This is a genomic window from Enemella dayhoffiae (genome assembly GCF_002250625.1).
GTDB lineage: Bacteria > Actinomycetota > Actinomycetes > Propionibacteriales > Propionibacteriaceae > Enemella > Enemella dayhoffiae.
Genome location: NZ_NMVQ01000034.1, coordinates 1 through 56,729, shown reverse-complemented (window position 1 = coordinate 56,729; position 56,729 = coordinate 1). Strand labels below are relative to the sequence as shown.

The following is a 56,729-nucleotide window of genomic DNA, read 5'->3' as shown; positions in this document are numbered from 1 at the left end:
GAGCGTACGCCGGCCCCCGTCGTGCCACTCGTCCTCGCCCATCTGCACCCCACCCTGGTGGAACCAGGTCAGGTCGACCCGACCCAGCCCGTTGCCGTCGGCGTCGGTGACCTCCTCGTGGTGGCGATAGTTCTCGGCCCGCAGCGCGGGAAATTCCGAACGCAGGCGAAGAATTTCCTTGGTCATCCCGAGCAGGTCGCCGAACGTGTCCAAGGTGTCCCAGTGCACCCACGAGATCGGGGAGTCCTGGCAGTAGGCGTTGTTGTTGCCGCCCTGGGTACGCCCCATCTCGTCACCGGCGGTGATCATCGGTACGCCCACGGCCAGGCACAGGGTCGCCATCATGTTCTTCACCTGACGGTGTCGCAGCGCGTTGATCCCGGGGTCGTCGGTCTCACCCTCGTGCCCGCAGTTCCAGGACCGGTTGTCGTCGGCCCCGTCGCGGTTCTCCTCACCGTTGGCCTCGTTGTGCTTGCCGTCGTAGGTGACCAGGTCCCGCAGCGTGAACCCGTCGTGGGCGGTGATGAAGTTCACCGACGCGCTGGTGTCGCGACCGTCCACCTCATAGGTGTCGGGGGATCCGCACAGCCGACCGGCCAGCTCCTGCACGCCGCTGATCGCGCCGCGCCACCAGTCGCGGGTGAAGTTGCGGAAGTGGTCGTTCCACTCGCTCCAGCCCGCACCCCAGCGGCCGACCTGATAGCCGAACGGGCCCATGTCCCACGGCTCGGCGATCATCTTGATCCCTTCGAACGCAGGATCTTCGGCGATCGCCTTCTTGAACGCGTGCTCCTGATCGACGTGGTGGTTGCGGTCACGGATCAGCTCCGAGGCGAGGTCGAAACGGAACCCGTCGACACCCATCTCGGTGACCCAGTAGCGCATCGAGTCCAGCACCAGCGCCAACACGCCCGGCTCGGAGGTGTCGACCGAGTTGCCGCAGCCGGTCACGTCGTAGTCGTTGCGCAGGTCCTCGGTGAGCCGGTAGTAGCCGCCGTGGTCGATGCCCCGGAAGGACAGGGTCGGGCCCTCGTGACCACCCTCACCGGTGTGGTTGTAGACCACGTCGAGGATGACCTCGATCCCGGCCTCGTGCAGCGCGCTCACCATCTGCTTGAACTCGGCCACCTGCTGACCCAGGGTGCCGACCGAGCAGTACGCCGCATGCGGGGCGAAGAAGCCGAGGGTGTTGTAGCCCCAGTAGTTCGACAGACCGCGGCCGATGATGAACGGCTCGGACACGAAGTGGTGACAGGGCAGCAATTCCACGGCGGTGATGCCGAGCGAGACCAGGTGCTCGACCACCGCCGGATAGGCCAGTCCGGCGTACGTTCCCCGCAGGTGTTCCGGCACCGCCGGGTGCAGCTGGGTGTACCCCTTGACGTGGGTCTCATAGATCACCGACTCCGACATCGGACGCCGCTGCGCGATCGGGGTCGGCGCAGCGGTTTCGGCGACGACCACGCTCAGCGGAACGGCCTCGGTGGAGTCGGTCGGGTCCAGCTCGTAGTCGTCGTGCTCGGGGTGGTCCAGGATCGGGCCGTTGTAGTCGACGCCGGCGGTGATCGCCCGGGCGTACGGGTCGAGCAGCAGCCGCGCCGGGTTGAACCGCGAACCCTCGGTGGGAGCCCAGTCGCCGTGCACCCGGAATCCGTAGCGCTGCTCGGCCTCGACACCGGGCACGAACACGACCCACACCCCGTCGTCGTTGCGGGTCATGTCATGGTTGCGCTGGCTCAGGTCCTCGGCCACCAGCGCCAGTTCGACCCGCTTGGCCCGCGGGGCCCACAGAGCGAAGTGGCAGCCGCCGTCCTGCAGCCTGGCTCCCAGGATCGAGCTGTCCAGCGGTGCCGGCAATTCCTCGACAACCAACTCTGTGGTCATTTCCTGTTCCTCCTGCTCGGGCGGCCGGCGGGGGCCCATACGGGTGCCCGCGCGACTTTGTGGGTGACGCCGCTTGTGCGGCATGCAGCACCACATTGTGCACCACCGACGCCAATCCGGGGGCCTCACCGGCGCGCCGCGGCGGCCACTAGACTCGGGCCATGACTGAACCTCAGGGGGCGCAGTTTACCAACGCGTTCGATTCCGGAAACGAGTTCGTACGCCTGGAGGTCGCCGACGGGATCGGCGTACTCCGCGTGGACCGGCCGAAGATGAACCCGCTCGACCTCGGTATCCAGTTGGCCATCGGCCGCTGCGCCCGGGAGGCCGCCGGCCGCGACGACGTCGCGGCCGTGGTGGTCACCGGGGGTGAGAAGGTGTTCGCCGCCGGCGCCGACATCAAGCAGATGCTGAACATGGGTCAGGCGGAGATGACCGCCGAGATCGACGCCATGCACGACGCGTTCGAGCAGTTGGCCCGACTGCCCAAACCGACCATCGCCGCGGTCAACGGGTACGCCCTGGGCGGCGGACTGGAGCTGGCGCTGGTCTGCGACGTCCGCTTCGCGGCCGAGGACGCCAAGCTCGGTCTGCCCGAGATCACCCTTGGCCTGGTGCCCGGGCTCGGCGGGACCCAGCGGTTGGCCCGGCTGGTCGGCTCGGCCCGGGCCAAGGACCTGATCTTCACCGGCCGGATGGTCGGCGCCGAGGAGGCCGAGCGGATCGGGCTGGTGGAGCGGGTGCTGCCGGCCGGGGAGGTGCAGCAGGCCGCCCTGGACTGGGCGAGGCAGTTCGTCGGCGGCCCGGCCGTGGCGCTGCGCGCGGCGAAGGCGCTGGTGGACCGCGGCGGCGAGGTCGATCTGGTCACCGGCCTGCAGCTTGAGAAGTCGTGGTTCAGCGCGCTGTTCGGCACCGAGGACCGCCGGATCGGCATGCAGGCGTTCGTCGACAAGGCGAAGGCCAAGTTCCTCGGCCGTTGACTTGCGACCTGGTTACCCACGGGTAATATTGGACGCGGCCCGAAGCCGACCGCGGGTTTCACTACCATGAGCCTGGATTTCACACAGAGAAGTGGAGAGAGATGAAGATCGTCACGCTGGTCAAGCATGTGCCGGATGCCACCGGCGAGCGGAAGTTCGCCGACGACGGCACCGTCGATCGGGCCGCGGCCGACGGACTGCTCTCGGAGCTCGACGAATATGCGGTCGAGCAGTCCCTCCAGGTCGCCGAGGGCGGCAGCGAGGTCGAGGTGGTCGCGGTCACCATCGGCCCCGACGACGCCGCCGATGCGATCAAGAAGGCCCTGCAGATGGGCTGCACCTCCGGCGTACACGTGAACGACGAGGCGATCCACGGCTCCGACGCGCTGGCCACCAGCGCCATCCTGGCCGCCGTGGTCCGCAAGGTGCAGCCCGACCTGGTGATCTGCGGGATGGCCTCCACCGACGGCGCCATGGGCGTCGTGCCTGCGATGCTCGCCGAGCGGCTCGAGTGGCCGGCGGTCACCTTCGGCGTCGACCTCAAGGTGGACGGCGACACGGTGTCCATCCGCCGCGACGGCGACACCGCCTCCCAGACCATCGAGGCCACGCTGCCCGCCGTGGTCTCGGTCACCGACCAGTCCGGCGAGGCCCGCTACCCCTCGATGAAGGGGATCATGGCCGCCAAGAAGAAGCCCGTCGAGCAGTGGACCTTGGCCGATCTCGAGGTCGACCCGAGCACCGTCGGGCTGGCTGCGGCGTACACGAAGGTTGTCGACACGACCCCCCGCCCGCCCAAGGAGGCCGGCAAGAAGGTCACCGACGAGGACGGCAGCGGCGCCGAGGCGCTGGTCGAGTTCCTGTCCGCCGGCAAGTACATCTGAGCCCGAGAGAACGAGGAGAAACCCATGTCGAACGTAGTCGTTCTCGCCGAGGTCACCGACGGCCAGGTCAGCAAGCCGACCCTGGAACTGCTGACCCTCGCCCGTCGCATCGGTACGCCCGTCGCGGTGGTCTTCGGCCAGGCCGGTGAGGCCGCCGCCAAGCTCGGCGAATATGGCGCCGAAACCGTCTATGAGGCCACCGACGAGAGCCTGGAGAAGTACCTTGTCGCGCCCAAGGTGGACGCCCTGCTGACCGCCGTGGCGCTCGCCGAGCCGGTCGCGGTGCTGCTGTCCTCGGGGCTGGACAACAAGGAGGTCGCCGGCCGGCTGGCGGTCAAGCTGGAGACCGGCCTGATCACCGACGCCGTCGACATCGACGCCGACGGGGGCACCGTGCAGTCGGTGTTCGCCGGCAACTGGAAGGTGCAGGCGAACACCAACACCGGTCTGCCGATCGTCACTGTCAAGCCCAACTCGCTGGCGCCCGAGCCGCAGGCCGCGGCCGGCACCGTGGAGCCGCTGGAGTTCGAGCTGGACGAGAGCTTCCGGCAGGCGAGCGTCACCGCCTCGGAGGAGAAGAAGGCGTCCAGCCGTCCCGAGCTCACCGAGGCCGCGATCGTGGTCTCCGGTGGCCGCGGTACCGGGGGCGACTTCTCCGAGGTCGAGGCCCTGGCCGACGCACTCGGAGCCGCCGTGGGCGCCTCCCGCGCCGCGGTCGACTCCGGCTGGTACCCGCACAGCTACCAGGTCGGCCAGACCGGGAAGACGGTGTCCCCGCAGCTCTACATCGCCAACGGCATCTCCGGGGCCATCCAGCACCGGGCCGGCATGCAGACCTCCAAGGCGATCGTCGCGGTCAACAAGGACGATGAGGCGCCGATCTTCGAGCTGACCGACCTCGGTATCGTCGGCGACCTGCACAAGGTGCTGCCCGCCGTCGTCGAGGGTGTCAAGGCCAAGCGCGCCTGAGCGGCGTACGCTGCTCGTGTGAGCGATCAGCGGATCAGCACCCTCGACCAACTGCGCGAGCACTATCCGAACGAGCCGGTCGGGCCCTCCATCGCGAAGGAGCTCGACCGGATCTCGCCGTTGTACGCCCGCTGGATCGGCGCCTCGCCGTTCTGCGTGGTCAGCACCATCGGCGACGGCGGTCTGGACAACTCCCCACGTGGGGATGCGCCCGGTTTCGTGCGGGTCCGCGATAAGCACACCCTGGAGATTCCTGACCGGCGCGGCAACAACCGGCTGGACACCCTGCGCAACCTGCTCGCCGACGACCGGATCGGGCTGATCTTCGTCGTGCCGGGCGTCGAGGAGTGCGTCCGGGTGCGCGGCCGGGCCCACCTGTCCGTCGACCCCGAACTGCTCGAATCCCACATCATGCAGGGGAAGCGGCCGGCCAGCGTGATCGTCGTGACGGTCGAGCGGGTCTATTTCCAGTGCGCACGGGCGATGAAGCGGTCCCGGCTGTGGGACGTCGAGTCACAGGTGCCCCGAGGCGTACTGCCGACCGCCGGGATGTTCACCGAGGCGGCCGGCGGTTTCGACCGGGCGGAGCGGGAGGCATACGACGCCGCCCTCGACCAGCGCCAGCGCAGGACCCTCTACTGATGAGGCACTACCTGGACAACGCGGCCACCGCACCGATGCGGCCGGAGGCGTACGCCGCGATCACCGAGACCCTGCAGCTGACCGGCAACGCGTCCTCGCTGCACGGGTCGGGGCGACGGCTGCGGGCGGTGCTGGAGGACGCCCGCGACCAGCTGGCCGCCGACCTGGGCTGTGACCCGGTGGAGGTGGTGTTCACCTCCGGCGGGACGGAGGCGGACAACCTGGCCGTGCAGGGCGCCTGGCGGGCCCGGCCGACCGGGCGGATCGGACTTCGCGAACGTCTGGTCAGCAGCACCATCGAGCACCCCGCCGTGGCCGACACGCTGGCCGCGCTGGCCGCCGAGGGGGCCGACGTCGCCCGCTGCCCGGTGGGGGCCGATGGCCGGCTGGATCCTGAGGCGCTCGCGGCCCTGCTGGAAGTGCCCACGCTGCTGACCACGGTGATGTGGGTGAACAACGAGCTCGGGGTGGCCCAGGACCTCGCGGCGGTGGTCGACGCGGCGCGGACCGCCGGGTCGTGGGTGCACAGCGACGGCGTGCAGGCGCTCGGACACCTGCCGGTCGACTTCGCCGGTTCGGGGCTGGACCTGCTCACCGTGACCGGGCACAAGGTCGGCGGTCCGGTGGGGCTGGGGGCGCTGCTGGTACGCCGGGAACTGCCGCTTCGGGCGTACGCCTTCGGCGGCGGCCAGGAACGCGACCTGCGCTCGGGCACCGCCGCCCCGGCACTGGCCGCCGGATTCGCTGCAGCGGTGCACGCCGCCGTCACCGAGCGGAAGACCGAGGAGGCCCGGTTGGCCGGGCTGCGGGAGCGGCTGCTCGCCGGCCTGCCCGAGGACGCCCGGGTGAACGGCGGGCCGGGGTCGGCGGCGATCGTCAACGTGTGGTTCCCCGGGTGCCGCTCCGACGACCTGCTGATGCTGCTCGACGGCGCTGGGATCGACTGTTCGGCCGGTTCGGCCTGCTCGGCCGGGGTGACGCGGCCCAGTGACGTGCTGCTGGCGCTGGGCCACGACGAGGACCGGGCCACCGAGTCGCTGCGGTTCTCGCTGGGCTGGGCGAGCACCGAGGCCGACGTGGACGCCCTGCTCGCCGTGTTACCGGCCGTGGTCTCGCGGGCCCGGGCCGCCCGCTGAGGGCCGGGGACCGGGGATAACCACTGACAAGTCGGGACCGGGTAGGCTTGGGCGGTCCGAACGAGCGGGAGATCCAGGGAGGTGACCGAGGTGAAGGTGCTGGCAGCGATGTCCGGGGGAGTGGACTCCGCGGTGGCCGCCGCGCGCCTGGTCGACGCCGGTCACGAGGTCACCGGGATGCACCTCGCCCTGTCGAAGAACCCGCAGTCGTTCCGCTCCGGGGCCCGCGGCTGCTGCTCCAAGGAGGACGCCCACGACGCGCGGCGGGCGGCCGATCGGCTCGGCATCCCGTTCTATGTCTGGGACCTGAGCGACCGGTTCTCCGCTGACGTGGTGGACGACTTCGTCGCCGAATACGCCGCCGGGCGTACGCCGAACCCGTGCCTGCGCTGCAACGAGAAGATCAAGTTCGCCGCCGTGCTGGAGCGCGGACTCGCGCTCGGGTTCGACGCGGTGGCCACCGGCCACTACGCCCGATTGAGCACCGGGGCGGACGGCCAGGTGCAGTTGCACCGCGCGGTCGACCCGGGCAAGGACCAGTCCTATGTGCTCGGCGTGCTCGACCAGCACCAGCTGCGGCATTCGCTGTTCCCGTTGGGCGAATCGCTCAAGTCCGAGGTGCGCGAGGAGGCGGCCGCCCGCGGGCTGCGGGTGGCCAGCAAGCCCGACTCGCACGACATCTGCTTCATCCCCGACGGTGACACCGCCGGCTTCCTGGACCGCCGGCTCGGCACCCGCGCCGGTGACGTGGTCGACGAGACCGGTGCCAAGGTCGGCGAACACGACGGGGCGCACCACTTCACCGTCGGGCAGCGCCGCGGGCTGCGCCTGGGGACGCCGGCCGCCGACGGGCGTCCGCGCTATGTGCTCAATCTGTCGGTGGTGGACAACACCGTCACCGTCGGGCCCGAGGAATCGCTGTCGAGGCAGGAGATCCGCGGCATCCGCACCACCTGGACCGAGCGGCCGGTGGGGGAGTGGACCGGGGTCGCCCAGGTGCGCGCGCACGGCGAACCGATGCCGGCGGAGTTCCGCGCCGACGCCGACGGGCTGCGGGTCCGCCTGGACCGTCCCGTCCGCGGTATCGCCCCCGGCCAGGCCGTCGTCGGCTATGCCGGCGATCGGGTGATCGGCAGCGCCACCATCGCGGCCACGCTCTGATGACGATCCCGGTCACCATGCTCGGGTCCTGGCCCGGCACCGATTTCGCCGCGACGCAACGGATGCTGCTGGGTGAGCTGCCCGAGCTGTCCCACCTGGTCGAACTGCCCGCCCGCGGGGCCGGATCCGGGATGATCGGGCGCACCGGGGCGCTGCTCGCCGGCCTGTCGCTGGACCTGCAACCCGCCGGCTGGCGGTTGGTGGACCACCCCGGAGTCGACGTACGCCGCGCCCGCGCCGACTGGCGCCGCGACCTGGACCAGCTGGAGGAGCAGGCGCAGGGGTTCACCGGTGCGCTGGTGGTGTCCCTGGCCGGACCGTGGACGCTGGCCGCCAGCGTCGAGAAGCCCCGCGGGGACAAGGTGCTCGCCGACCACGGCGCCCGCCGCGACCTGGCCGGTGCCCTCGCCGAGGGGGCGGCCGACGCGCTGGCCGAGGTGGCGCGTCGGATCCCCGAAGCGTCGGTCCGGTTGCAGCTGGACGAACCGCTGCTGCCGCAGGTCCTGGCCGGGAAGGTGTCCACCGCCAGCGGGTTCGGGCGGCACCGCACCGTGCACGCCCCCGAGGCGAGCGAGGCGCTGCGCCTGGTCGAGTCGACTGTCCGGGCCCGGCTCGTCGACGCCCAGCCGGAGGGTGCGGCGTACCGCAGCGTGCTGCACTGCTGTGCCGAAGGCGTGGACGTCGACCTGGTGCTGGGTGCCGGGTTCGACGACCTGTCGATCGACGTACGACACCTCAGCGGCGCCGCGCGTGACCGACTCGGTCCCCGGCTGGAGCAGGGCAACGGGCTGTGGCTCGGGATCGCGCGGACCGATCAGGTCGATCAGGTGCCGCGCCCGGACCGGTTGTGCGATGCGGCGCTGGCAGCGGTCCAGCCGTTCGAGCTCGGGTCGGTGCTGGCCGACCGGCTGGTGCTCACCCCCGCGTGCGGCTTGGCCGGGTGGTCGCCCCGGGCCGCGCTCGGTCTGCTGCGGTCGCTGCGTGAGGCCGCGGGGCTGTTGGCGGAGCGGCTGGCGGACTGACCCGGGTCGCTCGGCGTGGTCGGTGCGGCCGACTAGATTGTGCCGGGTGAGCGAGACGAACGAGGAGCAGGCCGCACCCACCCCCGAGGCGCGGGAGCGGCACGCCGACCTGAGCGAACAGCTCAACGACGCCCGTTGGCGCTATCACGTGCTGGACGCCCCGACCATCTCCGACGGCGAGTTCGACGCGATGATGCGCGAGCTGAACGCGCTGGAGGAGGAGTTTCCCAGCCTGCGTACGCCGGATTCGCCGTCGCAGCAGGTGGGCGGCCCGCCGTCGGCCACCTTTGCCGCGGTCACCCACCTGCAACCGATGCAGAGCCTGGACAACGCGTTCAGCCACGATGAGCTGCTGCGCTGGGGCGATCGGGTGCAGCGCGACGCCGGCTCCGCGCTCGAGCGGTCAGGTTTCCTGTGTGAGCTGAAGATCGACGGGCTGGCGATCGACCTGGTGTATGAGCGCGGGCGCCTGGTCCGGGCCGCGACCCGCGGAGACGGGAGGGTCGGTGAGGACGTCACCGCCAATATCCGCACCATCCGCGCGATCCCCAACGAGCTGCACGGGGACAACCCGCCGGAGGTGCTGGAGGTGCGCGGTGAGGTGTTCCTCGGCCTGGACGCGTTCCGTAAGCTCAACGAATCCCTGGTGGGACAGGGAAAGGCGCCGTTCGCCAACCCGCGCAACTCGGCCGCCGGCTCGCTGCGGCAGAAGGATCCCCGGGTGACCGCGAGTCGCGCGTTGGCGTTCATCGCCCACGGTATCGGCGCCGCCGAGGGGATCGAGCTGGACCGGCTCAGCCACGCCTACGAGCTGCTGAAGGGGTTTGGGCTGCCGACGACCGAGCACGCCCGGGTGGTCAAGGACCTGGCCGGGGTGTGGGAGTTCGTCGAGGAGGTCGCCGAGCGGCGACACGACTTCGTGCACGAGATCGACGGCGTCGTGGTCAAGGTCGATGCGCGGGATCTGCAACAGCGGTTGGGATCCACCAGTCGTGCCCCGCGCTGGGCGATCGCGTACAAGTATCCGCCCGAGGAGGTGACCACCAAGCTGCTGGACATCCGCGTCAACGTCGGCCGGACCGGACGGGTGACCCCCTATGCGGAGATGGAGCCGGTGCTGGTGGCCGGGTCGACCGTGGCGATGGCGACGCTGCACAACGGGTTCGAGGTGCAGCGCAAGGGGGTGCTGATCGGCGACACCGTCGTGCTGCGCAAGGCGGGCGATGTGATCCCCGAGATCCTCGGGCCGGTGGTGGACCTGCGCGACGGCAGCGAACGGGCGTTCCAGATGCCGACCCACTGCCCGGCCTGTGGGACCGAGCTGAAACCGGAGAAGGAGGGGGAGAAGGACATCCGCTGCCCCAACCAGCGCTCCTGCCCCTCGCAGCTGCGGGAACGATTGTTCCACCTGGCCTCCCGGCAGGCGCTGGACATCGAAGTGCTTGGCTGGCAGGCCGCCGACGCGCTGCTCGCCGCAGGGCTGCTCACCGACGAGGGAGACCTGTTCAACCTCACCGAGGCCGACCTGCTCAAGGCGGAATTCTTCACCAGGACAGCCAGGAAGGCCGAGCGTGAGGCGGGCGCCGGCGAACGGGTGCTGACCGCCAACGGGCAGAAGCTGCTCGACAACCTGGCGTCTGCCCGGACCCGACCGTTCGCGAAGTTCCTGGTGGCACTGTCGATCCGGCACATCGGCAAGGGGGTGGCGCCCGATGTGGCGGCCGCCTTCCCGAACATCGAGGTGCTCGAGGCCGCCACGCTGGAGGAGCTCTCCGCGGTGGAGGGGATCGGCCCGACCATCGCCGCCTCGATCCGCGAGTGGTTCGAGACCGACTGGCGGGTGGCGATCGTCCGCAAGTGGCAGGCCGCCGGCTGCGTGCTCGGTGACGAGGTGGCCGAGCAGGACCCGGCCGATCAACTCCCGCAGACCCTGGCCGGTCTGTCGATCGTGGTCACCGGTTCCATCGACGGTTTCACCCGCGACGGGGTTGGCGAGGCGATCGTGGCTCGCGGCGGCCGCTCGGCGTCGTCAGTGTCGAAGAAGACCGACTTCGTCGTGGTCGGTGAATCCCCGGGATCCAAATATGACAAGGCGGTGTCGCTGAAGCGTCCGATCCTCGACGGTGACGGGTTCCGCGTGCTGCTCGAGCAGGGACCCGAGGCCGCGGCCGAACTGGCGAGGACCGAGTAGGGCAGGCGAGCCTCAGTCGCTCTGCGCGGCCAGGCTCTCGGCGATCCGGTCCGCGGTGGCGCGGGCGTGCTCGATCCAGCCTCGGACCTGGTGCCCCGGCGCCTTCGGCGGCAGCTGTGCGAGTCGCAGGGTGAGATTCTCGGACCCTTCGCGCTGCCCCAGGGGGAGCACCACCGATCCGATGTCGTAGCGCTGATCGTCCTGTAGCTCCCGCGGGGAGTAGTCGACCTGGGAGCTGTGGATGCGGGCGCGTACCTCGCGTTCCTGCTGGGGGGTGAGCCGCCCACTGGCGTACAGGTGGGCCGCATGGTGCATGCCGGCGTACGCCTGTTCCCGGTCACCGGGGGGAAGGTAGGAGACGAGGTATCCCTCCCGGCGGCAGAACTCCATCCTGTCCACAAAGGTCTGCTGCTGCTCCTCGGAGGCGCCAGTGGCCTTGGCCAGCCAGTACGCCTGGTCTTCCGCACTGGCATGACACATGTAGGTATCGCCGATGGGGGGAACCATCGGGACCCGTTCCCCGAGTCCCTCCCCGGTTCGGACGCCGGGACCCACAGCGGAGGCGACCGCGGCCAGCTCGTCCCGGTTCACCGCGGTCAGCAGCGACACCTCGCAACCGATGTGGTTGGCCAGGTGCTGCAGGTCTTCGCGGGCCACCGCGGCGCTCTGCACCGCCGAGATGATGCCGTCGTCCATCCGCGCCACCAACGACGGGATGACGAAGCTGCCATAACCGCGCTGGAAGAAGATCAGCGGTGCCACCGGGTTGTGCACGGCCATGTCCAGCACCCGGCACATGGCGATCCAGTGGTCGCCCGCGTCGATGGTTGACTCCAGCCGGACGTCCATCCAGGCAACAGATCCCGCCAGCACTGGGTCGCCGGAGGGGGATGGGAACCAGTCCAGCCCGACGAACTTGTTCTCCCGTCGCGACACGATGCTGCGACAGGCGTCCTCCTGGTCACCGGCCAGCACGTTGATGCACAGCGACTCGCACTCCTGGAGCCGGCTGAAGGTGCGCGAGCTGCGCTGCGGCAGGAAGGCGACCAGTGGCGGATCCAACGAGACGGAGGTGAACGTGCCCACGATCATCGCCAGAAGCTCCCCGTCCGGTGCCACACCGGTCACCAGGACGACGCCCGTCGGGTAGTGGCCGAGCACATCGCGCAGCATGGCCTGGTCGAGGGCTGAGGTGGTCTCTGTCATCGTTGACTCCTGTTCAGGATCACGGGGAGCCGCTGCTCCGTCCGGGGAGGTCCCACCACCAAGAGTGTCAGGTGAGCCCTGCAGTTGCCACGCGAGAAATCTTTACCTGATATAGATTCCGAGCGTTTCGAAAGGGCTTGGAATGCGACGATCCGCCCGCACCCACGTTTCGGTGGGTGCGGACGGATCGCCTTCGGAATCGTCAGCTGTGCACGTCCGCCTTGAGGTGGCGCTGCTGGAGACGAAGCCCGGTCGGTCCCGGCCGGAGCAGGAAGGCTGCCATCAACCCGCCGACGAGCAGCACCACCCCGGTGATCGTGTACGCCTGGTTCACCCCGTTCGCCATGGCCTCGACCATGGCCGGCGGGATGGGCTGACCCTTCGGCGGTGCGACATAGCCGGCGTTGGTCATCAGCCAGCCGACCAGGGTGGGGGAGATGATGGCACCCACCGATGCGACCCCGCCCAGCGTCGCCATCAGGATCGGTCGCTGCTTCGGGCCGACCACATAGCCCAGCGCCGAAGCGGTCATCGGATAGGCCAGCGAGCAGCCGCCCGCGATGGAGAGCAGTGCCACGGCCAGCACCCCGCTGGTGTGCGGCACGGTCAGGAACGAGACGCCCGCGATCACCGCGGCCAGCCCGAACGGCACCGAGATCGCCGCCTGGACGCTGCGACCGCGCTTGAGCAGCCGTTGACCGATCACGCCGAGCAGCAGCAGCACCCCGGCGCCGATCAGCCACGGGAAGGTGGTCACCAGACCCACCTGGGGCAGCGAGAGTCCCACCACGGCGTTGAGATATTGCGGCAGCCAGGTGGTGAGGAAGCCCTGCACCCAGAAGTTGGACAGCCCGCCGATCACGGCCGCGAGGAAGGTGAGGTTGGCGAGTGCGGCCCAGACTTTGACCGGCTGGTAGCCGTCGACGCGGGTGGCCTCGTCGGTGCCGGCCTGATGGTCGCTGACCTCGTCGGCGTCAGCGCCCGCGACGTTGTCGACACCGGCCAGGGAGTCGACCGTCTCGTCGCGGGTCACCCGGCGTCCGCTTCCGGCGTACGGGCCGTCCCCGCCGAGGATCAACCAGGCGATGACCCAGGCGAGCCCGACGATGCCGAGGAAGCCGAAGGCCCACCGCCAGCCCCAGGCGACGATCACCCAGGCCAGGACCGGTGCGGCCACGACGGGCCCCAGGGTGGAACCGGCGGCGATCAGGTTGCTCGGCAGGGCGCGCTTCTTGGGTTCGAACCAACCGTGGGCCGAGGTCAGCGACATGGCGGTCGCCGGTCCTTCGGCGCCGCCCAGGATGATGCGGGTGATGAGCAGGGCAGCGGCACCGCCACCGATCAGCATCGGGAATTGCATCACGGCCCAGACCACGCCCATGACGAGGATGATCCACTTGACCGAGAAGCGGCTGGCGAGGAAGCCGGTGATGATGGACACCACGGCATAGAGGAAGAAGAAGGCGCTGCCGATGAAGCCGAACTGGACCGGGGTGATCCCTAGGTCGGGCATCGCCTTGGGGGCCACCAGGCCCAGCACGGCCTTGTCGGCGAAGGCGACGATCTGGAACAGCACGAGCATTCCGGTGATGATCCAGGCGCGGGTCGACATCCGACCGCGGGCACGCGGAGGGGTCGTGGTTCGGTGGTCCGTAGGTGCGGACACGAGGTCTCCTTAGGTCGGTCTCTGCGATGAGACGGTGCCTGGTTGGGGTCGGACCGGGCTGTCGTTCGGCAGCCTAGGAAGGGGTCTCCCTACATCGATAGTCGGGAATCCTTTACTTTCCTGCCCTGAGGATTTTGGGCAGGATGGAGGCGAGGGAGGGATTCGGGTGCGAATCGACGCGATCTGGGACCGTCCCCTGGCCGAATGGGTCGCAGCGTTGCACAGCGGAGAGTTGCCGCTGGCCGAACCGAGTCGGGAATCAGAGCGACGGATCGGCCAGTACGACCATCGGTGGCACGCGTTTGTCTGCCCCTCGGAGCGGATCGAGCAGGACCTGGCCGAGCTGGAGCAGCGGCAGGGAGAGCTCCCGCTGTTGGGAATTCCCCTTGCCGTCAAGGACATCATCGATGTCGCCGGGCTGCCGACCCGATGCGGCAGCACGATCACCTCACCCGACCCGGTCGCCGAGTCCGCCGCCTGCGTACGCGCCCTGGAATCGCTGGGCGCGCTGGTGCAGGGCAAGACGGTGACCACCGAGTACGCCTATTTCGCGCCCGGACCGACCCACAACCCCAACGCCCCGGGGCACACCCCCGGTGGTTCCTCAAGCGGTTCGGCAGCCGCGGTCGCCGCGGGGATGGTTCCGCTGGCGCTGGGCAGTCAGACCGCGGGGTCCCTCACCCGCCCAGCCTCCTTCTGCGGTGTGGCCGGCATGGTGCTGGCACACGGCAGCACCGACCTGGCCGGCATCACCGGCCTCAGCGAATCTCTTGACTCGTTGGGGTTGCTGACCCGCCGGGTGGCGGACCTGGCGTACGCTTGGTCGGCGTTCACCGGGACCGACCCGGTCACCTCCGGGGGGCGGGTGCTGGTCTGGCGCGGATCGGAGCTCGACGAGATCGAGCCGCGGATGCAGCAGGCGGTGGATCGCGCGGTGCAGGTGCTGCGGGAGGCCGGCGTCGAGGTCGCCGAGCTCGACTGGGACGACCACGTGCGCAGCCTGGCCGTCGACCACACCGTGATCATGGCCTACGAGGCCGTACGGGAGCGGGCGGACGTGCTGGAGCGGATCGATGAGGTGAGCCAGCCGTTGGCCGAGTTGCTGCGCCGGGGGAGCGGGATCAGTGCTGACGAGCATCAGCACGCGTTGTATCGGCGGGACCGTTCCCGGGTCCATCTGGCGGCGATGATTTCAGGGGGCGGTCTGATCATCGGACCGGCGGCGTTGGGAGCCGCACCGGAGGGGATCTCGGCGACCGGTTCGCCGGTGCTCAGCCGGCCGTGGCAGGCGCTCGGGTTGCCCGTGGTCACCGTGCCGGGGGTACGCACCGCGGCGGGGCTGCCGCTGGGGATCCAGCTGATCGGGCAACCCGGGGCGGAGGGGGAGCTGTTCCGGATGGGCGAGCTCCTCGAGACCGGCCTCGCCGGTCAGCGGACCGACACCTGAGCCGACGAGTTCGAGCACGACGATGTGGAGGAGAGACCATGAAACCCCGGCCGACCGAACACCATCGGATGTTCCTCACCTGCTATGTGGACAACCTCCACTACGGCTGGCGGCACGTGGACCTGTTCGTGCACGACCACGCCGGACGTGAGGTCAACTGGGTGCACTGGGGTGTCGAGGCCGACGGACCCGAGGCGGCCGACCTCTCGATCGCCAAGATGGAACCGGAACTGGAACGAACCACCGAGTGGAAGCACGGCAGGAGCGCAGCGGGGGTCGACTACTGGACCGCCGAGGCCCGCTGGCGCGACGGTGGCAGCGATGCCGCCTGAACCGGTGGTCTACGTCGTTGACGACGACCCCGAGCTGCTGGAGTCGGCGTCCTGGTTGCTCGGCAGCACAGGGATCGAGGCGATGACCTGTGACTCTGCCGACGAGTTCCTGCGGACCTATGACGGGTCCCACCCCGCGTTGCTGGTGCTGGATGTGCGGATGCCCAGGATGAGCGGGACCAGGTTGCAGGAGGTGCTCAACGAGGAGATCCCGCACGTGGCGATCATCTTCGTCTCCGCCCACGGCGATATCAAGATGTCGGTGCGCAGCATGCAGCGCGGGGCGATCGACTTCCTGGAGAAGCCCTATGAACCGCAGCACCTGCTCGAGGTGGTGCAGTCGGGGATCGAAACCGCCCGCGAGCGGTTCGAGGACCATCTGCAGCGCCACGACGTGCAGCAGAAGGTCGACTCGCTGACCCCGCGTGAGCGCGACATCCTGCGCCTGGTCGTCGAGGGCCTGCCCAGCCAGAACATCGCCCGACGCCTCGGCATGAGCGTCAAGACCGTCGACGTGCACCGTGCGCGGATCAAGCAGAAGACCGACGCCGAGTCGATCAACACCCTGGTCCGCGACGTGCTCCGCTACGGCGCGACGATCCCGGAGTGACGGCAGGGGTCCGGACCCCTCAGAAATAGTCGAGGACCAGTTTCGGGGTCTTCGCGCGGGAGACACACACCGCCATGGTCTCGTTGGCCGCCTTCTCCGACTTGGTGAGCACGTTGTCGCGGTGTTCCGGGGTGCCCTCGAGAACCGACATGATGCAGGTCCCGCAAATTCCTTCCTGGCAGGAGGTATCGACGTCGACGCCGTTCTCCTGCAGCACCTCGACAATGCTGCGATCGGCCGGGATCGGATAGGTATCGCCTTCGAACTCCACCTCGAAGGCGGTGTTCTCGCTGGCATCCGGCTGCTCGTCGGCCACGAAGCTCTCCTGGTGGATGTGCTCCTCGGGGACGAACCGCTCGGCCACCCGGCGAACCAGGTCCATGAACACCCCGGGGCCACACAGGTAGACGTGGCTGCCGTCGGGCAGGCCGCTCAGCGAGGCGGCCAGCGCCGGCTCGTGCTCCTCCGGTGCTAGCCCGAGGTGGGTGTGCAGCTTTTCCGGGCAGCGCTCCTGCAACAGCGGCAGGAAGGCCGCGTCCTCGTGACTGCGCGCGAAGTAGTGCAGGTCGAAGGAGTGACCGTGCACGTCCAGCCAGCGGGCCATCGACAGCATCGGGGTGATTCCGATCCCGGCGGCCAACAGCACGTGGTGGCTCGCCGACAGGTCCACCGCGAGCAGGTTGCGCGGTTCGCTGATCTGCAGGCTGTCGCCGACCTTGAGCTCGTGCAGGGCCACAGACCCGCCACGCGACTTGTCCTCACGCTTCACCGCGACCGTGTAGGACTCCGGGTCATCCGGGGTGCTGCACAGGGAGTACTGCCGCGTGATCGCGGTTGGGCCGACCACGTCCACGTGCGCACCGGCCTGATAGACCCCGAGGGGCAGGCCGTCGGCCCGGACGAACCGGATCGACTTGACCGTCGGCGTCTCGTCGATGATCTCGGCAACCTTGACATCGATCAGCTTCATCGCGGATCCCTTTCCTGTGTCGGTGGAGGTGCAACCCCGGGTCGGTGGAACTGCAACCGTCTGCTCAGCGGACGTAGAGCCCGCCGTTGACGTCCCAGCAGGCGCCGGTGACGAAGGCCGCCCCCTCGGAGGCGAGCAGTGCGACGACGTCGGCGATGAACGCCGGGTTGCCCAACCGCCCGACCGGGATCCCGGCCACGACGGCGGCGAGCTTGTCCGCCGGCACCGTGCGGTGCACCACCGGAAGGTCGTGCGGTCCGGGGGAGATCGCATTCACAGTGACCCCCTTGCCGGCCAGCTCACGGGCGAACACCTTCGTCAGGGTGAGGATCGCGCCCTTCGAGGCGGCGTAGTGGCCGCCGGTGGCCGTCCCACCGTTCTGCCCGGCCAGGGAGGCCATGTTGACGATCCGTCCATAGCCGGCCTCGGCCATCTGGGCCCCGAACACCTGGCAGCCCATAAAGACGCTGCTGGTGTTCACGTCCAGCACGCGGCGGAAGTCCTCGGCGGACAACGTCATCAGGTCCGCCGCCTGGGTGACAGCGGCATTGTTCACCAACACCGTCGGTACGCCCCAGCGGTCGCGCACCTGCGCTGCCACGGCCTCGAAGTCGTCCCGGCTGGACACGTCCAACCGGGCCCCGGCCACCCGTTCACCGCTCGGGTCCAACTCCTCGGCCACCCGCCGGGCGGCCGCCTCATCCAGGTCGGTGACCAGCACCCGGTTTCCGGCCCCGGCCAACCGGCGGGCGATGTGCTCACCCATCCCGCCGGCACCACCGGTGACGACCGCGATCCCTGCGCTCACAGCAGGAATCCCGCCGCGTTCACCGCATCCTCGCTGTTCAGCAACCGGATCACCTTGCCGGCGATCCGGTCACCGTCGGCGCGCAGGGCGATGGTGTGGGTGACCTCGCCGGCGAGCAGGTCGTGCCGGTTCCGCTTGTAGGAGCAGACGATCTGTGCAGAGCGGAGCACCACCTGCTCGTCAGTCACCTCGGTGGTGCTGAAGCGGTTCAGGGTCCGCACAGTCCGTGCCGCGGCGATCGCGGAGGGGGCGTACCCCTGCACCATCCGCTCCACCCGCATCCGCCGCATCCGGTGATCGTCATAGACCATGTTCAGGGCGGTGGCGAAGTCCTCGGTGTCCGGGTCGATCGGGATCACGTAGTGCGCCTCGGCGGTGTACAGCTCCTGCCAGGCCTGGTAGTCCTTCGCGTCCAGCAGTTCCGCCTCGTGCCAGACGAGCGCGATCGCTCGCTGCACCCGGGCGTCGGCCAGGTCGATCCCTTGCTGGTTGTTCACTTCTGATCCTCCGCACTCATCAGCTGCTGCCACATCGCGTACGCCTCCCGCATGCCCGACTCGTCGGTCACGTGCGACGTCGGCCACCCCTGGTCGGTGGTGGTCTCCCGGTTCAGCCCGCGGTTGACCAGGATCGGCATGCTCGGATCGGCCTGGGCCCCGAGCTGCACCCGGTCCCAGCCCTCGGCGTCATCGGGGGAGCCGAAACCGAACGGTCCCTGAAAGTGCTCATGGATCCGGAGCCGTTCCTGGTTGACGATCTCAGGGCCGCCGTCCATGCCCAGGGCCATGTGCCAGATCTCGGTCTCGTCGACCGAGATCGGGATCAGCACCCGGAAGAAGGCCGAACTCATGGCCACGTTGGGGAAAGTGTTCAGGTTGAACCCGCAGCCGTGCATCGACCGCATGATCCGCCGGATCTTCGCCTCGTCGTAGCCGTCGGCCCGCAGGGCCTCGACCAGGTGGGCGAACCGCGGCTGGATCTCCTCGGTGCCGTCGTCCTCGTCCAGGTCCAGGTGGGCGGTCGCCATCACGGCCACGCTGTGCCCGTTTCCGAGGGCGTGGGTGACCGCCTGCGGGTCGTTCATGAACGACATCATGTCCGCGGTCTCGGCGTCGACCGAGACCATCCACGACTTGTGCACCATCGGGAAGTGGTAGCCGTCGGTGGTGTTCTCCAATTGGATCTTCCAGTTGCCACGGAAGCGGAACTTGTGCACCCCGATCACCTTGGTCGGATAACCGTTGCTCTGCTTGAAGAATCGCTCCATCCACAGCTTGGCGTCACCCAGGAAGTCCTCCAATGGTTCGGCGTCCTCGTTGAAGGTCGCCCACACCATGCCCAGATAGGACTCGGTGCGCAGTCGGCCCAGCGGGAAGTCGGCCTTCTCCACCACGCCCTCGTAACCGTCGGGATAGGGGATACCACGCAGCTTGCCGTCCAGGCCATAGGACCAGTTGTGATAGGGGCAGGTGAAGCCGTTGGCCTTGCCCTTTGACTGGTCGCAGACGGTGGCGCCGCGGTGCCGACAGCGGTTCAGCAGGGTGTTGATGTTGCCCTTGCGGTCGCGCACCACGATCACCGGCTCACCGCCGACCGAGGTGGTCTTGAAGTTGCCGGGCTGGGGGATCTCACTCTCATGGGCGACCCAGACCCAGGTCTTGTGGAAGATCTTCTGCATCTCCTCGGCGAAGATCTCCGGATCGGTGTAGAGCCGGCCCGCCACTCGGTCCGACGACACCAGGTCTGCGGCGCGGGTACGTTGTTCGACGGTCATTGATTACTCCTTGCTCTGTTGGCTTCGACTCGCTCGTTCCTCGGTCGCTCAGCCATCGGATCGGGTGTGCAGGCTGGCTCGGAAGAGCCGCTCGGTCTGGAATCGGTGGATCAGGGCGGTGGTCCCATCGTCGTCGTACTGCACCACGAAGTCGATGTTCAGCCGGGCGCAGAGCAGGTCGGCGGTCCCGTCGGCATACTCGGAGAGTTGCTGCATCAACCACTGCCCGTGACCGGTGCTGCCGTCGGTGCGCAACTGCTCGCTGCCGAGCAGATGGGCATTGCGCCGGAAATGCTCCGCCGGCGGCAGGTACGAGGCGACGTGGGCCGCTACCTTGTGCCGCCCTGTGACGGAGCCGAACTTTCCGGCGTACGCCTCGCCGACACCGCGCCAGGTGGCGCGTGGGGTGAACAGTTCGGCCAGTTCGGCCAGCTCGGCGACGTCGGGGAACGGACCGGGCACGTCACAGAGGTCGAGGTAGCGACCCAGACAGGTTCGGATCGCCTCTTTGGCCTCCAGCACGCGCAGGCGCCGTTCCACCGTGGTCATGCTCGGCTCAGTCGGTCGCGACGTCGGGACGGATGGTCAGCCGGCGACCCATCCTCGCCTCGATCTTGGCGAACTTCCACAACGCGTCCCCGCCGAACACCTCGGTCGTCCGGAACAGGTTGCAGGCGGCCTTCACGGTCTCGGCGTCGCGCACGTCGGCCAGCACATAACAGGTCCAGGGCCACCCGTCGGAGGGGCCGACCATGTGCGAGTCGTCGTCCATGTTGCCGAGCACGTCGACACCGTCCATGTCCTCCATCGCGACGAGCATGCCGGCGAAGGCCTTCCAGACCACGCCGATCTCCGACTTGGGCAGGTCGAAGAAGTTCTGGTTGATCCCGATGCAGAAGAGCACGCGGAGGGGTTCGGACATCACGGTTTCCTTTCGGTACGCGGATTTGGCAGGCGACTGGTCGAAACGGTCGGCTCAGGGGAAGCTGGGCACGGTGACATCGGCACCGAGCAGCACCGCCCCGGCGGCCTCGATGGTGTTGGATTGCAGCATCGCATGCTGGGCCGGCACGAGACCGTCCTGCACGAACCGCTGCAGCGGGTGGCTGTTGTAGATCGCGCCGGTCCCCGCGAGGTCGAACGCCATCAGCGTCACCTCCCGACCGACATGCGCGACGTTGCTGGTGGCCAGGCGCAGCAGCGCCCGGGTACGGTCGTCGATCTCGGCACCCTCGACCGCCAACTGCCACACCAGCTCGGTCTGCTCGTAAAAGAAGGCGCGGGCCGACCGCAGGCGGGCCTCCGCCTGGGCCACCCCGAGCTGATAGCTGGGTCGCGCACCCTTGGCGGAGCCGCCGACGATGCTGGTCCGCGCGGAACCGACCTGGAGGCTGTAGTCGAGAGCGCCGCGCGCCGCACCCAGCGCGGTCACCGCGAGCACCTGGGCGGCATAGGCGATGGCGGGGTAGCGGTTGAGCGGCTCATCGACCTGGGAGGCGCTGCCACGGATGAAGGTGTGCGCAGACGGGATGAACACGTCGTCAAGGTGCACCTCGTTCGATCCGGTGGCGCGCATTCCGGCGACGTCCCAGTTGGGTTTGATGGTGGCCTGCTCGGGACGCACCAGGGCGGTCAGCGGTCGACCCTTGGACTCCGCGCCACCCTTCAGTCCCACACCGAGAACGTCGGCACCCGCCGAACCCGAGGCGAACTGCCACACGCCGGAGGCCCGATAACCACCCTCGACCTGCTGGGCCTCCTGCATCGGGAACAGCCCCCCGGCGAAGCAGACATCCGGACCGGCGCTGTAGATCTGCGCCTGCGTCTCCAGCGGGAGTGCGCCGAAGTAGGTCAGCTGGGAGCCGAAGCTGGCCACCCACCCGGTGGCCGGGTCGATCTGCGAGATCCGCTCGATCAGGCGCAGGAATTCCCCCGGGCTGAGCGGTTCACCGCCGAACTGGCGAGGGGTCGAGGAGCGGTAGATTCCGGCCCGCTTCAGCAACCGGATGTAATCGCGGGGCACGGACCCCTGCTGATTGAACTCGTCGCGGCGCTCCGCGAGCACGCGCAGGGCATCTTCGAACGCGGCCTCGCGGGCCGCGCCGGCGGGCTCGGCGAGGTTGCGGTCCGTCGCCGACTCGTCGGTCAGGGCGCGGGCATTCGAGGTCGTGTTGGCCGTCATTGGCAGTTCCTCCGGTTTGCATCCAGCCTGGGGCTGCTGTTGGGTGCCAGCCTAGGAATGAGCCCTCGCGGTGACCATTGGGAGTTGTACGAGGTGGACTAAGGAAATCCCCTACAACGGCGCGATTCTGGGGTTCTGGCGGTTCCTGGGGTCATCATGGGTGCAGCACGATGACACCGAGCGGCGCCAGCGCCGGGGCCAGGATGGAGCAGGCGGATGTTTCCCACCGGAACCGACTTCCGAGAGATGGCCCTGCACGGCGAGACCGGCATCCTGATCCACGAGGCGGCCTCCAAGAACATCCTGTGGGCCAACCCGACCGCGTGCGAGATGTTCGGATTCACCGTCGAGGAGCTGCGCCCGCTCAAGGCCCACCACATGTCCTCCCCCGAACAGCAGTACCGCCGCGAGGTGGGGGTGGCCTGGCTGCAGGATGCCGTCAACCACGGGAGCAGCCGCAAGCGCTGGAAGTATCGCAGCAAGGACGGGCAGGACTTCCTGACCGATGCGGTGGCCACCCTGGTCCATTTCGCCGACGGGCCGGTGGTGATGGTGCAGTTCCGCAACATCTCCCGGGAGGTGGAGCGCGAGGCGGAGCTGAGCCGCACCACCGACTATCTGACCCGGATCATGGCCCACGCCTCGGCAGCAATCCTGCTGCTCGACGACGACGAACGGGTGCTCGACTCCTCCCCGTTCGTCAGCGAACTCTTCGGGCGTACGCCCGGCCAGCTGCTCGGGCATACCCTCGAGGAGCTTGCGGTGCATGTGGGACCACCCGAGGGGGCCGCCGGTGGGGCGGGTGAACCCGGTCGCCCGACCGAGCTGGAGCTCGAGATCGACACCGTCGATGGGCCTCGCTGGCTGTCCGCCCAGATCGAGGACGTCGAGCACGACGGCATCATCTCCCGGATGGTGGTGGTCCGCGACATCACCACCAGGGTTGAGATGCAGCGGGAGAACGACTATCAGCAGGCCAACCTGCAATACCTGGCCCGCTACAACGCGATGGGCGACATGGCGATGACGATCGCCCACGAGCTCGGCCAGCCGCTGGCGGCGGCCGGGAACTTTCTGCGCGGCCTGATGTCGCGGGTGGAGGCCGGCCAGGCCAGGGAGTCCGACATCCGCTACGCCCTGGATCGGGCCCAGCGCCAACTCACCCGGACCGCCGACATCGTGGCCAGCGTGAAACGTTATGTACAACGGATCGAGAGCCCAGCGGCGGCGCATGACCTGAACGAGATCATGGCCGAGAGCCTGTACTTCGTCGGGTTGCGCGCGAATGACCGGGGCATCCGGGTGGACTCGGAGTTTGCCCCGGGGCCGTTGCCGATCACCGGGGAACAGATCCTGATCGGGCAGGTGATCATCAACTACTGCGTGAACGCGATCGATGAGGCGGCGCTTCCGGAGAACGCCGAAAAGCGCATCCTGGTGCGCAGTTTCGCCGATGGGGAGTGGGTCGGCTGCTCGGTGCTCGACTGGGGGAGGGGGCTGGATCAGGTCACGGCCGAGCAGCAGTCCGGGCTGCCCGACGGACCACGGGTCGGCGCCAGTGGCAACCGGCAGCTGGTGAACGCGTTTTCCGGCAAGCAGGACGGTTCGGGGATCGGGCTGGTGCTCTCGGAGCGCATCGTCGAGCGACACCGGGGGGAAGTCGTCGTCGCCGACAACGACCCGTGCGGCACGGTGATCACGCTCCGGCTGCCGCGCGCTGGGTGAGCGGAGGAGAAACTCATGGCCGGGTCCTTGTGGCCCGGCCGATATGTGTATTAGTTTCGTCAGCACCCCAACGGATGTGAATCGTTTACAAAGCGGTCGGTACGCCGCGGGTGACGTTCACGCGACACGACGGAGTGCCCAATGGACCCGAAAGCCCAGCTGTTCCGAACCCCACTGTCACGCCGTGCCCTGCTCGCCGGGCTCGGGGCGAGCGGACTGACGGCCGGCCTGGCCGGGCGGGCGTACGCCATCCCGCCGGGCGGCAACCCCAACGCCATCAACGGCTGGGTGAACTCGACCCTCGCCCACATGAGCCTGGAGCAGAAGATCGGGCAGCTGTTCGTCCAGGAGGTCTACGGCTCGGACCCGAACACCCCCGACCAGCGAAACGTTAAGAACTTTGGCGAGGCGGTGCCGGCCCGGATCGTGGAGAAGTTCCACCTCGGCGGGGTGATCTACTTCGCGTGGACCGACTCGTTCAAGAACCCCGAACAGGTCGCACGCCTGTCCAACGGGCTGCAGCAGGCGGCTCTCGGCTCCGGCGGGAAGGCGCGGATCCCGCTGCAGATCGCCACCGACCAGGAGCAGGGTGTGGTCACCCGCTTCGGTCCGCCGGCCACCCAGTTCCCGGGGTCGATGGCGATCGGTGCCGGGCGGTCCAGCGCCGACGCCCGGGTCGCCGCCGCGATCACCGGACAGGAACTGCGTGCGGTCGGCATCAACGTCGATTTCGCGCCCTGCTCGGACGTGAACGTCAACCCGCTGAACCCGGTGATCGGTGTCCGCTCCTTCGGCTCCGACCCGGCGCTGGTGGCCGAGATGGTGGCCGCCCAGGTCGAGGGATACCAGGTCGACGGCCGGGTTTCCTCGTCCACCAAGCATTTCCCGGGCCACGGAGACACCGCGACCGACTCGCACACCGGCCTCCCGGTGATCACGCACAGCCGCGAGCAGTGGGAGAAGATCGACGCCCCGCCGTTCCGCGCGGCGATCGCACGCGGGGTGGACATGGTGATGACCGCCCACCTGGTGATGCCCGCGTTCGACGACTCCGGGGATCCCGCCACCCTCAGCCGCCCCATCATCACCGACCTGCTGCGCACCGAGCTCGGTTATCAGGGGGTGGTGATCACCGACGGGCTGATGATGCAGGGCGTCCGCGAGAAGTACGGCGACGCCGAGGTCGCCGTCCGCGCGCTGGCCGCGGGCTGTGACCAGTTGCTGATGTGCCCCGACATCCAGCCGGCGATCGCGGCGATCCAGAGCGCGCTCGGTTCGGGACGCCTCCAGCAGGACGATCTGGACGAGAAGGTACGCCGCATCCTGCGGATGAAGTATCGCCGCGGCATGGTCGCCCAGCCGCTGGCTGAGGTCGCCGCAATCGGTTCTGTGGTGGGAACTCCGGCACACCAGGCGACCGCCGCCGGGGTGTCGGATCGCACAGTCACCCTGGTCAAGAACGATGCGAAGGTGCTGCCCCTGCGTCCGGCCGGGCAGAAGATCCTGGTCACCGGCTATGGCGTCACCACCACCCAGTTGACCGCCGACCAGTTCACCGCGCGCGGCGCCACCGCGACGGCCCTGCAGACCGGGACCGCCCCCACCGATGCGACGATCGCGCGGGCGGTGGCCGCTGCCCAGGCGGTGGACACCGTGGTCGTGCTCACGAACAAGGCGTGGGACACCGCCGTGACCGACAGGGCCGGGGGGCAGCAGAAGCTGGTCAAGCAACTACTCGGCACCGGCAAGAAGGTGGTCGTGGTGGCGGTGCGCGATCCCTATGACATCGCCTACTTCAACGAGGCGCCCACCTATGTGGCGACCTACTCCTACAGCCCGGTGACCCCACCCTCGCTGGTCCGGGTGCTCACCGGTGAGGTCTCCCCGCGCGGAAAGCTGCCGGTCGACATCCCCGTCGCCGGCGACCCGAAGACCGTTCTCTATCCGTTTGGCCACGGCCTCGGCTACTGAGCCGAACCACTTCCACAGAAGGGTTTCCCATGCCTTTGAATCGTCGTCACCTGCTTGCCGCGGCCGGAGTGACCGCTGCGGCGTACCCGATCACCCAGGCCGCCAACGCGTTCGCCGCACCCGTGGACAAGAAGCCGAAGATCCCGAAGGCGAAGGTGACCACCGCCGCCCAGCTGCAGGCCGAAGCCGGCTGGGCCGCGCTCAAGGGACAGAAGGTGGGCGTGGTCACCAACCCCACCGGTGTGCTCGCCAACCTCACCTCGATCGTGGATGACATGCACGCCCAAGGGGTGAACATCGTCGGTGTGTTCGGACCCGAGCACGGCTTCCGCGGCACTGCCCAGGCGGGCTCCTCCGAGGGCACCTCGACCGACCCGCGAACCGGCCTGACCGTCTATGACACCTATGGCGCCAACCGGGCCAAGGTGGCCGGATTCTTCGCCCAGGCAGGGGTTGAGACCGTCGTGTTCGACATCCAGGATGTCGGGGCCCGGTTCTACACCTACATCTGGACGATGTACACCACCATGCTGGCGGCGATCGACACGAACGCCCGCTTCGTGGTGCTGGACCGGCCCAACCCGGTCGGCGGCCGGGCGAATGGGCCGATGATGACCGACGGCAACACCTCCGGGGTCGGTGCGGAGAAGATCATCCAGCAGCACGGCATGACCGTCGGAGAGCTCGCCCGGATGTTCAACGAGCGTTACCTTCCGCTGGATGCCGACGGCAAGCGGCTGCGCGAGCTGCAGGTGATCGAGATGAAGGGCTGGAAGCGCGACATGCTGTTCGCCGACACCGGCCTGCACTGGGTGATGCCCAGTCCGAACATGCCCACCTCGGACACCGCACTGCTCTATCCGGGCACCGCCTGGTTCGAGGCGACCAACCTGTCCGAGGGGCGGGGAACCACGCGTCCGTTCGAGATCATCGGCGCCCCCTATGTCGACCACCGGTGGGCGCAGCGGCTCAACGAGCGTGACCTGCCCGGGGTGCTGTTCCGGGAGACTTACTTCAACCCGACCTTCAGCAAGAACCAGGGCAAGGTGTGTGGCGGCGTGCAGGTGCACCTGACCGACCCGCACTCGCTCGACGCGATCCGCACCGCCACCGAGATGATCGTGGCCCTGAAGGCGCTCTATCCCGGGTTCGCGTGGCGTGTCGGAGACACCTACGCGGGGCGCTGGATGGACCTGCTGTCCGGCTCACCGCGCTTCCGCGAACAGGTCGACTCCGGCGCCGACGCGGCCACCATCATCGGGTCCTGGCAGGGGGAGCTGGCGCAGTGGAACGCCGACCGCGCTCCGTTCCTGATCTACTGAGGTGGTTGCGATGAAGCGTGCGTTGAGCACCGCGCTGGCGTCGGCGGTCGTGCTGGCTCTGGGGGCGGCGTACGCCCCGGCGGCCACCGCCCGCGACTTCGACCGGCCCTACACCGGTTATGCGAACCCGAACACCCGCCTGCGCTCGGCGACGCCGGCTTCGGTGGGGCTGGATCCGGCGCCGATCGAGGCCGCCCGGGCCAAGCTCCGCTCCTACCAGTCGGCCACCCCCAACCCGCTGTTCCCGGGCGCGGTCGGCGTCCTTGGACACGAGGGGGCCATCGTCGGCACCGAGGTGAGCGGCTATGCGCGGTTGTACGCCGACGCCACCACCAAGCTGCCCGAGACCGAACGCGTGCCGATGCGCCGCGACACCGTGTTCGACCTGGCCTCGGTGTCGAAGCTGTTCACCTCGCTGGTCGTGGTGCAGCTGATCGAGCGCGGCGAGGTGGAGCTGGACGCCCCGGCCGCGCGCTATCTGCCGGAGTTCGGCGGCCAGGGCAAGGACACCACGACGGTACGCCACCTGCTCACCCACACCTCCGGGCTGCCGGCGTGGTTGCCACTGTGGTCGAAGTATCCGGACAAGGCGTCCCGCATCGCCGCGGTGATGGACGCCAAGCCGACCAACCCGCCGGATCAGGTGTACCGGTATTCGGATCTGAACCTGATCACCCTCGGAGTGCTGGTCGAGCGGAAGACCGGCAAGTCGCTGGATCGCGCCGTGGCCGACGGGATCACCACCCCGCTGGGGATGCGTGACACCGGTTACAACCCGACCAACCGGGCGCGCACCGCCGCGACCGAGTATCAGACCGCCCCCGCCCGCGGAATGGTCTGGGGCGAGGTGCACGACGAGAACGCGTGGTCACTGGGCGGGGTGGCCGGGCACGCCGGCGTGTTCTCCACCGCCGACGACCTGGCAATCCTGTGCCAGACCCTGCTGAACGGCGGGGCGTACGACCATCGGCGGATCCTGAGCCGGGAGTCGGTGGACCTGCTGATCCACAACTTCAACGCCAAATTCTCCGGCAACGACCATGGACTCGGGTTCGAGTTGAACCAGCGGTGGTATGCCGAGGGGCTGTCGGCGCCGAACGAGGCGGGGCACACCGGCTATACCGGCACGTCACTGGTGATCGACTTCGCCTCGCGTTCGTTCGCGGTGCTGCTCACCAACCGGGTGCACCCCTCGCGCAGCTGGGGTTCGGTAAACGTGGCGCGGCGCGACTGGGCGCAGGGGCTGGCGCTGGCCATGCCGGTGCGCCCGGACAAGGGTGCCGACGCCTGGTTCACCGGGACCCAGAACGCCACCACCGCGACCCTGGACCTGCCGCTGCAAGTCGGCGGGAAAGGCGCCGAGGTGCGCTTCGACACCATGGTCGACGTCGAGGAGACCGACCCGCTGGTGCTGGAGCGCTCGGCCGACGGGGGCACGACGTGGGCGAAGGTGCCGTTCACGGTGACGCTGTCCGACAGCGAGCGGGTTGCCACCGACGGCGCTTGGGCGACCTCAGGCGTACGCCGGTGGGTGCGGGTGGACGCCGCGCTGCCGGCCGGGGAGCAGGTGCTGCGCTGGCGGCACACCACCGACGCGGTCTATCTGGGCCGCGGGGTCTACGTGGACGACATCCAGGTGCGTGGTGGGGCCAAGGTGGACGGGGAGAAGGAACCGACCCGGTTCACCGCGTCGAACTGGGTGCTGTCATCGCGCTGAGCACTACGATCCAGCCCATGGAGGGCAGGGGACCCGCTCAGGCGTCGGTGCTGGTGCGGCTGCGTGCGCTGCGGCCGACGCTGGCGCCGGCGGAGGCCCGCGTGGCCGAGCTGGTGCTCGCCGATCCGCGGGCGGTGGCCGGATTGACGATCACCGAGCTCGCCGAGCTGGCGTCCACCTCGGAGACCTCGGTGCTGCGGTTCGCTCGGCGGTTGGGGCTGAAGGGCTATCCGGGGCTCCGGCTCGCGCTGGCCGAGGCGGGGGCGGAGAACGGGCGGAACTCACACCCGGTCGGTGACATCACCCGCGACGATCCGATCGACGTGATCGTCGCCAAGGTGACCGGGGCGGGGGCACGCGCGGTCGAGGAGACCGGTCAGCAGCTGGACCGCGAGGTGTTGGCCACCGTGGCCCGGCTGGTCGCCGCGGCGGGCCGGGTCGACCTCTATGGTGCGCACGCCAGCGGACTGGTCGCCGGGGACCTGCAGCAGAAGCTGCACCGGATCGGGCTGGTGGCGTATTTCTGGTCCGACCCGCACCAGGCGCTCGCCTCGGCGACCCTGCTCGCCGAGGGGGACGTGGCGATCGCGGTCAGCCACACCGGCACGACGACCGAGGCGGTCGAGGTGCTCGAGACGGCCCAGGCGCGTGGGGTGGCGACGGTGGCGATCACGAACTATCCGGAGTCCCCCCTGGGGCGTACCGCCGACTTCGTGCTGACCACCGCCGCCGACGAGACCGCCCTGCGCTCAGGGGCGATGGCCTCGCGCATCGCGGCGCTGATGGTGGTTGACTGCCTGTTCCTGGCCGCCGCGCAGCACCGCTATGACCGGGCGATCGAGGCGGTGGCGCGGACCCGCGAGGTGGTCCGCGGGCATCATCGCTCGGCGCGATGATTCCTGGTGCCGACTACGCTGGCCCGGTGCCGGAGGAGAAGGTGAGACCAGATCAGGTGGCCGCCGCGCCCCAGGCGGGCGAGGAGGACCACGATCGCACCGTGGTACGCCCGCGCCGTGCGGCCGATCATGGGGCCGGGGGTGCGGGAAGTGCCGTGGCCGCTGCTGCTCCAGCTCCTGCGGCGCCCGTCGGTCCTGCTGCTCCCGTCGGTCCTGCTGCTCCGGCGGCGAAGCCGCCGCACTCGGCTGCCGGCTGGCGCCGGGTCTTCTCGAACCTCAACCTGAACGGGCCGGTCCCGGCGCGGGTACGCCCGGCGATCGGCGAGTGGGGCCCCACCGACCTGCCCTCGACCAAGCAGAAGAAGCGCCTGCGCTGGTTGGTGCCGGTGCTGTTCACCGTCGCGCTGATCGTGATCACCCTGGTCGGCTGGCAGTTCTGGCGGATGTACCGCTGAGCAGTGGCCATCGCCACTCTGCAGCCGGCTGCTCAGTGTCCCCATTGGGGTGTGTCTCGGGCGATGCAGTCTTGACCACGGGGTGTGGTCAAGGTGGGTTTTGACCACGGGGTGTGGTCAAGGTGGGTTTTGACCACGGGGTGTGGTCAAGGTGGGTTTTGACCACGGGGTGTGGTCAAGGTGGGTTTTGACTACGGGGTGTGGTCACGAGTGCATCGGCCCGGAGGTGGTGGTGAAGGGTCGGTCCGAGCGGGTCAGGTGAGCGGGACCATGGCGGCGAGGTGGCGCAGCCGGGCCAGTTCGGCGGTCAGGAACGAGGGCCCGCCGTGGCGGCCGAGGACCACCGCCCGCTCGCCGCGCAGGGGAGTGATGGCGTACGCCGTTTCGACCCATTCGGGCATCCAGCCGGCGGGCAGTTCACCGCTGTGGGCGGTGTCGGTCGGGGCGAACCGGCCGATCGAGTCCGGGGTGAGGTCCGGGGCCATCGGGGTGGCGTGCAGCACCGTGCCGTGGCCACGGTGCAGCAGGACCGCCCAGTGGCAGTGGAAGGCGACCGGGGCCGACTCGGCGAGGATTGCGGCGGCGTTGTCGGGGTCGGCGAGCATCTTCTCGAGGGCTTCCACATCCGACTGCAGACCAGCTCCGGCCGGATAGCGCGAGCACCACAGCACCTGAACACCGTCGACCTGGGTGCAGGCGCTGACCGCGTTGTCCGGCATCACGTTGTCCGGGAGCAGCACCATGAAGTCGTCCACCACGGTGGCGCCCTCGCGTCCGACGATCTCGACCGCCTGGATGTCGGCGCCCATCGTGCCGAGCGCGGTCGCCACCGCACCGAGCGAACCGGGGCGGTCGGGCAGCAGGAGTCGGATCAGGAACACGCGACCATTCTCCCACCTGCGATCCAGCGAACCGAATTCCCGCTCAGCTACCCCTCCAGGGGTAGGGGGATGGTGTCTGGGGTCGCTGGATGGGAACAGTGGGTTCGCTGGATGGGAACAGTGGGTTCGCTGGATGGCGGCGGCGGCGGGCAACGGGCGTGCGGGGCCGAGAGCGAGATAGGGTCTCAGGCGGGAATCCAGCACACTGGGTCCCCGACCGCAGACCGAATCAGCAGAGACACCATGCAGGAGGAGACGCGCGTGGACAGCGTGACCCTGAGCAGCGACGAGGTGGCCCGGCTGGGCCGGCTCGCCCGGATCGAGTTGACCGCCGACGAGCTGGAACGGCTCGCCCCCCAGCTCACCGTGATCCTCGAGTCCGTGGCCCAGGTCTCCGCGCTCGACACCACCGACGTCCCGCCCACCTCTCACCCCGAGCCGCTGACGAACGTGTTCCGCGCCGACGAGGTACGCCCCAGCCTGCCGGTCGCCGACGCGCTGGCGATGGCCCCGGCCGCCGAGGATGACCGCTTCCGGGTGCCCCGGATCCTGGGGGAGTCCGCATGAGCGACCGCGAGCTGCTGCGCGCCGACGCGCACGAGCTGGTGGCCGCGATGGAGCGCGGCGAGACCAGCTCCGAGGAGATCACCACCGCCTGTCTGGCCCAGATCGAGGCCGTCGAGCCGAGCGTGCACGCGTTCCTGCACGTCGCCGCCGACCGGGCTCTGGCCTGCGCCCGCGGCGTCGACCAGCGCCGCGCGGCCGGCGCACAGCTCGGCCCGCTGGCGGGCGTACCCCTGGCGCTGAAGGACGTGCTCACCCTGGCCGGGATGCCCACCACCGCCGGCTCGAAGATCCTCCAGGGGTGGATCCCGCCCTACACCGCCACGGTCAGCCAGCGACTCGAGGACGCCGGCCTGGTCGTGCTCGGCAAGACGAACATGGACGAGTTCGCGATGGGGTCCTCCACCGAGAACTCCGGCTATGGACCCACCCACAACCCGTGGGCGATCGACCGGATCCCAGGGGGCTCCGGCGGCGGCTCCGCGGCTGCGCTGGCGGCGTTCGAGGCGCCACTGGCGATCGGCACCGACACCGGCGGCTCGATCCGGCAACCGGCCGCGTTCACCGGCACCGTCGGGGTGAAGCCGACCTACGGCGGCACCTCGCGCTATGGGCTGATCGCGCTCGCCTCCAGCCTCGACCAGCCCGGGCCGTGCACCCGCTCGGTGCTCGACGCCGCCCTGCTGCACCAGGTGATCGGCGGACACGACCCGCGCGACGCCACCTCGATCGACGCCCCCATCCCCGATGTGGTGAGCGCTGCGCGCAGCGGTGACGTCACCGGGATGAAGGTTGGCGTGGTCCGCGAGCTCGGCGGCGAGGGTTACCAGCCCGAGGTCGAGCAGCGGTTCAACGAAACCGTTGCCCTGTTGGAATCCCTGGGCGCCGAAGTGGTCGAGGTGTCCTGCCCGCACTTCGAATACGCGCTGGCCACCTACTATCTGATCCTGCCCGCCGAGGCGTCCTCCAACCTGGCCCGGTTCGACGCCATGCGCTTCGGCCTGCGGGTGGGGGACGACGGCGTACGCTCCGCCGAGGAGGTGATGGCCGCCACCCGCGGCGCCGGCTTCGGCGAGGAGGTGAAGCGGCGCATCATCATCGGCACCTACGCCCTGTCGGCCGGCTACTACGACGCGTTCTATGGCTCGGCGCAGAAGGTGCGGACGCTGATCAGCCGCGACTTCGACGCCGCGTACGAGTCCGCCGACGTGCTGGTGTCGCCGACCACGCCGACCACCGCGTTCCGGCTCGGGGAGCGGATCGACGACCCGCTGGCGATGTACAAGAACGACCTGTGCACGATCCCGTCCAACCTGGCCGGAAACGCGTCGGCGTCCTTCCCGGTCGGGCTGTCCAGCGACGGCCTGCCGATCGGGTTCCACGTGATGGCCCCGCCGCGGGCCGACGACCGGCTCTACCGGGTCGGCGCCGCGCTGGAGCGCGAGCTGCGCCAGCAGTGGGGCGGCCCGCTGCTGGACCGGATCCCGGCGATTGAGGGGAGCCTGGCATGACCATGCCGTCAGATCGAGGCAGCATGAGCGAGCCGGTGATGGAGTACGCCGAGGCGCTGACCAAGTTCGATCCGGTGATGGGGCTCGAGGTGCACGTCGAGCTGAACACCGCCTCGAAGATGTTCTGCGGCTGCTCGACGGCGTTCGGCGCCGAGCCGAACACCCAGACCTGCCCGGTCTGCCTGGGCCTGCCCGGGTCGATGCCGGTGGTCAACGGCGCCGCCGTGGAGTCGGCGATCCGGATCGGGCTGGCGCTCCACTGCGAGATCGCCGACTGGTGCCGCTTCGCCCGCAAGAACTACTTCTATCCGGACATGCCGAAGAACTACCAGATCAGCCAATACGACGAGCCGATCGCGTTCGACGGCTGGCTCGAGGTGGAGCTGGACGACGGCACGCCGTTCCGGATCGAGATCGAGCGGGCGCACATGGAGGAGGACACCGGAAAGTCCACCCACGTGGGCGGTGCAACCGGCCGGATCCACGGCGCCGACCACTCGCTGCTCGACTACAACCGCTGCGGCGTACCGCTGATCGAGGTGGTCACCCGCCCGATCACCGGCGCCGGGGAACGCGCCCCCGAGGTGGCCCGCGCCTACGTCGCCGCGCTGCGCGAGCTGATCAAGGCGCTCGGGGTGTCCGAGGCGCGGATGGAGCAGGGCAACCTGCGCTGCGACGCGAACCTGTCGCTGCGGCGTACGCCCACCGACGAGTTCGGCACCCGCAGCGAGACGAAGAACGTGAACTCACTGCGCTCGGTCGAGGGCGCGGTGCGCTACGAGATCACCCGGCAGGCGGCCCGGTTGAGTGCCGGCGACCGGGTGGTCCAGGAGACCCGGATGTGGCACGAGGACTCTCAGATCACCACCCCGGGCCGGTCCAAGGAGACCGCCGAGGACTACCGCTATTTCCCCGAGCCCGACCTGGTGCCGGTCGCCCCGAGCCGGGAGTGGGTGGAGCAGCTGCGCGCCACCCTGCCCGAGGCGCCGGGCGTACGCCGCAAGCGGCTGCAGGGCGAGTGGGGGTTCAGCGAGGCCGAGATGACCGACGTCGCCAACGCCGACGCGCTCGGGGTGCTGGAGCAGACCGTGCAGGCCGGGTGTACGCCGGCTGCGGCCCGCAAGTGGTGGCTGGGTGAACTCTCCCGCCGCGCCAACGAGGCCGGGATCGGCGTCGCCGAGCTGGCCATCACCCCGGCCCAGGTCGCCGCGGTGCAGGCGCTGGTGGACGACGGCACCGTCAACGACAAGCTGGCCCGGCAGGTGATCGACGGGGTGCTCGCCGGCGAGGGCGAACCCGCCGACGTGGTCGCCGGTCGCGGGCTGGCCGTGGTCTCCGACGAGAGGGCGCTGTCGGCCGCGGTGGACGAGGCGATCGCCGCCAACCCGGGGGTGGCCGACAAGATCCGCGCCGGCAAGGTGCAGGCCGCCGGGGCGCTGATCGGCGCGGTGATGAAGCAGATGAAGGGTCAGGCCGACGCCGCCCGGGTGCGTGAGTTGATCCTGGAGAAGTTGTCCTGACATGTCGGGTCAGCACGGCCCGTGGCCGGGGGCCGGTGGCGAGGAGGAGGCGGACCGGACGACGTTGCGCCCCGGTCCGCCGCGGCCCGACGAGGTCGGCCGCTGGAGCGGACCGGCCGTCAACCGCAGCCGGCTGACCGACGAGAGCCTGTGGGAACGGGTCCCGGCGCCGGGACAACCGGCCCAGCCTGCGCAGTCGCGACCGCTGCGAGAGCCGAGGCCCCCGGGGGACACCGGCGCCCGGCAGCCGGGGAGGGACCGGCAGCAGGCCCGATCCGGGAGCAGCGCGACCGGTGGGCGGGAGCGGACTCGCGCCAGTTCGGCGCAGATCGGGCTGATCCAGCTGATGGTCCTGGTGCTGGTCGCCGGAGTGGTCGGACTGGTGTCGTTGGGCACCCGCCCGAAGGCCGGACCGCCCGACACCGGCCGGGTGGCGCCGCGGAAGGCGGCCGCCCAGTTTGCGAAGCCCGTCGAACAGGCCCAGCTGCCCGCACTGAGCGGGGGGCTGCGCCGCGATCCGGCCAGGGACGAGCCGGAGCATCCGTTCGGCTACGTCGACCGGGCGCACTACCAGCCCGGTCCCGAACCGACCGGCCCGCTGTTCGCCGCCATCATGACCTCGCCGGTGTCCTCGTTGAACGAACTGGACGCGCACTCCGGATGGGCCAACCGCAACCGCTTCGGCGCGGTGAGCTGCGGGCGTGCGGACTCCCGGGTGGAGTGCGCCACGTTGCTGCGCGGCGGGCTGCTGGTGGTGGTGGCGGCCGATCCGCAGGCCGACATGGGCCGGGTGGCGGCCGCCACCTCCGGGATCTATCGCGATCTGCCCGGCTGAGCCGGGCCGTCCGGCGAACCGACTGGGCTCCTATTTTCTCAAGCCCGGTTCAGATCCCCAGGTCTGAATCCGACAGCTTCTGCACGCTGGCCTCATCCCCGACGGCGCGTACCTGCGACTGCGGACCGCGACCATAGGCGTACAACATCAACTCCGAGGGCTGGCCGACCAGGGTGACGATCTCGCTGCCGGGCATCACCCGGATCGTCTCGGCACCCGCGTCCCCGGCCGGCGCGCCCTCGACCGCGGCGCGCTCCAGCACCACGCCGACCGACACCCGGCGGAACAGGGCGCGGCCCATCAGCTTCATCCGCCGCCACATCCAGTCCTCGACCTCGGCGCTCAGGGAGCGGGGCGCCGGCAGCGTCTCACCGGCGCGGCGCACGTCCTCGTGGTGCACGAAGTATTCGACCGTGTTCGCCTCCTCGTCGACACCGGGAAAGGCGAACACCGAGAGGCGGGCCGGGCCGCGACGGATCCGGTCGACCAGCTCGGCATAGGGCCAGCGGGCCTTGGACTCGGCCATCCGCCGCTCGGTCAGCCCGGCCAGCGGCTTGGCGACGATACCGGGGGCACCCAGCGGATCGGTCTCGCGGATCCACAGGTGGGCGGCCAGGTCGTGCGTGGTCCAGTCACCGCACAGGGTCGGGGCGTCGGGGCCCACCTGGTCGAGCAGGTCGCAGAGCTCGGCACGTTCTGACTTCGCAAAGTTCACCCCCCGAGCCTAGACGACCTGGACGGTTCGGGCCGAAGCGGCCAATGGGGGAGAATGGCCGGCGTGAGTTCTGCCGATACCCGATCCCCGCTCGCGCCCGAGGTGGCCGCGCTGCTGCGGCGTACGCCCGACGGGCTGGTCCCCGCCGTGGTCCAGGACGCCACCAGCGGACAGGTGCTGATGATGGCGTGGATGGACGACACCGCCCTGCACGCCACCCTGACCACCGGCCGCGGCACCTACTTCTCCCGCAGCCGTCAGCAGTTGTGGGTGAAGGGGGAGACCTCCGGGCACGTGCAGCGGGTCCGCGAGGTGCGCCTGGACTGCGACGGCGACACCCTGCTGGTGCGGGTCGACCAGACCGGTCCGGCCTGCCACACCGGGCTGGTCAGCTGCTTCGACAGCCACGTGTTGCTGGGGGAGTCGGCGTCGTGAGCGCGGAGCAGGAGACTTCGACAGGCTCAGTCACCATCACCCCGGATCTGGCCGGTTTCCGGGAGCTGGCGGCGGATCGGCGGGTGATCACGGTGGCCGCGCGGGTGGTGGCGGACGCCGACACCCCCGTCTCGCTGTACCACCGGCTGGCGGCCTCGCGCCGCGGCACCTTCCTGCTCGAATCGGTGGAGCACGGGGTGAGCTCGCGCTGGTCGTTCATCGGGGTCCGCGCCGCGGCCACGTTGACCAGCGACCAGGGGCGGTTGACCTGGCAGGGGAACGTACCGGTCGGGCTGCCGGGCGCCGAGGGGGGCTCCGAGGCGTACGCCGACGACCCGCTCGCCGCCCTCGGTGAGTCGTTGCGGCTGCTGGTGCACGACAGCCCGCAGCCGGACCTGCCGCCGTTCACCTCCGGCTTCGTCGGCCACCTCGGCTATGACATCGTGAGGCGGCTGGAGAAGCTGCCGGTCGACACGGTGGATGACCTGCAGGTGCCCGAGCTGTCGATGATGCTGGTCACCGAGCTGGCGGCGATGGACCACCACACCGGTGAGGTGTGGCTGATGGCCAACGCGATCAACTTCGACGCCACCGACGAACGCGTCGACGAGGCGTACGCCGACGCCCGCGACCGGGTCCAGCGGATGGTGAGCGAGCTGACCCGGCCGCGGACCGCCCTGGCCCGGGTCGCCGACCTCGACGACGAGCCGCGGGAGGTGCGCCGGCAGCGCACCGACGAGGAGTACGAGCAGTCGGTGCGCGACGCGATCGCCGAGATCGAGGCCGGTGAGTGCTTCCAGATCGTGCCCTCGCAGCGGTTCGAGGTGCCCGATGCGCCCGACGCGTTCGAGGTCTATCGGCGGCTGCGGCTGCTGAATCCGAGTCCCTACCTCTACCTGCTGCGGATGGGGGAGTTCGACATCGTCGGCTCCTCGCCCGAGGCGCTGGTGACGGTGCGCGGCGGCAACGCGATCACCCGCCCGATCGCCGGCACCCGACCGCGCGGGGCCACCCCCGCCGAGGACGTCGCGCTGGAGGCCGAGCTGCTGGCCGATGAGAAGGAGCGCGCCGAGCACCTGATGCTGGTCGACCTGGGCCGCAATGACCTCGGCCGGGTCTGCCGGCCGGGCACCGTCGAGGTGGTCGAGTTCATGCAGGTACGCCGGTTCAGCCACGTGATGCACCTGGCGGCCGCGGTCACCGGGGAGCTGGCGCAGGGGCGTACCGCCCTGGAGGCGACGCTGGCCTGCTTCCCCGCGGGCACGCTGTCGGGGGCGCCGAAGGTGCGGGCGATGGAGATCATCGAACGGCTGGAGCCGAATCGGCGCGGGATCTATGGCGGGGTGGTCGGCTGGTTCGACTTCAACGGCGACTCCGACACCGCGATCGCGATCCGCACCGCGCTGATCACCCGCGGGACGGCCTATGTCCAGGCAGGTGGTGGGGTGGTCGCGGATTCAGTTCCTGGGTTGGAGAATACCGAGTCGAAGAACAAGGCGGCCGCGGTGCTGCGCGCGATCGCCTCGGCGGGGGCGCTGCGGGCCCTGGACGCCGATGGCTGAGTCGCCGCGGGCGGGGTCGGCTGGTCGGCGGACTCGGGCGTACGCCCTGGGCGGGCTGGCTCTCGGGTCCTTGCTCGGGCTGGTGTTGTCGAGCGTGCCCTGGCAGGCGGCGGGGGAGTTCCGGGTCAGCGGGAACGAGTACACCGGATCGCTGGCGGTGGTGCTGGCCGCGGTGGTCGCCGCCGGAACCCTGCTGGCGTTGCTGTTGCGGCCGGTGGGGCGGCGGATCCTGGCCGTGCCGCTGGCGCTGGCCGGGATCGGCATGCTGCTCACCGGGTTGCCGGTGGTCGGCCGCGGGCCGACGCGGCGCGAGTTGGCGGAGGGGACCTTCGTCGTCGGTGGGGAAACCGCCGCCCCGTGGGCGTACGCCGTCTGTGGGCTGATCGTGCTGGCGGCCGCGCTGCTGATGCTTCTGCGGGCGCAGACCTGGCCGCGGCCGGCCGACCGGTTCGATCGGCAGCGGGTGGCCGCCGAGACCACCGCCGACGACGACCCGAACGAGGTGTGGAAGGCGCTCGACGCCGGACACGACCCGACCGTTGACGATCCCGCCGAGCCTCCGTCGGCCGGTCCGGATGACAGGCCGGGTCCTGATCGGCGAGAATGACTGCGAGCCGAGCCTGAATCCGCACGACCTGAATCTGCACGAATGAAAGAGGACAGATGAGCCGCCGACGTACCACCGTGAAGCACGTCCACCACGGCAAGACCCCTGCCGCCTGGGCCGGGGCGATGATCGCGCTGGTCGGTTTCCTGGTGGCGACCGTCGGGTTCCTGGTCGGTCCGGGTGGATTCCCGTCGATCAATATCCCGATCAGCGTCGCCGGTGGCGTGATCATGCTCGCCGCCCCGATCGTCGGCGGCATCATGAACCGGGTCGGGCTCGGGCAGGACTGATGTCGGTCCTCGACGACATCATCGTCGGGGTACGCGAGGACCTGGCCGAGCGCGCGGCGCGGATCTCCGCGGAGCACCTGGCCGGCCAGTTGGCGTACGCCCCGCAACCACTGGACCCGATGCCGGCGTTCGCCGCCGCGGGGGTGAGCGTGATCGCCGAGGTCAAGCGGGCCAGCCCCAGTAAGGGCGACCTGGCGCAGATCACCGACCCGGCCGGGCTGGCCGCCGACTATGCCGAGGGTGGTGCGGCCGCGATCTCGGTGCTCACCGAGGCGCGACGGTTCCGCGGTTCGCTGGACGACCTGGTCGCCGTGCGCTCGCGGGTCGACGTACCGGTGCTGCGCAAGGATTTCGTGGTCACCGACTATCAGCTGCTCGAGGGACGGGTGGCCGGTGCCGACCTGGCGCTGCTGATCGTCGCCGCGCTGGATGACGCCCAGTTGCGTGACCTGCACCAGAGTGCCGTGGAGCTCGGGCTGACTCCGTTGGTCGAGGTGCACGACGAGGCCGAGATCGACCGCGCGCTGGCCGGCGGCGCGCGGCTGGTCGGGGTGAACAACCGCAACCTGAAGACCTTGGCGGTCGACCCCGGTACCTTCGCCCGGTTGGCGCCGCGGGTGCCCGCGGGGGTGCTGAAGGTCGCCGAGTCGGGGATCCGCGGGCCGGAGGATGTCGCCGCTGCCCGTGCCGCGGGTGCGGACGTGGTGCTGGTCGGCGAGGCGCTGGTCACCGGGGGCGACCCTGTCGAGGCCGTACGCCGGATGATTGCTGCCGGGGCCTGAGGCCCGGTCAGGCGCGTTTGATCAGGCGCGGCCGTCGAGCAGTGAGATCAGCCTCGCCGCGCGGGAGTTGTCGCCCAGGGCGGAGCCGATCGCGGCCAGGTCCGGGGCGCTGGTGCGGTTCGGCGCTGGTGCGGTTCATGGGTCCATTGAAACGCAGGCTCTGTCCGGCGTACGCCGAACGATGGGGCGGGATTTCCGCCAAAGAGATGGGGGGAGTTCGCGCGGGGATGGGTGCTCGGGGCTGGGCATGACAACTGACAAAGTGCTAGCGTTAAAGTGATCTAGAACAGTTGGCGCGACGGTGAAGCGGGAGGTGGGATGAGCGGGCAGCCGAAGTACCGGGTGATCGCGGACGCGTTGCGGGCCGAGATCGAGTCCGGTGCGCTCGCGCCCGGTGACGCGCTGCCCTCCCAGCGCGAGTTGGCCGAACGGCACCGGGTGACCGTGATGACGGTGCGGCAGGCGCTGGCCCGGCTGGCCGAGGCGGGGCTGGTGGTGAGCGAGCACGGCCGCGGCACGTTCGTCACGCCGCGCAGCGTCGAGCTGTCGCTGGGCCCGCTGACCAGTCTCGCCGACCAGGCCGCCGCCACCGGGCGTACCCTCACCACCACCGTCATCGACCACAGTCCGACCGCCGAGGGGCACCGGATCGTCCGGCTGCGCCGCCTCGACGGGCAGCCGTTCGCGCTGCAGACCTCGCTGCTGGCGCCCGGCGTCGAGATCGCGGTGGAGCGGCTCGGCGACGAGTCGTTGTACGCCGCCCTGGCCGACGCCGGCCGCGCGGTGACCGATGCCACCGAGACCGTCCGCGCGGTGGTCCTCGACCGCGAGGACGCCGACCTGCTCGGCCGGGCCCCGCACAGCCCGGCCCTGCTCAGCGTCCGCGAGTCGCGCACCACCGACGGCCGAGTCGTGCTCACCGACCGGGCCCTGATCCCCGGCGCGGTGATCACCGTCGAACGCGCCCGCCTGCATCCACATCCCGAGCCGCACCACCAGGAGGAGTCATGACCCAGCCCCGCACGCTGCCCGACGCCACCGGACACTACGACCGCTTCGGCGGCAAGTTCGTGCCCGAGGCGCTGCACGCCGCGCTCGCCCAGCTCGAACGGGCGTACGCCGACGCCCAGGCCGACGCGGCCTTCGCCGAAGAGCTGACCGGCCTGCACCGCGACTACGTCGGCCGGCCGAGCCCGGTCACCGAGGCGAGCCGATTCTCCGCCCACGCAGGAAACGCGCGGATCCTGCTGAAGCGCGAGGACCTCAACCACACCGGCTCGCACAAGATCAACAACGTGCTGGGCCAGGCGCTGCTCACCCGCCGGATGGGCAAGACGCGGCTGATCGCCGAGACCGGCGCCGGGCAGCACGGGGTCGCCACCGCCACCGCGGCGGCCCTGTTCGGGATGGAGTGCCGGGTCTACATGGGCAAGGTGGACACCGACCGGCAGGCGCTCAACGTGGCGCGGATGCAGCTGCTCGGTGCCGAGGTGGTCGCCGTCGAGTCGGGTTCGAAGACGCTGAAGGACGCGATGAACGAGGCGTTGCGCGACTGGGTCGCCAGCGTCGACAACACCCACTATCTGATCGGGTCGGTCGGCGGGCCGCACCCGTTCCCGATGATCGTGCGCGACTTCCAGCGGATCATCTCCACCGAGGCCCGCGCCCAGGTGCTCGAGCGACACGGCCGGTTGCCCGATGCGGTGGTCGCCTGCGTCGGCGGCGGGTCGAACGCGATGGGGCTGTTCGCCGACTTCATCGCCGATGAGCAGGTGCGGCTGTTCGGCTTCGAGGCCGGCGGGGACGGCCTGGAGACCGGCCGGCACGCCGCCACCATCTCCGAGGGGCGGACCGGGGTGCTGCACGGGATGCGCACCTTCGTGCTGATGGATGAGGACGGGCAGACCAAGGAGTCGCACTCGATCTCGGCCGGACTGGACTATCCCGGGGTCGGGCCGGAGCACGCCTGGCTGGCCGACACTGGACGCGCCAGCTATGAGCCGGTCACCGACGCCGAGGCGATGGAGGCATTGCGGCTGCTCACCCGCACCGAGGGGATCATGCCGGCGATCGAGTCCGCGCACGCCCTGGCCGGGGCGCTGCGGCTGGGTCGACGCTGGGCCGAGGAGCGGCCCGACGAGGAGCCGCTGATCCTGGTCAACCTGTCCGGGCGCGGCGACAAGGACGTGGAGACCGCGATCAAGTGGTTCGGGCTGGACGGCAGCGTGGACGCCACCACCGGCGGCGAGGCGCCGGACGCCGAGGCCGAGGGGTCGATGACCGGAAGCAAGGAGCTGTGATGAGCGAGTTCGATCTGGGGCGTACCGGACGGCTGTTCCGGGCCGCCGCCGACGAGGGCCGCAGGGCGCTGGTCGGGTTCCTGCCCGTCGGCTATCCCGATGTACCGGTGTCGCTGGCCGCGCTGGGCGAGCTGGCCCGCGCCTGCGACCTGGTGGAGATCGGCATGCCGTACTCGGATCCGGTGATGGACGGGCCGGTGAACCAGCGGGCGGGCACCTCGGCGCTGGCCCGCGGCGTACGCACCCGCGACTCCTTCGCCGCCGCCGAGGCCGTGGCCGCAGCAGGCGGGAACAGCGTGGTGATGACCTACTGGAACCTGATCGAGAACTACGGGGTGGACGCGTACGCCCGCGACCTGGCCAACGCCGGCGGGTCGGGGCTGGTCACCCCGGACCTGACCCCGGACGAGGCGCAGGAGTGGTTCGCTGCCTCCGAGGCGCACGGGCTGGACCGGATCTTCCTGGTCGCACCGAGCTCCAGCGATGAGCGGATCGCGAGCACGGTGGACGCCTGCCGCGGTTGGTTGTACGCCACCTCGGTGATGGGGGTGACCGGGGTGCGGGCGCAGTCGTCGGCGGCGGCGCCGGAGCTGGTCCGCCGGGTCCGGGAGCTGCGGCCGGAGGTACCGGTCGGGATCGGGCTCGGGGTGAGCAACGGCGCCCAGGCGCGCGAGATTGCCGAATATGCCGATGCGGTGATCGTTGGTTCGGCGCTCGTGCGCACCCTGATCGCCGCCGAGGATGCCGGTACGCCGGATGATCTGAGCGCGCTGCGGGAGCTGCTGGCCGACCTGGCCGCCGGGGTACGCGGCTGAGGTCCCGCACAATTCCGGTCTCTCGGTCCGACGCCGACGAGCGGACGCGGGGTAGCGGGGCCTCGAGTGAAATGATCAAGGAATTGTGCGGGGCTTCAACTCGCTGGCGCTCGCTCAGCCGGCGTGGGGGGTGGCTTCGACAGGCTCAGCCAGCGTGTTGGCGGCTCAGCCAGCGTGGGGTCAGCGGAGGAAGGCGGTGAGCTCGGTGAGGACCTGGGGGGTGCGGGCGTGCACCAGATCGTGGGGGGCGTCGGGCCAGAAGCGGACGGTGCCCCTCGGCAACAGCCTGGCCCGGGTCTCGGCGGCGCGGGCGTCGTGCACCGTGGAGGCGCCACCGAGCAGCACCAGGGTCGGGATCTGCAGCTCGCGCAGCGGACGCTCGGCCAGGGTGTCCCCGATCTGGGAGCCTTCGGTGTGCTCCACCAGCCCGGACAGAGCCAAGCGCCCGATCGCTCCGGTGACGGGGGCGCCGGCCCGCTGGTCCAGCCAGGCCGACCGCCAGCCCTGCGGGCTGTACCGGTTGGTGGCCACGAACTCCCGCACCCCGGCGGTCGACGGTGGATCCGCGAGCACCCGTTCCGGGTCGATCAGCACCAGGCCGGCGACCACACCGGGTCGACGAACCGCCAGGTTCACCGCGGCCCAACCGCCGGTACCGGCACCCGCCAGCACGAACTGTTTCGCCGGCAGCTGCCCGAGCACCTGGTACAACCAGTTGGCCGCGTCCGAGTCGTTGGACAGCGTCCGCGCCTGCAGGCTCAGCCCCGCATCGCCGAGCGTGTCCACCGCATAGACCGTCCGCTGCCGCACCAGCGCGCCGACCAGCGGAGCCCAGTCCGGGGTGGCCCGGCCCCGATCCGCGAGCAACACGATGGGCGGCAGTTGCGGATTGGCCCCGGCGAACCGGTAGGTCCGCACGATCCCCAGCTCGGTCCGCAGGTCGAGCGTGGCCGCCGGCGGGGGCAGGTCGCGCAGCGCCTCGGCGTACGCCGTCTGATAGCGGTCGTGGCCGGCGACGCTGCGGAAGTGGCCCACCGCGGTCCCCGGGCGGAGCCACCAGCCGAGCAGGACACCGAGCACCAGCACCAGCACCACCGGGAGCACTCGGCGGCGCGACCGTGCGGCACCGGTCGACCGACGAGCGGCCCCACCGCGCCCCGCAGCGCGACCCCGCGCCGAGCCACCCCGCGCCGAGCCACCCCGGGCGGGCGACGGCTTGCGGGCAGGGCGATCCGATCGCGCACTGCGCACGGCGACAGTCAATGCGGTGTCTCTTCTCGAGCGGCCGCCGGAGCGGGGGAAGTGGCTCGTAACGCGCTCATCCTACGGCCTCGGGACGCGGTACAGCCGCTAGCATGGCCGGGTGCAGCAGGCCCAATCCTCCGCGACTCCCCAGCGCAGCGTCTGGATGGCGGCCGCGGTGTTCCTGATCGCCACCGCGCTCTTCTCGATCCCGCTGTTCTGGATCCAGCAGCACTTCCGGATCGCCACCTGGGTGTTCAATCTCGGCAGCATCGCCCCGGTGCTCGGCGGTCTGGCCGCGCTGGCGCTGCGCCGCCCGCTCCGACTCCCGCTGCTGTGGCTGCCCGGCGGCGGCTTCGACGTGCAGGTGGTCCGCCGCACCATCGTGGGCATCGGGGCAGCGCTGGCGATCCTGCTGCTGGTGGTGCAGTTCTATGGCTTCTTCCGCTGGGGGCTCCGGCCGACCGAACTGTCCGAGCTGCCCCATCCGCTGGCGATGCCGGACGACACCGGCACGATCTTCGGCTTCGTCGCCCTCGGCCTGCTGGTCGGGGTCACCCTGGAGGAGTTCGGCTGGCGCACCATCCTGGAGCCGACGCTGAACCAGAAACTCGGCGTGCTCGCCACCGGTATCGCCGTCGGCGTGTGCTGGGGCCTGTGGCAGTGGCCGGTCTGGCAGTCGCTGATCGACCGCCAGGAGTCCAACCCGAGCCGGATGCAGGCGCTGCTCTATGCCGGCAGCCACATGGTGGTCGCGGTCGCGGTGTCGCTGATCCTGGTCATCATCCACCAGCGGATGCGCCGGGGTCGTTGGGCGTCGTCGGTGGCGTTCCGTGTCATCTTCGGGCTCGGCTTCTTCCTGATCCTGGACGAGGAATCCGGCCGCTGGCAGCCGATGTTCGCGATCGCCGCCTGCTCGGCGGGGGTTGCCGCGGTGGGCTACTTCTACCACTGGCGCGGGGAGCGGGTACGCCGAGTCAACGCCGAGCGCCGGCGACAGGCCGCCTCGGGCGTACCCTCGAAGAAGCCGAAGAAGTCCACCGCGGCCGCCGCGAAGAAGTAGCACCCGCCCGCCCGGGCGTGTCCTCCGTCTCATCCACCGCGCAGATTTCTCCGAATGCTGGACGGCTGAGTACCGTTTCCCTGCCACGCGGAGCAACCCATCCCCTCCGCCGGCGCTCAGCCACCCAGAAGGTCAGGAGTTCACCGTGACGAACGATTCCGTGGTCACCCGGCGATCCGTGCAACGCCCCGCCGAAGGGCTCTATGACCCGGCCTTCGAGCACGACGCCTGCGGGGTCGCGTTCGTCGCCCGACTGAGCGGGGAGGCGAGCCACACCATCGTCGAGCAGGGCCTGGAGGCGCTGCGCAACCTCGACCACCGCGGCGCCACCGGCGCCGACACCGCCGCCGGCGACGGCGCCGGAATCCTGGTTCAGGTGCCCGATGCGTTCCTGCGCGCGGTCTGCGAGTTCGAGCTGCCCGAGGCCCAGGCGTACGCCGTCGGGGCGGCTTTCCTGCCCCGTGAGGAGAGCGAGCGGCGGACCGCCGTCGCGGCGATCGAGAAGCTCGTCACGGCCGAAGGGCTGACCGTGCTCGGCTGGCGTGACATCCCCGCTGACGACAGCACGCTCAGCCCGGTCTCGCGGGAGGTGATGCCGCACTTCGCCCACCTGGTGGTGGCCGGCGCCGAGGGCCAGCGGGGGATCGAGCTGGACCGGTTGGCGTACGCCCTGCGGCGCCGCTGCGAGCACGAGGTCGGGGTCTATTTCCCGTCGCTGTCGGCGCGCACCCTGGTCTACAAGGGGATGCTGACCACCGACCAGCTGGAGGAGGTGTTCCCCGAGCTGCACGACGAGCGGCTGGCCTCGGCGCTGGCGCTGGTGCACTCGCGGTTCTCCACCAACACGTTCCCCAGCTGGGAGCTGGCGCACCCGTTCCGGATGATCGCGCACAACGGGGAGATCAACACCGTCAAGGGCAACCGGAACTGGATGCGGGCCCGCGAGGAGCTGCTCGCCTCCGACGTGATCGGCGGCAACCTGGAGCGGTTGTTCCCGATCTGCTCGCCGGACCACTCCGACTCGGCGTCCTTCGACGAGGTGCTCGAGCTGCTGCACCTGGGCGGGCGCTCGCTGCCGCACGCGGTGCTGATGATGATCCCCGAGGCGTGGGAGAACAACCCGGGGATGGACCCGAAGCAGCGCGACTTCTATCGGTTCCACTCCTGCCTGATGGAGCCGTGGGACGGCCCGGCCAGCGTGTGCTTCACCGACGGCAGCCTGATCGGTGCCGTGCTGGACCGCAACGGCCTGCGCCCGGGCCGGTTCTGGGTGACCGACGACGGGCTGGTGGTGCTCGCCTCCGAGGCCGGCGTGCTGCCCGAGATCGAGGCCCGCAACGTGGTGCAGAAGGGGCGGATGCAGCCGGGGCAGATGTTCCTGGCCGACCTCGAGCAGCACCGGATCATCCCCAACGACGAGATCAAGTCCGAGCTGGCCGCCGAGCACCCCTACGGGGAGTGGCTGGAGGCCGGGCTGATCGACCTGGACGACCTGCCCGCGCGTGAACACACCGTGCACGGGCACAACTCGGTGACCCGGCGCCAGCAGGTGTTCGGCTATACCGAGGAGGAGCTGCGGCTGCTGATCAGTCCGATGGCGAGCACCGGCGCCGAGCCGATCGGGTCGATGGGCACCGACACCCCGATCGCCGCGCTGAGCGAGCGGCCGCGGCTGCTGTTCGACTATTTCGCGCAGCTGTTCGCCCAGGTGACCAACCCGCCGCTGGACGCGATCCGCGAGGAACTGGTCACCTCCCTGGCCGGCACCATCGGTCAGGAGCAGAACCTGCTCGACCCCGGCCCGGCGTCCTGCCGACAGATCGTGATCGGTTTCCCGGTGCTCGACAACGACCAGCTGGCCAAGGTCGTCGCGCTCAACCGGCACGGCGACATGCCGGGCTTCCGGCCGCACATCGTGCGCGGGCTCTATCGCGTCGAGGACGGCGGGATGGGGCTGCGGCACGCCCTGGACCGGATCTGTGCCGAGGTCAGCCGGGCGATCAACGACGGCGCGCGCACGGTGATCCTGTCCGACCGGCACTCGACCGCCGAGCTGGCCCCGATCCCGTCGCTGCTGCTCACCTCCGCGGTGCACCACCACCTGGTCCGCACCAAGGCGCGCACCCGGGCGGCGCTGATCGTCGAGGCCGGTGACGTCCGCGAGGTGCACCACGTCGCCACCCTGATCGGGTTCGGCGCCTCGGCGGTCAACCCCTATCTGGCGTTCGAGTCGGCCGAGGACCTGGCCCGTGAAGAGGTCTATCTGGGCGTCGACCCCGAGGTCGCGGTGAAGAACCTGAAGAAGGCGCTCGGCAAGGGCGTGCTGAAGGTGATGTCCAAGATGGGCGTCTCCACCGTCGCCTCCTACACCGGGGCGCAGATCTTCGAGTGCCTGGGCCTGTCGAGTGAGGTGATCGATCAGTACTTCACCGGTACCGCCTCCAAGCTCGGCGGGATGGGGCTGGAGGAGATCGCCGCCGAGATCCGGATGCGGCACCAGAAGGCGTACCCCGCGGACGGGATTCCGCTGCCCTATCGCGAGCTCGAGGTGGGTGGTGAGTACCAGTGGCGCCGCGAGGGGGAGCCGCACCTGTTCGACCCCGAGACCGTGTTCCGGCTGCAGCACTCCACCCGTGCGGAGCGCTATGACGTGTTCAAGGCGTACACCCGCAGGGTCGACGACCAGTCGAAGCGGCTGATGACCCTGCGCGGGCTGCTGCAGTTCCGCAGCGACCGGCCCTCGATCCCGATCGAGGAGGTCGAGCCGGTTGAGGACATCGTGAAGCGGTTCTCCACCGGTGCCATGTCCTACGGCTCGATCAGCCAGGAGGCGCACGAGACGCTGGCGATCGCGATGAACATCCTCGGCGGCAAGTCCAACACCGGAGAGGGTGGCGAGGACGCCGAGCGGTTGTACGATCCGCGGCGTCGCTCGGCGATCAAGCAGGTCGCCTCGGGCCGGTTCGGGGTGACCTCGGACTATCTGACCAACGCCGACGACATCCAGATCAAGATGGCCCAGGGCGCCAAGCCCGGCGAGGGCGGTCAGCTGCCCGGCAACAAGGTCTATCCGTGGGTGGCGAAGACCCGGCACAGTACGCCCGGGGTGGGCCTGATCTCCCCGCCGCCGCACCACGACATCTATTCGATCGAGGACCTCAAGCAGCTGATCCACGACCTCAAGTGCGCCAACCCGAGCGCGCGGGTGCACGTGAAGCTGGTCGCCGAGGTCGGCGTCGGCACCGTCGCCGCGGGGGTGTCGAAGGCGAAGGCCGACGTGGTGCTGATCTCCGGCCACGACGGCGGCACCGGTGCGGCGCCGCTCACCTCGCTCAAGCACGCCGGCGGACCCTGGGAGCTCGGCCTGGCCGAGGCCCAGCAGACGCTGATCGTGAACGGGCTGCGGGACCGGATCGTGGTGCAGGTCGACGGGCAGCTGAAGACCGGCCGGGACGTGGTGATCGGCGCCCTGCTGGGGGCCGAGGAATACGGGTTCGCGACCGCCCCGCTGGTGGTCTCGGGGTGTGTGATGATGCGCGTCTGCCACCTGGACACCTGCCCGGTCGGCGTGGCCACCCAGAACCCGGAGCTGCGCAAGCGGTTCTCCGGAAAGCCCGAGTTCGTGGTCAACTTCTTCCGGTTCGTCGCCCAGGAGGTGCGCGAATACCTGGCCGAGCTGGGATTCCGCAGCCTGGACGAGGCGATCGGTCGGATCGACATGCTGGAGACCGCCAGCGCCGAGGCGTACTGGAAGGCGCACGGGCTCGACCTGGCCCCGGTGCTGCACCGGCCGAGCGGTCGTTTCGCGGAGTCCTCGCCGCTGCGCAACACGATCACCCAGGACCACGGGCTGGACGACTCGCTGGACCGGCGGGTGCTGATCCCCCTGGCGAAGGCGGCGCTGGAGCGTGGGGAGCGGGTCACCGGGGAGACCGAGGTGCGCAACATCCACCGCACCGTCGGCACCATCCTCGGCCACGAGGTGACCCGGGCGACCCGCGGTGAGGGGTACGCCGACGACACGATCGACCTGACCCTGACCGGATCCGGTGGGCAGTCGTTCGGCGCGTTCCTGCCGCGCGGGGTGACCCTGCGGCTGATCGGCGACTCCAACGACTATGTCGGCAAGGGACTGTCCGGTGGTCGGATCGTGGTCCGCCCGCCGGAGGACGCCGCTTTCGAGCCGCACGAGCAGATCATCGCCGGCAACGTGATCGGCTACGGCGCGACCAGCGGGGAGATCCTGCTCCGCGGCCGGGTCGGGGAGCGGTTCTGCGTCCGCAACTCCGGGGCCACCGCGGTGGTCGAGGGCGTCGGGGACCACGGCTGTGAATACATGACCGGTGGGCTGGTGCTGGTGCTCGGTGGTACCGGGCGGAACTTCGCCGCCGGCATGTCGGGCGGGGTGGCGTTCGTGCACGAGCTGCGCGAGGAGAACCTGAACCGGGAGATGGTCGACACCCTCGCCCCGGACGCCGAGGACGTCGAGCGGCTGGCGGAGCTGTTGCGCCGTCATCACGAGCAGACCGGTTCGAAGATCGCCAAGCGGCTGCTCGAGGGCGACATCGCCGCCGCGTTCACCAAGGTGCTCCCCAGGGAGTACGCCCGGGTGATGGCCGCCCGCAGGGCCGCGGTCGCCGAGGGGCTGGACGACGACGCCGCGGCCCGCCGGATGATGGAGGCGGTCCATGCCTGACACGAACACCCACAAGGAGACCTGCCATGGCTGACCCCCGCGGATTCCTCAAGCACGACCGGGAGGTGGCGGCCCGCCGCCCGATCGACGAGCGCATCAACGACTGGCAGGAGGTCTATCCGGGCGGACCGGGCAAGGCGCTGCTGCCGATCATCTCCAACCAGGCCAGCCGCTGCATGGACTGCGGCATCCCGTTCTGCCATCAGGGCTGCCCGCTGGGCAACCTGATCCCCGAGTGGAACGATTTGGTGTATCGCAACGACTGGAACGTGGCGTTGGACCGGCTGCACGCCACCAACAACTTCCCCGAGTTCACCGGGCGGTTGTGCCCGGCGCCGTGCGAGACCGCCTGCGTGGTCGGCATCAACCAGCCGCCGGTGACGATCAAGAACGTCGAGGTGGCGATCGCCGACCGCGGCTGGGACAACCGCAGCGTCAAGCCGCAGCTGCCCGAGTGGCACACCAACAACACGGTCGCGGTGATCGGCTCCGGCCCGGCCGGGCTGGCCGCCGCCCAGCAGCTCACCCGCGAGGGGCACACCGTCGCCGTCTACGAGCGGGCCGACGCCCCCGGCGGCCTGCTGCGCTACGGCATCCCCGAGTTCAAGATGGAGAAGGCGGTGCTGGATCGTCGGCTGCGTCAGATGCGCAACGAGGGCACCATCTTCCGCAACAACGTCAACGTCGGCGTCGACATCACCGGTGACGAGTTGATGAAGCGCTACGACGCGGTGGTGATCGCCACCGGCTCGACCGTGGCCCGCGACCTGCCGATCCCCGGTCGCCAGCTCGGCGGCATCCACCAGGCGATGGAGTTCCTGCCGCAGGCCAACCGGGTCGCGCTCGGCGAGGAGGTGCCGGACCAGATCGTCGCCACCGACAAGGACGTGGTGATCATCGGCGGCGGCGACACCGGTGCAGACTGCTTGGGCACCTCGCTGCGCCAGCACGCCCGCTCAATCACCCAGCTGGAGATCATGCCGCGTCCCACCGAGGACCGCCCGGACAACCAGCCCTGGCCCACCTATCCGATGATCTATCGGGTCTCCTCGGCGCACGAGGAGGGTGGCGAGCGGGTGTACGCCGTCTCCACCTCCGAGTTCGTCGGCGACGAGGACGGCAACGTCCGCGCGCTGCGGCTCAGCGAGGTCGAGATGGTGGACGGGAAGTTCACCCCGGTCGAGGGGACCGAGCGGGAGCTGCCGGCGCAGCTGGTGCTGCTGGCGATGGGGTTCACCGGCCCCGAGCGCGACGGTCTGGTCGAGGAGTTCGGGCTGGAGCTCGATGCCCGCGGGAACATCGCCCGGACCGAGCACTACGAGACCTCCACCCCCGGCGTGTTCGTCTGCGGGGACGCCGGTCGCGGTCAGTCGTTGATCGTCTGGGCGATCGCCGAGGGGCGCTCCTGCGCCGCCGGAGTGGACTGGTACCTGACCGGGGACACCAAGCTGCCCAAGCCGATCCTGCCGACGGAGCGTTCGCTGGTCGTCTGAGGCGTACGCCGGGTGGCCACAGGGCCGCGCGCGGTCCGGCGTGGTGGCGACCCCGGCTGGCGGTAGCGTGTCGCCGACCAACTGGAGGTCCAATGAGCGGCTACGAACCCCGCGGCTGGCCCGAGGGCGGCGGCCAGCAGGGCAACCATAACTGGGGTACGCCCGCGGGCGGGCCGCCCACCGACGCGTTCGGCTATCCGTTGGGCGGGCAGGGGCCGAGCGGGCCCGACCCCTGGGGTCACCCGGGTCCCGGGCCGCAGCCCGATCCCTGGGGCGGCCACCCGGGTCAGCCCCAGCAACCGCAACCCCAGCAACCGCAACCCCAGCAACCGGAACCGGAACAGCAGATCCGGTCGACGGCGGTCGGTTCCTCGGACCGGCAGGCCCGGATCGAGCGGCGCAACCGGCGCCGAGCCCTGCGCCTCGAGCATGACCGCGAGCTGCGCGAGGCGCCGCGGCCGGCCCGTACCGCGATCACGGCGTGGTTGTGCGGGGTGCTGTTCGCCGGCCTGATCTTCCTGATGCTGCAGCAGGGCGGCGGCCCGGTGAACCCGCAGCCGGGACAGGACCTCACCGTGAGCGTGCTCGGGACGGGGCTCGCCGTGGCGATCGGCGTGTCGGGAGCGGTGATGATCTGGCGCTGGCGGCAGCGGCATCCACCGCAGACCGTGATCTATCAGCGCCAGATCCTCAGCACCGGTCAGGGCACCTCGAGTTGGGATCCGCGCGGCACCTGGGTGGCCACCGACCCCCTGCTCGGGGTGGCGCTGCTGTTCGGCTCCCTCCCGGTGGGCGTCTTCGCCCTGCCCTACTACACGATCGCCGGCCTGCTCTCGCCGATCACCGCCGTCCGCCGGCTGCGTCGGCACTATCGCGAGCGGAAGGCGATCTGAGATGTGGCCGATCTGTCGATCCGCGGTGGCCGTGCTCGCCACGACCGTCGCCGCAGCGTTCGCCAGCGCCTGGGAGTTGCGCGCCGACAACACGCTGGTGGCCACCGAGGGTGGCCGTAACGGCCTCGGCTGGCTGACCGCGCCCGGCCAGTCGCTGGGGATGCCGTTGCTGGCGCTGTTCGTGCTGGCACTGCTGACCACCCGCGCCTCGTGGATCGGCGGCTTCGCGCTGCCGTTGGTGCAGGCCGCGGCCAGCTATCACCTGGTGGCCGTGGCGGTGCCCGGCGCGGTCCCGGTCATCGTCGGGGTCTGCGTGATGAGCCTGGCGGCGTATGCCCTGTGGCTGGTCCGGACCTGGATCGACTGGCCGTTCCCGACCGTCCCGGCCCTCTATGCCCAGGTGCCGATGGCCGTGGCGGCGGCGTTGCTGGTGGTGCTGTTCGCGCCCACCGGCCCGGGGGCCGCCCCCGGCGTACTCCTGCACACGATGGTCCCGCTGCTGCTGGCCGGGGCGGCGATCGCCGTCACCGTGATCCGGGTCGCCGTCGGCGCGCAGCGGGAACTGATGCGGCTCGAGGCGGCCATCGGAATCCTCGTCCCGCTGCTGGTCAGCTGGTCGGTGTGGAGTCAGGCGGGGCAACGGCACCTGGTCCTCTATGCGTTCCTGCTGGCGCTCGTCAGCGCCGCGCTCCACCTGGCCTATGTCGGTCCGCGCCGGTTGGTGCAGTGGGCGGTGCGCGAGTCCCAGCGACCCTGGCCGCGCTTCCTCTGATCGCTCAGCAGCGTCCGGCCGGCAGCAGGTCCGGATGCTCGCGCAGCCACTGACCCAGCCGGGTCAGCATCCGCGAGCCGTCGGCGTACGCCCCGGACGCCGGCTCGGCGGCCATCGCGACCGCCACCCGTCCGCGCGGGGTGTCGATCACCGCCATCTGGCGGACCAGATAACCACCGCGTACGCCCGGCCCCCAGCCGCCCTTGAGGTGCGCCCCGGGCAGCCCGGCCACCCCCCACGCCTGGTTGGAGTCGGTACGCCCCATCAGGGCGTACACCTGTGCCGCCTCGGGTCGGCAGGGCAACCGGGCCGCGAACTCGGCCTGCTCGGCGAGCGACCACTCGGTCTGGCCGAAGGCGGTGAATCCGGGCCGGGTGACCTGGGACTGCACCTGCACCCGGCCACCACCGAGGTCGCTGATCACCCGCCCGGTCGCGGCGGCGGCCTCGGTCGGCGTACCCAGGCTCGCCCACAGCTGTTCGGCGGCGGCGTTGTCGGAGGCGGTGATGGCGCGCTGGATGGCCGCGGTGTGCGCGCCGGGGGACCGGTTCGTCACCGCGATCGCCAGCGGCACCTTGCTGGTCGACCAGGCGACCCCGGAGGCGACCTCGCCGACCGCGACCCCGCCACCGGACCCGACCGGGGCGACGGCCAGCCCGACCCGGCCGGACTGGGTGGCGCTGAACCCGGCGAACTCGGTCCGCAGCCGCTGGGCGTCCGCCGAGGGGGACGCGGGCAGGGGGCTGGCCGGGCCCAGCGTGACGGGCCCGTGCGGGGTGGGCGCCTGCGCGGTGGGGCCCGGTGAGGAGGGCCGGTTGCTCACGGTCGGGCTACCGGTACCGGCCGGCGCGGTCGGGCCGGGTTGCTGACCGGATTGCTGGCCGGCCGGGGGCGACGGTGCCGGAGCGGGGGCGCCGACCAGGGGTCCCAGAGAGGTGCATCCGCCGAGCAGCAGCAGTCCAGCCAGGGAGCCGGTCGCGCGCACCCACCTCACAACAGATACACCAACGCATCGTTGCCTCCGGTGCAGACGATCAGCCCGGTTGCGACGCAGTTCATCGTGTAGCTGCTGCCGGTCACCGGGGAGGTGGCGACCACCGCGACGACCCCGTCGCGCCGTGGCTGCGCGCCGTACGCCTGCCGCACCTTTTCCGCGAACGGGCAGCTGGTCACCTTGTTCCCCGACGCGGAGCGGGCGACGCCGCCGTAGATCGGGCCGGCGGTGCACTCGCTGCTCCCCGGCGGGAACCCCGTCGGTGCCGTCGGAGGCGGCGGTGGCGGGGGCGGCGGGGGCGCGGTCGTCGAGGGTGGGGACGTGCTGGGCGCTGTGCTGGCGGACGGGCTGGGAGTCGGCGACGGCTGCTCTGCCGAAGGGGTGGCCGGTGCCGCGGCGGTCGGCACCGGGGTCGCCTGGGTCGTGGGCGCCGACTTCTGCCGGTACCACCACACCCCGCCGCCGGTCAGCACCCCGAGCAGCACCACGGCCAGGCCCAGGGCGACGAAGGTGCTCACGTTGCGCCGCCGCGGCGGCTGGCCTCCCGGCGGCTGGCCTCCCGGCGGCGAACCCCCGGGCGTCGGGGCTCCCGGCGGGCGCTGCCCGGGTTCCCCGAGCGGAACGGTGCCGGTCGGCTGCGGCATCGGCCGACTCGGCGGCCCGGGCGGCTGCCCCAGGCCCGGTGGCCACGCCCCGCCCTGGCCCGGCCCTGGACCCTGCCACGGGCCGGGCTGCGGTGGCTGGCCCGACCACCCCGGCTGATTTCCGCTCACACTGCGAGGGTAGAACCTATCCGCGTCGCGCGGTGCCTTTATCCGCCGCCCAAAACGGTCCCGAACCGAAATGGACGAAGAAATCCCGTCAACCACGGAACCGGTTCGCTGGCCCGATCCGTGTGAGACCGTGACACGAAATGTCGCCGCCGGAGGGGGGACGGGGTTGTCGGTCGACCGGGATGCCGAGTTCTCGGCGTTCGTACGCGAGCGCTCGCCGCGGCTGCTCGCGTTCGCGCGCGGACTCTGCGGCGACCCCGGCCTCGCCGAGGATCTCACCCAGGGGGCGCTGGAGAAGGCGTACCTGAAATGGTCGCGGGTGCGTTCGACCGACGACCCGACCAGCTACGTACGCCGGATCCTGGTCAACCTCTATCGGGACCGGCTGCGCCGCCGGCCCTGGCGGGAGCAGGCCACCGACTTCGACCCGGGCGGACCGGGCGGGGCGGCGGCGCGCCAACTGGTCGATGGGGACGGGTCAGCTGGCGTGGCCGACCGGGAGGCGATCCGGGTGGCGCTCGGCGAGCTGACTGCCCGGGAGCGGGCGGTCGTCGTGCTGCGGTTCCTGGAGGACTTCAGTGAGGCGGACACCGCGGCCGCGCTCGGGGTGAAGGTGGGCACGGTGAAGAGCGCCTGCGCGCGGGCGCTGGGCAAGCTGCGTGAGGCGCCCGAGGTGCAGGGTCTGCGGGAGGCGGGATGAGCATCGAAGGAGGCGGGATGGACGAGCAGGAGCGGTTGCGCGCGGCGCTGCACCGCATACACGGTGCCGACGCCGAACCCCTGGACCCCGGCGCGATCATGACCAACGCCCGACTCCGGCAGGCGCGCCACCGGGCCCGGGTCCTCGGCGTGACCGCCGTGCTCGCGCTGGTCGTGCTGGCCGGGGTGCTGCTGCCGCGCATCCTCCCGGGACAGCAGGCGAGCAGTACCGGCGGCAGCGCCGAAGCGGGGCCACAGGCGGCCGCCCCGGCCCGGACCTCCGGCCCGACACCGCAGTCCACGACTCCGGGCGCGGCTGCCACCCGCTCCGACGGGTCCGCGCAGGGGTCCGACCAGCTGCAGGTCCGTGGCGGGCAGTGGTGCCTGACCGGGCCGACCCCGAGGTGCCGGCCGCTGACCCAGACCCGCGTCGAGTTCGACCGCAGGGGCGTACGCATCGTCGCGGTGCTCGCCCCGGCAGGCACGACGAAGGTGGAACCGGTACGCCCCGGCGGGCCGGCTCCGACGGTGCTGCTCAGCACCGGCGAGGAGACCCGCCTGGTGGTGCTCCGCCCGGCCGCCACCCCCGAGCCGGTGCGGGCGATTGCCGCCGACGGCCGGGTGCTCGCCACCCTCGAGTGAGTCGGCGGGAGACTGTCAGCCATCGGGGGTAGTCTGGCGATCCGCCCGCCGGCGCCCCCGGTGGTTGCGCAGCAGGGACCGCATTCCGGTGGAGGTTGAACGCCCAGACATGGCTGACAAGAGTTCGTTCGTGCACCTGCACTGTCACTCGGAATATTCGATGTTGGATGGTGCGGCCCGGGTGGGGGACATGTTCTCCACGGCGGCGGAGATGGGGATGCCGGCGATCGCGATGACCGATCACGGCAACCTGTTCGGTGCCTACGAGTTCTACAAGAAGGCGCAGGGCTCGGGGGTGAAGCCGATCATCGGGCTGGAGGCCTACCTGACTCCGAAGACCCACCGCAGCGAACGCAAGCGGGTGAAGTTCGGCGACGGCACCGGTGATGATGTGGCGGCCTCTGGGGCGTACACCCACATGACGATGTGGGCGGAGAACAACGTCGGGATGCACAACCTGTTCCGGCTGTCCTCGTTGTCCTCGATCGAGGGGTTCTTCTACAAGCCGCGGGCCGACCGGGAGTTGTTGGAGCGGTACGCGGGTGGGTTGATGGCGACCACCGGCTGCCCGTCGGGTGAGGTGCAGACCTATCTGCGGTTGGGACAGTTCGACGAGGCGCTGAGGTCGGCGGCGGAGTTCCGCGACATCTTCGGGGCGGAGAACTATTTCGTCGAGTTGATGGATCACGGGCTGG

The 56,729-nt window shown here is 70.3% G+C and carries 52 protein-coding genes (1 of these 52 running past the window's edge); 37 read left to right on the top strand and 15 right to left on the bottom strand.

Annotated elements, in window-relative coordinates:
• Nucleotides 1-1,884: the 5' portion of a glycogen debranching protein GlgX gene (gene glgX, locus CGZ93_RS12960; RefSeq protein WP_094364580.1), read on the bottom strand. The gene continues 225 nt to the left of window position 1, outside the view; 1,884 of the gene's 2,109 nt are visible here — the first part of the coding sequence; it begins with the start codon at nucleotides 1,882-1,884; its stop codon lies off the left edge, out of view.
• Between the two features lie 161 nt (nucleotides 1,885-2,045).
• On the opposite strand from glgX, the gene CGZ93_RS12955 reads away from it, so the two are divergent.
• From CGZ93_RS12955 to ligA, 8 genes are all read left to right on the top strand, one after another.
• A complete protein-coding gene (locus tag CGZ93_RS12955) occupies nucleotides 2,046-2,864 on the top strand; it encodes an enoyl-CoA hydratase/isomerase family protein (RefSeq protein ID WP_094364579.1) in 819 nt (272 codons plus the stop codon).
• A 101-nt stretch (nucleotides 2,865-2,965) separates the two neighbouring features.
• A complete protein-coding gene (locus tag CGZ93_RS12950) occupies nucleotides 2,966-3,748 on the top strand; it encodes an electron transfer flavoprotein subunit beta/FixA family protein (RefSeq protein ID WP_094364578.1) in 783 nt (260 codons plus the stop codon).
• A gap of 24 nt (nucleotides 3,749-3,772) precedes the next feature.
• Nucleotides 3,773-4,717 carry an electron transfer flavoprotein subunit alpha/FixB family protein gene (locus tag CGZ93_RS12945; protein ID WP_094364577.1) on the top strand — a complete coding sequence of 315 codons (945 nt, stop codon included), beginning with the start codon at nucleotides 3,773-3,775 and terminating at the stop codon, nucleotides 4,715-4,717.
• Nucleotides 4,718-4,735: 18 nt separating this feature from the next.
• Nucleotides 4,736-5,359: an MSMEG_1061 family FMN-dependent PPOX-type flavoprotein gene (locus CGZ93_RS12940; RefSeq protein ID WP_094364576.1), complete on the top strand. Its 624-nt coding sequence runs from the start codon at nucleotides 4,736-4,738 to the stop codon at nucleotides 5,357-5,359.
• Nucleotides 5,359-6,495, top strand: coding sequence for a cysteine desulfurase family protein (locus CGZ93_RS12935; RefSeq protein ID WP_094364575.1), 1,137 nt, complete (start codon nucleotides 5,359-5,361; stop codon nucleotides 6,493-6,495). The genes CGZ93_RS12940 and CGZ93_RS12935 overlap by 1 nt, the downstream gene beginning before the upstream one ends.
• 108 nt (nucleotides 6,496-6,603) lie before the next feature.
• The gene (gene mnmA, locus CGZ93_RS12930) at nucleotides 6,604-7,656 is read left to right on the top strand and encodes a tRNA 2-thiouridine(34) synthase MnmA (RefSeq protein WP_094364745.1); all 1,053 of its coding nucleotides are present in this window, start codon (nucleotides 6,604-6,606) and stop codon (nucleotides 7,654-7,656) included.
• Nucleotides 7,656-8,678, top strand: coding sequence for a uroporphyrinogen decarboxylase/cobalamine-independent methonine synthase family protein (locus CGZ93_RS12925; RefSeq protein ID WP_094364574.1), 1,023 nt, complete (start codon nucleotides 7,656-7,658; stop codon nucleotides 8,676-8,678). The genes mnmA and CGZ93_RS12925 overlap by 1 nt, the downstream gene beginning before the upstream one ends.
• A 46-nt stretch (nucleotides 8,679-8,724) precedes the next feature.
• Complete coding sequence (gene ligA, locus CGZ93_RS12920; protein ID WP_229117432.1) at nucleotides 8,725-10,869, top strand: NAD-dependent DNA ligase LigA; 2,145 nt, start codon at nucleotides 8,725-8,727, stop codon at nucleotides 10,867-10,869.
• 12 nt (nucleotides 10,870-10,881) lie between these two features.
• On the opposite strand, the gene CGZ93_RS12915 is transcribed toward ligA, so the two are convergent.
• Both CGZ93_RS12915 and CGZ93_RS12910 read right to left on the bottom strand, forming a co-directional pair.
• Entirely contained in the window at nucleotides 10,882-12,075 is a 1,194-nt protein-coding gene (locus CGZ93_RS12915; protein WP_094364572.1) for a flavin reductase family protein, read from the bottom strand.
• A 202-nt stretch (nucleotides 12,076-12,277) separates the two neighbouring features.
• Nucleotides 12,278-13,687: an MFS transporter gene (locus tag CGZ93_RS12910; protein ID WP_094364571.1), complete on the bottom strand. Its 1,410-nt coding sequence runs from the start codon at nucleotides 13,685-13,687 to the stop codon at nucleotides 12,278-12,280.
• 220 nt (nucleotides 13,688-13,907) lie between these two features.
• On the opposite strand from CGZ93_RS12910, the gene CGZ93_RS12905 reads away from it, so the two are divergent.
• Genes CGZ93_RS12905 through CGZ93_RS12895 form a run of 3 tightly spaced genes read left to right on the top strand, consistent with a single transcriptional unit; the run spans nucleotide 13,908 to nucleotide 16,130 of the window.
• Nucleotides 13,908-15,188 carry an amidase gene (locus CGZ93_RS12905; protein ID WP_208109116.1) on the top strand — a complete coding sequence of 427 codons (1,281 nt, stop codon included), beginning with the start codon at nucleotides 13,908-13,910 and terminating at the stop codon, nucleotides 15,186-15,188.
• Between the two features lie 38 nt (nucleotides 15,189-15,226).
• Nucleotides 15,227-15,520, top strand: a complete 294-nt coding sequence (locus CGZ93_RS12900; protein ID WP_094364570.1) for a hypothetical protein — start codon at nucleotides 15,227-15,229, stop codon at nucleotides 15,518-15,520.
• Nucleotides 15,510-16,130, top strand: coding sequence for a response regulator transcription factor (locus tag CGZ93_RS12895; RefSeq protein WP_094364569.1), 621 nt, complete (start codon nucleotides 15,510-15,512; stop codon nucleotides 16,128-16,130). The genes CGZ93_RS12900 and CGZ93_RS12895 overlap by 11 nt, the downstream gene beginning before the upstream one ends.
• A 19-nt stretch (nucleotides 16,131-16,149) precedes the next feature.
• On the opposite strand, the gene CGZ93_RS12890 is transcribed toward CGZ93_RS12895, so the two are convergent.
• The 7 genes from CGZ93_RS12890 to CGZ93_RS12860 all read right to left on the bottom strand — a co-directional run bounded on the left by CGZ93_RS12890 (nucleotide 16,150) and on the right by CGZ93_RS12860 (nucleotide 21,864).
• Nucleotides 16,150-17,100 (bottom strand): PDR/VanB family oxidoreductase, encoded by a 951-nt coding sequence (locus CGZ93_RS12890; protein ID WP_094364568.1) that lies wholly within the window; start codon nucleotides 17,098-17,100, stop codon nucleotides 16,150-16,152.
• 64 nt (nucleotides 17,101-17,164) lie between these two features.
• Complete coding sequence (locus CGZ93_RS12885) at nucleotides 17,165-17,908, bottom strand: SDR family NAD(P)-dependent oxidoreductase (RefSeq protein ID WP_229117431.1); 744 nt, start codon at nucleotides 17,906-17,908, stop codon at nucleotides 17,165-17,167.
• Nucleotides 17,905-18,405, bottom strand: a complete 501-nt coding sequence (locus tag CGZ93_RS12880; protein WP_212753178.1) for an aromatic-ring-hydroxylating dioxygenase subunit beta — start codon at nucleotides 18,403-18,405, stop codon at nucleotides 17,905-17,907. Before CGZ93_RS12880 ends, CGZ93_RS12885 begins: the two co-directional genes overlap by 4 nt.
• Entirely contained in the window at nucleotides 18,402-19,682 is a 1,281-nt protein-coding gene (locus CGZ93_RS12875; protein WP_094364566.1) for an aromatic ring-hydroxylating oxygenase subunit alpha, read from the bottom strand. Before CGZ93_RS12875 ends, CGZ93_RS12880 begins: the two co-directional genes overlap by 4 nt.
• A 48-nt stretch (nucleotides 19,683-19,730) precedes the next feature.
• Nucleotides 19,731-20,231, bottom strand: a complete 501-nt coding sequence (locus CGZ93_RS12870; protein ID WP_094364565.1) for a nuclear transport factor 2 family protein — start codon at nucleotides 20,229-20,231, stop codon at nucleotides 19,731-19,733.
• Between the two features lie 7 nt (nucleotides 20,232-20,238).
• Nucleotides 20,239-20,604, bottom strand: coding sequence for a hypothetical protein (locus tag CGZ93_RS12865; protein WP_094364564.1), 366 nt, complete (start codon nucleotides 20,602-20,604; stop codon nucleotides 20,239-20,241).
• A 54-nt stretch (nucleotides 20,605-20,658) separates the two neighbouring features.
• A complete protein-coding gene (locus CGZ93_RS12860; RefSeq protein WP_094364563.1) occupies nucleotides 20,659-21,864 on the bottom strand; it encodes an acyl-CoA dehydrogenase family protein in 1,206 nt (401 codons plus the stop codon).
• Nucleotides 21,865-22,080: 216 nt separating this feature from the next.
• On the opposite strand from CGZ93_RS12860, the gene CGZ93_RS12855 reads away from it, so the two are divergent.
• From CGZ93_RS12855 to CGZ93_RS18990, 6 genes are all read left to right on the top strand, one after another.
• Nucleotides 22,081-23,589: a PAS domain S-box protein gene (locus tag CGZ93_RS12855; protein ID WP_176451759.1), complete on the top strand. Its 1,509-nt coding sequence runs from the start codon at nucleotides 22,081-22,083 to the stop codon at nucleotides 23,587-23,589.
• A gap of 141 nt (nucleotides 23,590-23,730) precedes the next feature.
• The gene (locus tag CGZ93_RS12850) at nucleotides 23,731-25,560 is read left to right on the top strand and encodes a glycoside hydrolase family 3 protein (protein ID WP_094364562.1); all 1,830 of its coding nucleotides are present in this window, start codon (nucleotides 23,731-23,733) and stop codon (nucleotides 25,558-25,560) included.
• Between the two features lie 29 nt (nucleotides 25,561-25,589).
• Nucleotides 25,590-26,882 carry an exo-beta-N-acetylmuramidase NamZ family protein gene (locus tag CGZ93_RS12845; protein WP_094364561.1) on the top strand — a complete coding sequence of 431 codons (1,293 nt, stop codon included), beginning with the start codon at nucleotides 25,590-25,592 and terminating at the stop codon, nucleotides 26,880-26,882.
• A 10-nt stretch (nucleotides 26,883-26,892) separates the two neighbouring features.
• Nucleotides 26,893-28,599 carry a serine hydrolase domain-containing protein gene (locus tag CGZ93_RS12840; RefSeq protein ID WP_094364560.1) on the top strand — a complete coding sequence of 569 codons (1,707 nt, stop codon included), beginning with the start codon at nucleotides 26,893-26,895 and terminating at the stop codon, nucleotides 28,597-28,599.
• A gap of 17 nt (nucleotides 28,600-28,616) precedes the next feature.
• Nucleotides 28,617-29,495, top strand: coding sequence for a MurR/RpiR family transcriptional regulator (locus CGZ93_RS12835; protein ID WP_094364559.1), 879 nt, complete (start codon nucleotides 28,617-28,619; stop codon nucleotides 29,493-29,495).
• A 26-nt stretch (nucleotides 29,496-29,521) separates the two neighbouring features.
• Complete coding sequence (locus tag CGZ93_RS18990; protein WP_094364558.1) at nucleotides 29,522-29,950, top strand: hypothetical protein; 429 nt, start codon at nucleotides 29,522-29,524, stop codon at nucleotides 29,948-29,950.
• Nucleotides 29,951-30,204: 254 nt separating this feature from the next.
• Here CGZ93_RS18990 and CGZ93_RS12825 read toward each other — a convergent pair whose 3' ends face one another.
• Nucleotides 30,205-30,825, bottom strand: coding sequence for an ACT domain-containing protein (locus CGZ93_RS12825; RefSeq protein ID WP_094364741.1), 621 nt, complete (start codon nucleotides 30,823-30,825; stop codon nucleotides 30,205-30,207).
• 276 nt (nucleotides 30,826-31,101) lie between these two features.
• Here CGZ93_RS12825 and gatC point away from each other — a divergent pair, with 276 nt between their 5' ends.
• Genes gatC through CGZ93_RS12805 form a run of 4 tightly spaced genes read left to right on the top strand, consistent with a single transcriptional unit; the run spans nucleotide 31,102 to nucleotide 35,261 of the window.
• Nucleotides 31,102-31,398, top strand: coding sequence for an Asp-tRNA(Asn)/Glu-tRNA(Gln) amidotransferase subunit GatC (gatC, locus tag CGZ93_RS12820; protein ID WP_176451772.1), 297 nt, complete (start codon nucleotides 31,102-31,104; stop codon nucleotides 31,396-31,398).
• Nucleotides 31,395-32,906 (top strand): Asp-tRNA(Asn)/Glu-tRNA(Gln) amidotransferase subunit GatA, encoded by a 1,512-nt coding sequence (gene gatA / locus CGZ93_RS12815; protein WP_094364556.1) that lies wholly within the window; start codon nucleotides 31,395-31,397, stop codon nucleotides 32,904-32,906. Before gatC ends, gatA begins: the two co-directional genes overlap by 4 nt.
• Nucleotides 32,907-32,929: 23 nt before the next feature.
• Complete coding sequence (gene gatB, locus CGZ93_RS12810) at nucleotides 32,930-34,426, top strand: Asp-tRNA(Asn)/Glu-tRNA(Gln) amidotransferase subunit GatB (RefSeq protein WP_094364555.1); 1,497 nt, start codon at nucleotides 32,930-32,932, stop codon at nucleotides 34,424-34,426.
• Between the two features lies 1 nt (nucleotide 34,427).
• Nucleotides 34,428-35,261, top strand: coding sequence for a hypothetical protein (locus CGZ93_RS12805; RefSeq protein ID WP_094364554.1), 834 nt, complete (start codon nucleotides 34,428-34,430; stop codon nucleotides 35,259-35,261).
• Nucleotides 35,262-35,310: 49 nt separating this feature from the next.
• Here CGZ93_RS12805 and CGZ93_RS12800 read toward each other — a convergent pair whose 3' ends face one another.
• Entirely contained in the window at nucleotides 35,311-35,976 is a 666-nt protein-coding gene (locus CGZ93_RS12800) for a TIGR03085 family metal-binding protein (RefSeq protein ID WP_094364553.1), read from the bottom strand.
• A gap of 63 nt (nucleotides 35,977-36,039) precedes the next feature.
• Here CGZ93_RS12800 and hisI point away from each other — a divergent pair, with 63 nt between their 5' ends.
• From hisI to trpA, 8 genes are all read left to right on the top strand, one after another.
• Nucleotides 36,040-36,411 (top strand): phosphoribosyl-AMP cyclohydrolase, encoded by a 372-nt coding sequence (gene hisI / locus CGZ93_RS12795; RefSeq protein WP_229117429.1) that lies wholly within the window; start codon nucleotides 36,040-36,042, stop codon nucleotides 36,409-36,411.
• Nucleotides 36,408-37,973 carry an anthranilate synthase component I gene (locus tag CGZ93_RS12790; RefSeq protein WP_094364551.1) on the top strand — a complete coding sequence of 522 codons (1,566 nt, stop codon included), beginning with the start codon at nucleotides 36,408-36,410 and terminating at the stop codon, nucleotides 37,971-37,973. Before hisI ends, CGZ93_RS12790 begins: the two co-directional genes overlap by 4 nt.
• On the top strand, nucleotides 37,966-38,580 hold the full coding sequence (locus CGZ93_RS12785) for a Trp biosynthesis-associated membrane protein (RefSeq protein WP_094364550.1): 615 nt from the start codon (nucleotides 37,966-37,968) through the stop codon (nucleotides 38,578-38,580). The genes CGZ93_RS12790 and CGZ93_RS12785 overlap by 8 nt, the downstream gene beginning before the upstream one ends.
• 56 nt (nucleotides 38,581-38,636) lie before the next feature.
• Nucleotides 38,637-38,870 carry an HGxxPAAW family protein gene (locus tag CGZ93_RS12780; protein WP_094364549.1) on the top strand — a complete coding sequence of 78 codons (234 nt, stop codon included), beginning with the start codon at nucleotides 38,637-38,639 and terminating at the stop codon, nucleotides 38,868-38,870.
• A complete protein-coding gene (trpC, locus tag CGZ93_RS12775; protein ID WP_094364548.1) occupies nucleotides 38,870-39,652 on the top strand; it encodes an indole-3-glycerol phosphate synthase TrpC in 783 nt (260 codons plus the stop codon). Before CGZ93_RS12780 ends, trpC begins: the two co-directional genes overlap by 1 nt.
• Before the next feature lie 318 nt (nucleotides 39,653-39,970).
• Complete coding sequence (locus tag CGZ93_RS12770) at nucleotides 39,971-40,663, top strand: GntR family transcriptional regulator (RefSeq protein ID WP_094364547.1); 693 nt, start codon at nucleotides 39,971-39,973, stop codon at nucleotides 40,661-40,663.
• A complete protein-coding gene (gene trpB / locus CGZ93_RS12765; RefSeq protein WP_094364546.1) occupies nucleotides 40,660-41,952 on the top strand; it encodes a tryptophan synthase subunit beta in 1,293 nt (430 codons plus the stop codon). The genes CGZ93_RS12770 and trpB overlap by 4 nt, the downstream gene beginning before the upstream one ends.
• Nucleotides 41,952-42,767 carry a tryptophan synthase subunit alpha gene (gene trpA, locus CGZ93_RS12760; protein ID WP_094364545.1) on the top strand — a complete coding sequence of 272 codons (816 nt, stop codon included), beginning with the start codon at nucleotides 41,952-41,954 and terminating at the stop codon, nucleotides 42,765-42,767. The genes trpB and trpA overlap by 1 nt, the downstream gene beginning before the upstream one ends.
• 180 nt (nucleotides 42,768-42,947) lie before the next feature.
• Here trpA and CGZ93_RS12755 read toward each other — a convergent pair whose 3' ends face one another.
• Nucleotides 42,948-43,862, bottom strand: coding sequence for an alpha/beta fold hydrolase (locus CGZ93_RS12755; protein WP_141211208.1), 915 nt, complete (start codon nucleotides 43,860-43,862; stop codon nucleotides 42,948-42,950).
• A gap of 268 nt (nucleotides 43,863-44,130) precedes the next feature.
• Here CGZ93_RS12755 and CGZ93_RS12750 point away from each other — a divergent pair, with 268 nt between their 5' ends.
• From CGZ93_RS12750 to CGZ93_RS12730, 5 genes are all read left to right on the top strand, one after another.
• Nucleotides 44,131-45,072 (top strand): hypothetical protein, encoded by a 942-nt coding sequence (locus CGZ93_RS12750; protein WP_141211207.1) that lies wholly within the window; start codon nucleotides 44,131-44,133, stop codon nucleotides 45,070-45,072.
• A 145-nt stretch (nucleotides 45,073-45,217) separates the two neighbouring features.
• Complete coding sequence (gltB, locus tag CGZ93_RS12745) at nucleotides 45,218-49,768, top strand: glutamate synthase large subunit (RefSeq protein WP_176451758.1); 4,551 nt, start codon at nucleotides 45,218-45,220, stop codon at nucleotides 49,766-49,768.
• Nucleotides 49,769-49,794: 26 nt separating this feature from the next.
• The gene (locus CGZ93_RS12740; RefSeq protein WP_094364542.1) at nucleotides 49,795-51,261 is read left to right on the top strand and encodes a glutamate synthase subunit beta; all 1,467 of its coding nucleotides are present in this window, start codon (nucleotides 49,795-49,797) and stop codon (nucleotides 51,259-51,261) included.
• A 92-nt stretch (nucleotides 51,262-51,353) separates the two neighbouring features.
• A complete protein-coding gene (locus CGZ93_RS12735; protein ID WP_094364541.1) occupies nucleotides 51,354-52,154 on the top strand; it encodes a hypothetical protein in 801 nt (266 codons plus the stop codon).
• A gap of 1 nt (nucleotide 52,155) precedes the next feature.
• Complete coding sequence (locus tag CGZ93_RS12730) at nucleotides 52,156-52,926, top strand: hypothetical protein (protein WP_094364540.1); 771 nt, start codon at nucleotides 52,156-52,158, stop codon at nucleotides 52,924-52,926.
• Between the two features lie 4 nt (nucleotides 52,927-52,930).
• On the opposite strand, the gene CGZ93_RS12725 is transcribed toward CGZ93_RS12730, so the two are convergent.
• Nucleotides 52,931-53,920 carry a hypothetical protein gene (locus tag CGZ93_RS12725; protein ID WP_229117428.1) on the bottom strand — a complete coding sequence of 330 codons (990 nt, stop codon included), beginning with the start codon at nucleotides 53,918-53,920 and terminating at the stop codon, nucleotides 52,931-52,933.
• A complete protein-coding gene (locus CGZ93_RS12720; RefSeq protein WP_094364539.1) occupies nucleotides 53,917-54,438 on the bottom strand; it encodes a hypothetical protein in 522 nt (173 codons plus the stop codon). Before CGZ93_RS12720 ends, CGZ93_RS12725 begins: the two co-directional genes overlap by 4 nt.
• A 421-nt stretch (nucleotides 54,439-54,859) precedes the next feature.
• Here CGZ93_RS12720 and CGZ93_RS12715 point away from each other — a divergent pair, with 421 nt between their 5' ends.
• From CGZ93_RS12715 to CGZ93_RS12705, 3 genes are all read left to right on the top strand, one after another.
• A complete protein-coding gene (locus CGZ93_RS12715) occupies nucleotides 54,860-55,393 on the top strand; it encodes a SigE family RNA polymerase sigma factor (RefSeq protein WP_229117427.1) in 534 nt (177 codons plus the stop codon).
• Nucleotides 55,390-56,034 (top strand): hypothetical protein, encoded by a 645-nt coding sequence (locus CGZ93_RS12710; RefSeq protein WP_141211206.1) that lies wholly within the window; start codon nucleotides 55,390-55,392, stop codon nucleotides 56,032-56,034. The genes CGZ93_RS12715 and CGZ93_RS12710 overlap by 4 nt, the downstream gene beginning before the upstream one ends.
• Nucleotides 56,035-56,143: 109 nt before the next feature.
• Nucleotides 56,144-56,729 (top strand): PHP domain-containing protein (locus CGZ93_RS12705; protein ID WP_141211205.1); only part of this gene is annotated, 586 nt, incomplete at its 3' end.

Bases quoted from the DNA above. Each gene is read 5' to 3' on its own strand.
- CGZ93_RS12955 (WP_094364579.1), top strand. From the start codon at position 2,046: ATGACTGAACCTCAGGGGGCGCAGTTTACCAACGCGTTCGATTCCGGA.
- CGZ93_RS12950 (WP_094364578.1), top strand. From the start codon at position 2,966: ATGAAGATCGTCACGCTGGTCAAGCATGTGCCGGATGCCACCGGCGAG.
- CGZ93_RS12945 (WP_094364577.1), top strand. From the start codon at position 3,773: ATGTCGAACGTAGTCGTTCTCGCCGAGGTCACCGACGGCCAGGTCAGC.
- CGZ93_RS12935 (WP_094364575.1), top strand. From the start codon at position 5,359: ATGAGGCACTACCTGGACAACGCGGCCACCGCACCGATGCGGCCGGAG.
- mnmA (WP_094364745.1), top strand. From the start codon at position 6,604: ATGTCCGGGGGAGTGGACTCCGCGGTGGCCGCCGCGCGCCTGGTCGAC.
- CGZ93_RS12925 (WP_094364574.1), top strand. From the start codon at position 7,656: ATGACGATCCCGGTCACCATGCTCGGGTCCTGGCCCGGCACCGATTTC.
- CGZ93_RS12915 (WP_094364572.1), bottom strand. From the start codon at position 12,075: ATGACAGAGACCACCTCAGCCCTCGACCAGGCCATGCTGCGCGATGTG.
- CGZ93_RS12910 (WP_094364571.1), bottom strand. From the start codon at position 13,687: ATGTCGACCCGCGCCTGGATCATCACCGGAATGCTCGTGCTGTTCCAG.
- CGZ93_RS12900 (WP_094364570.1), top strand. From the start codon at position 15,227: ATGAAACCCCGGCCGACCGAACACCATCGGATGTTCCTCACCTGCTAT.
- CGZ93_RS12895 (WP_094364569.1), top strand. From the start codon at position 15,510: ATGCCGCCTGAACCGGTGGTCTACGTCGTTGACGACGACCCCGAGCTG.
- CGZ93_RS12890 (WP_094364568.1), bottom strand. From the start codon at position 17,100: ATGAAGCTGATCGATGTCAAGGTTGCCGAGATCATCGACGAGACGCCG.
- CGZ93_RS12875 (WP_094364566.1), bottom strand. From the start codon at position 19,682: ATGACCGTCGAACAACGTACCCGCGCCGCAGACCTGGTGTCGTCGGAC.
- CGZ93_RS12870 (WP_094364565.1), bottom strand. From the start codon at position 20,231: ATGACCACGGTGGAACGGCGCCTGCGCGTGCTGGAGGCCAAAGAGGCG.
- CGZ93_RS12865 (WP_094364564.1), bottom strand. From the start codon at position 20,604: ATGTCCGAACCCCTCCGCGTGCTCTTCTGCATCGGGATCAACCAGAAC.
- CGZ93_RS12860 (WP_094364563.1), bottom strand. From the start codon at position 21,864: ATGACGGCCAACACGACCTCGAATGCCCGCGCCCTGACCGACGAGTCG.
- CGZ93_RS12855 (WP_176451759.1), top strand. From the start codon at position 22,081: ATGTTTCCCACCGGAACCGACTTCCGAGAGATGGCCCTGCACGGCGAG.
- CGZ93_RS12850 (WP_094364562.1), top strand. From the start codon at position 23,731: ATGGACCCGAAAGCCCAGCTGTTCCGAACCCCACTGTCACGCCGTGCC.
- CGZ93_RS12845 (WP_094364561.1), top strand. From the start codon at position 25,590: ATGCCTTTGAATCGTCGTCACCTGCTTGCCGCGGCCGGAGTGACCGCT.
- CGZ93_RS12840 (WP_094364560.1), top strand. From the start codon at position 26,893: ATGAAGCGTGCGTTGAGCACCGCGCTGGCGTCGGCGGTCGTGCTGGCT.
- CGZ93_RS12835 (WP_094364559.1), top strand. From the start codon at position 28,617: ATGGAGGGCAGGGGACCCGCTCAGGCGTCGGTGCTGGTGCGGCTGCGT.
- gatA (WP_094364556.1), top strand. From the start codon at position 31,395: ATGAGCGACCGCGAGCTGCTGCGCGCCGACGCGCACGAGCTGGTGGCC.
- gatB (WP_094364555.1), top strand. From the start codon at position 32,930: ATGAGCGAGCCGGTGATGGAGTACGCCGAGGCGCTGACCAAGTTCGAT.
- CGZ93_RS12805 (WP_094364554.1), top strand. From the start codon at position 34,428: ATGTCGGGTCAGCACGGCCCGTGGCCGGGGGCCGGTGGCGAGGAGGAG.
- CGZ93_RS12785 (WP_094364550.1), top strand. From the start codon at position 37,966: ATGGCTGAGTCGCCGCGGGCGGGGTCGGCTGGTCGGCGGACTCGGGCG.
- CGZ93_RS12780 (WP_094364549.1), top strand. From the start codon at position 38,637: ATGAGCCGCCGACGTACCACCGTGAAGCACGTCCACCACGGCAAGACC.
- trpC (WP_094364548.1), top strand. From the start codon at position 38,870: ATGTCGGTCCTCGACGACATCATCGTCGGGGTACGCGAGGACCTGGCC.
- CGZ93_RS12770 (WP_094364547.1), top strand. From the start codon at position 39,971: ATGAGCGGGCAGCCGAAGTACCGGGTGATCGCGGACGCGTTGCGGGCC.
- trpB (WP_094364546.1), top strand. From the start codon at position 40,660: ATGACCCAGCCCCGCACGCTGCCCGACGCCACCGGACACTACGACCGC.
- trpA (WP_094364545.1), top strand. From the start codon at position 41,952: ATGAGCGAGTTCGATCTGGGGCGTACCGGACGGCTGTTCCGGGCCGCC.
- CGZ93_RS12740 (WP_094364542.1), top strand. From the start codon at position 49,795: ATGGCTGACCCCCGCGGATTCCTCAAGCACGACCGGGAGGTGGCGGCC.
- CGZ93_RS12735 (WP_094364541.1), top strand. From the start codon at position 51,354: ATGAGCGGCTACGAACCCCGCGGCTGGCCCGAGGGCGGCGGCCAGCAG.
- CGZ93_RS12730 (WP_094364540.1), top strand. From the start codon at position 52,156: ATGTGGCCGATCTGTCGATCCGCGGTGGCCGTGCTCGCCACGACCGTC.
- CGZ93_RS12710 (WP_141211206.1), top strand. From the start codon at position 55,390: ATGAGCATCGAAGGAGGCGGGATGGACGAGCAGGAGCGGTTGCGCGCG.